The following is a 52,749-nucleotide window of genomic DNA, read 5'->3' as shown; positions in this document are numbered from 1 at the left end:
GCCGGCTCGTCGGACATCCTGATCAACAACTTCGCCCTTGGCACCGTCAATGCCGACAACTCGATCAACCCGTTTCGCATCTCCAATCCCTTCCTCGAACTGGCCTACTCCGGCAACAAGGTGGTGGGTGTGCGCATCGGTTTCGGCGAGGCCAAGGGCGTGTTATCCGGGGATATCCAGAGTCTGACCGGGAACATTCCCGTGCATATCAAGGGGACAGGGCAGGCAATCTACGATAAGTCGAACTTCATACAGCAAAGTGCGCTGTTTCTTGCGGGGGTCTATACGTCCAGCGTCGTAGAGGCGGATGCCAACCTGGTGACTTCGGGGGGGAGCCTCGATCCGGTACGAGGAACGATGGCGGGGATCAAGAACGGTGACGGTCTCAACTGTACATCTGGCTGCGCGGGGGGCTGGACTGACGTGTTGCTTGGGGCTTTTGCTTCGAATAACTGCAGCATTCTCGGTATCCAGACTTGCTTCAATCTGTCTCAGTTCCAGTCGCTGCCGGTGGGTAATACAAGCAACATGACCAATATGGAGGGAGCGGCCAAGGGCTTCTTCATCTCCCTGCAGACCCAGGACGTAGCCTGGCGTGACATGGACAGCAACGCCTTCATGACCGCCCTCAAGGGCGCCTTCATGAACATGCCCAAGTACCGGGACGCCAACGGTAACCTGGTCTCCCCGATCAATATCGACTTCAACCAGGCCTTCAACGGTATTCCCCGGCAGGACACCTGCCTGGGTTCCGCCACCAAGGGGTGCTGATCATGGTCCGCACCTCGATTGCGATCCTGCTGGCCCTGGCGGCTGCGGTCGCCCAGGCCGAGCTCAGGGCGCTGGATGACGAGGAGCTGTCCAGCGTCGACGGCGCCGGCATCGGCTTCGTGCTGGACAAGGTGCTGCTGGATGCCAGCAACGCCACCATCACCCTCAACGACATCAATAACGGCAGCGGGCAGAACGTGCCCATCGCGGTGAAGGAGTTCTACCTCGGCGCCATCGGCAGCAACAACGGCGCCAACCTCAATGCCGTGACCATCGGCCGGCTGGACCACCCCTTCGCCCTCAACCTGGCCCGCGGCGAGACCATGCGCACCCTCAACGATGCCGGCCAGTGGGTGCAAACGACCCCCAACGGCGTCTCGGTGCTGGAGTTCATGTTCCCCGAGCGCCTCACCACGGGGGGCTCGGCCTGCATCAGCGGTTACTCCACCGGCGGCAACACCTGCTCCAGCCGCGCCACGGAGAAGGTCGACCTGGGCATCCGCTTCGACTTCCAGGTCGCCGCCGGGCGCACCGACGTACTCAACCTGGATATCGCCGAGCTGGCCATGGACGGGTCCTACCTGCGTCTCTGGGGCGACAAGGCCAAGAGCCAGATGGTCGGCGAGATGCGCATCAACCTGTTCGCCAAGGGCATCCAGCTGATGTCCTGCGCGGCCGGCAGCACCAACTGCACCACCGCCGAGCAGCAACGGGACCGCACCCTCTTCATGAGCGGCGCCTACGCCACCGTCGCCCTGGGTTACGGCAAGAGCCAGCCGTTGCTGTTCGACGTCAGCAGCAACGGCCAGTTCGTGCTGGAGCTGCAGAACCCCACGGCCTCGGGCACCACCGCCGCCCAGAAGCAGGCGCTGGCGGACGATTTCTACGCCAACGCACCGCGCACCAGCATCATCATCAACAACCTCAAGGCGGGCACCGGCAACTTCAGCACCGGCGGCTACAACTTCGGCTACAACGAGATCGGCGGCCTCAGCATCAACTACCTGAAGGTGACCAGCCATGACCTCTAGACTCCTTTCGCTGGCCCTGCTGCTCGCCGCCGGTTGCGCGCAGGCCGAACTCAAGCCCATGGCCGACGCCGACCTCAGCGCCACCAGCGGGCAGGGCGGGGTCTACCTCTCCGGCGAATTCAGCATCAACAAGGGCGGCGGCGTGCTCTGGAATACGCCGGCTACCAACAACGCCGCGCAATGGACCATCGGCGAGCGCAGCTGCGCCACGGCGGGCTCCAGCACCCCGGAAAGCTGCGGCATGCGCATCGCCATCCGCACCGAGGCAGCGGGCGGCTGGTACGTGCTCGACAACCTCAAGGGCGTGTTCAGCTTCGAAGGCCTGACCCTGCGCACCCGGCTGATCAACGACAGTGCCGCCGGCTTCAACCAGGACGTGATCGAGCTGGGCCTGCCCAACAACGTGCGCTTCAAGGACGGCAGCTTCGCCTTCGCCGTGGCCAACCAGGGCGGCTGGCGCAACAAGGTGGGCACCACCGCCAATGGCGGCGACTCCACCTTCCAGCAGACCAACATCTTCTCGGCGAAGATCGACGGCGACATCCGCATGCAGGGCAGCGTGCTGGTCTTCCCCAAATAACAAGGAGCAGGGCGATGCGTGCAGTTGCGTTGTTCGCGGTACTCCTCAGCCCCCTGGCCCAGGCCATGCAGGCGCTGGATGACACGGCGCTGTCCGACGTCACCGGGCAGGACGGCATCAGCCTGGAAACCACCAGCGCCGGCTGGTCGGCCAGCAACATCAGCTACAGCGAGGACGGCCAGAGCCTCAACCTGCGTGGCGTCAGCAACCAGCCGCGCAGTGGCTCCAGCATCACTTCCACTACCAAGGTGGACGTGGTCAACCAGCGCCTACAGATCGAGCACGCCAGCAGCGCCCAGGCGCTCAGCGTCACCAACATCGAAATGGGCGGCAGCACCAAGAGCTTCGGTTCCCTGCGCGCCTTCTACACCCTGGGTGCGACGCTGAAGATCAAGGGCGGCGGCGCCAGCGGCGTGACCGGCATCTCGGTGGACGACAGCCGCCTCTCGCTCTCCGATGTCACCTTCTATTACCGCGACAACGGCTTCGACCTGATCGTCAAAGGCATGAGCCTCGACGCCTACCTGAACAACGCCTACATCGACATCGTCAGCGGCGGAGATGGCCAGGCAGTACGCCTCGACCTGGGCAACTCGCGCTTCGTCGCCGCCATCAATGGCATCGGCCTCGACCTGGCCCATGGCGACCCCACTGCATTGCCGGTGACACCCGATGCACCGGACCTGCGCGACCCCAATGCCAGCAAGAGCTTCGGCAAGCTCAACATGGACCTGCGCCTGGGCGGCAGCGTCAGCATCTCCAGCGGTGGCGCCAGTGGCTCGGGCCTGCGCATCCGCCCGGACGTGAACATCGTCAACAGCCTGTTCCAGTACCAGGACGAAGGCATCCTGCGTGCCGAGAACTTCTCCGGCACCCTGCGCAGCCTCGCCGGCCTGACCCTCGACCTGGTGCAGGATGGCAATGGCAGCTTCGTCCAGGTCGCCTTCGCCGACCTCAAGCTCAACGCCACCCTGGGCGGGCTGATCATCGGCAACCCCACCAACCAGAAACTCGGCAGCCTGGGCATCGACCTCAACTTCGTCGACGACGGCGCGAAGAAGAACATCTTCAAGCTGCGCCCTGGCGGCGATCCCAACTCGGGCCTCAAGGGCATCACCGCCGATGTCAGCTGGAACATGGCTAACAGCTCGGTCTCGCTCACCGATAACGGCAACAGCATGTGGTTCAGCGGGCTGCGTACCAACGGCACCGGGCAGGTCACCCTGGACATCACCAAGAGCTGCGCGGCTGGCGCCTCCACCTCGTGCTACGCCGGCACCCAGAGCGACATGAGCAAGGGCAGCTACAACGGCCACTTCGACGGCCTGCGCCTGGGCCTGAACAACGTCAAGGGCAGCTACAGCTTCGATGGCCTGCGTGTGGGCAGCGCCACCGCGCCGCTGCAGGGCGGCACCGAACTGCTGGTGCTGATGGAAATCTTCCCCGCCTACGACTTCACCCTCAATGGCCAGCTCACCCTGCAACCGGGTGGCAGCAGCGGCTCGGGCATCAGCTACAACGCCGATTTCTTCATCACCGACGCCCGCGCCGCCATCACCGTGGACGAGACCGGCAAGGGCTTGTGGCTCTCCGGCACCCGCTACGACATGCACTTCCGCGACGGCTCGGTGGATGTCAGCAACAACGGCGTCGAGCTGCGCAAGGGCACCTACTGGTCCAACCTCGATGTCGCCGACCTGCGCTGGGGCGACCGCGCCACCGGCACCAGCCTCGGCCGCCTGGTGCTCAAGCGCTACGAACAGGGCTCCACCCTGGCGCTCAGCTCCGGCGGTGCCGGCGCACTCTGCGTCGGCGGCAGCGGCTCCACCGCCGGTGCCTGCTCCGCCAGCGGTGGCCGTTGGGAAGACCGTGGTAACGAGGGCGTCTCGGTCAAGCTGAAGAACGTCTATGTGCGTGACGCCACCATCGACAGTTCGGTCAATGGGGTCGCCACCGACGAGAAGCGCAACCAGGTGATCCTCGAGACCGATCGCGTCAACGGCGTGAACGGCACCGGCAGCCAACTGGTTGTGGATAACTTCTACACCTCCGACGGCAACCCCAAGGACCCCAACGCCAATACCTACGGCCTCAACGCCGACCTCAACCTCGACGTCGCGCCGACCAAGGTCTGCACCAAGAACGGCAGCACCTGCACCGCCGTCACCCCCGACCCGCTGGGCTTCGCGGTCAACGGGCGCATCCATTTCAAGGAAGTGGACATCGACCGCATCCAGCACGTGCACCCCACCGGCGGCGCCGTCACCTCCATGTACGGGGTGAAGCTGCAGAACGCCGATATCCGCGCCAACCTCACCGCCACGCCGATCAACTGAGCCGCCCACCCGGCGGCGCCTTCCGTGCGCCGCCCGTGCCTTCCCGCCTCGCGCGTTTCGCGCCACAATTCGTCATCCGTCGTCGCGGCCACAAGCCGCGGCGTCTTTAGCCAGCGCCCCGGCCGCATCCCCGGTGGGGACATGAGGAGTGACCACAATGAACAATAACGATCGCGTCATCATTTTCGACACCACCCTGCGCGACGGCGAGCAGAGCCCCGGCGCCTCCATGACCCGGGAAGAGAAACTGCGCATCGCCAAGGCCCTGGAGCGGCTGCGCGTCGACGTGATCGAGGCGGGCTTCGCCATCGCCAGCCCGGGGGACTTCGAAGCGGTCAAGGCCATCGCCGACAGCATCAAGGACAGCACCGTGTGCAGCCTGGCCCGTGCGGTCGAGGCCGACATCGAGCGCGCCGCCGAAGCCCTCAAGGGCGCCAACTCCGGGCGTATCCACACCTTCATCGCCACCAGCCCCATCCACATGCAGTACAAGCTGCGCATGCAGCCGGACCAGGTGGTGGAGCAGGCCGTGCGCGCCGTGCGCCACGCGCGCAACCTGTGCGCGGACGTCGAGTTCTCCTGCGAGGACGCCGGGCGTTCGGAAATCGATTTCCTCTGCCGCATCATCGAGGCCGCCATCGACGCCGGCGCCCGCACCATCAACATCCCCGACACCGTCGGCTACGCCATCCCGCACCAGTACGCCGAGACCATCCGCCAACTGCTGCAGCGCATCCCCAATGCCGACAAGGCGGTGTTCTCCGTGCACTGCCACAACGACCTGGGGCTGGCCGTGGCCAACTCCCTGGCGGCGGTGGCGGTGGGCGCGCGCCAGGTGGAATGCACCATCAACGGCCTGGGCGAGCGCGCCGGCAACGCCGCGCTGGAAGAGATCGTCATGGCGATCAAGACCCGGGCCGACATCCTCGGCGTGCACACCACCATCGACACGCCGCACATCCTCGCCACCTCGCGCATGGTTTCCGGCATCACCGGCTTCCCGGTGCAGCCGAACAAGGCCATCGTCGGCGCCAACGCCTTCGCCCACGAGTCGGGCATCCACCAGGACGGCGTGCTCAAGCACCGCGAGACCTACGAGATCATGTCCGCGCAGTCGGTGGGCTGGCACACCAACAAGCTGTCCCTCGGCAAGCTCTCCGGGCGCAATGCCTTCCGCACCCGCCTGGAGGAGCTGGGCATCCAGCTGCCCGGCGAGGCCGAGCTGAACGCCGCCTTCGCCCGCTTCAAGGTGCTGGCCGACAAGAAGCACGAGATCTTCGACGAAGACCTCCAGGCCATCGTCTCCGACAGCCTGGGCGAAGAGGCTCCCGAGCACTTCCGCCTGGTCCACCTCGACGTCACCTCGCGCACCGGCGAGGTGCCCCATGCCAGGCTGGTGCTGAACATCGATGGCGCCGAGCGCGAGGCCAGCGCCCAGGGTTCCGGCCCGGTGGATGCCACCTTCAAGGCCATCGAAAGCCTCGCCGCCTCGGCCGCCAACCTGCAGCTGTATTCGGTCAACGCCATCACCCAGGGCACCGATTCCCAGGGCGAGGTGACGGTGCGCCTGGAAAAAGCCGGACGAATCGTCAACGGCAACGGTGCCGATACCGATATAGTTGTCGCCTCCGCCAAGGCCTATCTCAACGCGCTGAACCTCATGCAGGCCGGCGTACGCAAAGCCCATCCACAGGTAGCTGACGTTTGATCCAAGAGCTCCGTCGCCGCGCTTATCTCGATGCCATGCAGGTAGCCACCTGGCTGCCGCGCACGGTATTGCCCTTCGCCGCGCCTTCGCGCCCCGAGCTGCTGGTGCAGCCCGAGGCCGCGCCGAAACCCGAACCGACGCGGGTGCCCACTCCCGCCGCTGCCGCGACCCAGGCCACTCCGGCCGCAGCCGAGGCACCGGTGCAGGCACCCACGCGGCCGAAGATCGAGGTACCGCGCCCCGGCACCACGCCGCGCGTAGCGGTGAACCCCGAGCCGACGGCGGAGCCCGCCAATGATGCAGCTCCGGAGCCGGTGAAAGCCGCTCCGGTGGCGCCGCCGCGTTTCTCCCTGCAACTGCTGCGAGCCGGCAGCTGCCTGCTGCTGGTCGAGTTGCCCACTGGCGAAGGCTTCCAGAGTCGCGACCCGGCCTACCTGCTGCTCAAGGACCTGTTGCGCGCCGCCGGCCTGCCGGATGCGCCGCAGCTCATCGGCGAGCCGGTGCGCTGGCCGTTGCTGGTGCGCGGCAACATGGACCAGGGGCCCGACGCCGCCCGTGATTTCCTCCAGGGCTTCGTCGCCGCGCGTATGGAAGAGGGCGCCGGTTGCTCCTGCCTGTGGCTGGTGGGGTTGCCGGCGATCCGTTTCGCCGGGGAAGCCGACGCCGATGCCTACGGGCGCGAACTCCAGGTCGAAGGCCTGGGCGCCGCCTGGGCGGTGCCCGGGCTGGAGCTGCTGATGGATGAACCGCAACGCAAGGCCGAGCTGTGGCAGGCCATGCGCCGGGTGACGCGACGCTGGAAGTCCGCTGAATGACCGATGCCGTTTCCTTCCGCCGGATGACCGAGGCGGACCTCGATGCCGTGCTCAAGATCGAATACGCCGCCTTCAGCCATCCCTGGACGCGCGGCATCTTCGCCGATGGCCTGAAATCCTACGATTGCTGGATCATGTTCGAAGGCACCCAGCAGGTCGGCCACGGGGTGATCAACGTGATCATCGACGAAGCGCACCTGCTCAACATCACCGTCAAGCCCGAGAACCAGGGCCGTGGCCTCGGCCTGCGCCTGCTGGAGCACCTCATGCAGCGCGCGCGGGAGCTCAAGGCCGGCGAGTGCTTCCTCGAAGTGCGCGCCAGCAACGAGTCGGCCTACCGGCTTTACGAGCGCTACGGTTTCAACGAGATCGGCCGACGCCGGGGCTACTACCCGGCGGTCGCCGGGCGTGAAGATGCCCTGGTGATGGCCTGCACCCTGCTGGACTAGCGGCTAGCGGGCACGCCGGGCATAGCGCGGCTGCTCTTGCTCGCGTGGCGCTTCTTCATCCTCGTCGGTGACGCTGAGGTCGAAATCCCGCGACAGCGTCCCGCGGGGGCCGGGCTTGCCCAGCGGCTCGTCGGTCTCGTCTTCCAGCAAGTCCTCCGGCGAGAGGTCGAAATCCTTCGGTGGGTGCGGCGTGCCGCCCCGTGTCAGGCCGGCTTCGCGCAGCTGGCGGGGCGGGAACTCCTCCACCAGAGCATCGCCGGAAGGCGCCTCCGTCAGTGATTTCTCCGGGGCCTTGGGGTCGTGCTCCTCGTCCGTCGCGGGGTTGTTGCGGGTCGGGTCTGGCTGGCTCATGGCGGGGCCTCCACGCTGTGGCTATGAAAAGTGGACGGCCAGCACACGGAAAGATTCCCCCGAATTGCCCCGATCCGTCGCCCGGTCCGGCATTCACGGCCAGGTTCCGATTTCTGGCACCTGATGCGCTCGCCGGGGAGAAGGGCCACCCTGCAGCCTGTGGGCCAGGCGGTGCTGGGCCCTGGCGCTGGGCTGATCCCCTGTGACGGTGCGCGGCGTGCGCTTGTCAAAGCCCTGCACCCTCCGTAAGGTGCGCCGGCCACGAGAATGAGGAATAGACCGATGAGCGACCTGCAGCAGCTGTTCGACAACAACGCCCGCTGGGCCGAGAACATCAAGGAGCGCGACCCTCAGTTCTTCGAGAAGCTGGCCAAGCAGCAGGTGCCCGAGTACCTGTGGATCGGCTGCTCCGACGCCCGCGTGCCGGCCAACGAGATCGTCGGCATGTTGCCGGGCGACCTCTTCGTCCATCGCAACGTCGCCAACGTGGTGCTGCACACCGACCTCAACTGCCTGTCGGTGGTCCAGTACGCGGTGGATGTCCTCAAGGTGAAGCACATCCTCGTCACCGGCCACTACGGCTGCGGTGGCGTGCGCGCGGCCATGCAGGACGTGCAGTTCGGCCTGATCGACGGCTGGCTGCGCACCATCCGCGACCTCTACTACGACCAGCGCGAGCACCTGGCGCAGTTCACCAGCGAGGAAGAGCGCGTGGACCGCATGTGCGAGCTCAACGTCATGCAGCAGGTGGCCAACGTCAGCCACACCACCATCGTCCAGAACGCCTGGCACCGTGGGCAGGAGCTGTCCGTGCACGGCTGCATCTACGGCATCAAGGACGGCCGCTGGAAGAACCTCAACGTCACCGTCAGCGGCATCGAGCAACTGCCGCCGCAATACCGCCTGCGCCCCCTCGGCGAGTCCTGAGGCCATGAGCGACACACGGGCCCCGGCACTGGCCTGGGCCGGGCTGCTGCTGGCCAGCGCCTGCTGGGCCGGCAACGCCCTGGTGGCGCGGGCCTTCCATGACGACATTCCGCCCATCGCCCTGACCTTCTGGCGCTGGAGCCTGGCCCTGGCCATCCTCCTGCCCTTCGTCGCCCGCCCGCTTTGGCAGCACCGCGCCGCCGTGCGTCGCGCCGGCTGGCGCCTGGTGCTGGTGGCGGCGCTGGGCATCAGCACCTACAGCGTGCTGCTCTACTGCGCCGCGCGCACCACGGTGGCGATCAACCTCACCTTGCTCAACACCTGCCTGCCGCTGGCCACCTTCATCGGCGCCGGCCTGTTGCTGGGCGAGTGGCCCACGCGCCGCGCCTGGCTGGGCATGGCAGTGGCCATCCTCGGGCTGCTGGTGCTGATCGGCCGTGGCAGCCTGGCCCCGCTGGCCAGCCTGAGCTTCAACCCGGGCGACCTGATCATGCTGCTGGCGGTGCTCGACTGGGCGCTCTACACCTTGCTGCAACGGCGCTGGGCGGCCTGGTTCCAGGGCATTCCGCCGCTGGCCTTCCTCGGTGCGCTGATGCTTTGCGGCGTGCCGCTGCTGCTGCCGTTCTACCTGCTGGAGCTGGCCAGTGGCGCCCATTTCGAGCCGAGCCTGCGCAACCTGGCCGCCATCGGCTACACAGGTACCTTCGCCTCGTTGATCGCCTACCTGCTGTGGAACCACGGCATCGCCGTGCTCGGCGTGGCCAAGGCCTCGCTGACCAACTACCTGATGCCCGTGTTCACCGCGATCCTCGGCTTCCTCATCCTCGGCGAAGCCCTGCAGGGCTATCACTGGGTGGGCGGCGGCATGATCTTCGCCGGCCTCCTGCTGGGCACGCGCCCACGCGCCAAATAGGCACCCCGGCGGGGCCAGGCTGAGCGTGCACAGGTGGCTTCAGCCCTGGCCCATAAAAAGCGCAAAATCTGCAAAATCGCCGTCGCTACAGTGCGTTCCGAGGAGACCGCATGAAGCCCGAGACCCTGAACCACTATGGCCAGCGCCTGGAACCCGTCCTGCACTGGCTGGCCCGCAACCCGGACGCCGACCCGGACCTGTACCGTCTGGCGGACCTGGCGTGCCTTTCGCCGTACCACTTCCACCGGGTGTACCGCGCCTTGATGGGGGAGACGGTGAACGCCACGGTGCAGCGCATCCGCATGCACCGTGCGGCGGTGGCACTGGGCAACCCCGAGGCTTCCCTGCGTGATGTGGCGCTGCGTGCCGGCTATGAGTCGGACGCGGCGTTCAACCGGGCATTCGGCACCGCCTTCGGCATCCCGCCGGGGCGCTATCGCGCAGCCCGCTCCCGCCCCTTCGACCCCAAGGAGCTCGGCATGTACCCCATCAAGATCGAAACCCTACCCGGCGTGACGCTGGCAGCCCTGGCCCATCGCGGCAGCTACCAGGAAATCGGCCCGCAGTTCGCCCGCGTCTTCATGCTCGCCGCCACCCGCGGTATCGCCCGGCCCGAGTCGGTCGGCTACGGCATTTACTTGGACGACCCCGCCCAGGTGCCCGAACACGAGCTGCGCTCGATGGCCGGCGTCCCGGTGGCCCCCGATGCCGAGCTGGGCGACGAGTTGCTGCGCTTCGAAATCCCCGCCGGTCGCTGCGCCGTGCTGACCTACACCGGCCCATACAACGAGATGGACAAGCCCTACAGCTGGATGTTTTCGCAATGGCTGCCAACCAGCGGCCATGAGCCGGCGAACTTCCCCATGTTCGAGATGTACATGAACGACCCCCGCACCACCCCGCCCGCGCAGCTGCAGACCTGCATCTGCATGCTGCTCAAATAGGCCGACGGGATCCGGCGGGGCAGGGAAGCGCCTTCGCCGGACCCTGTGTCACGGACCCGTAGGATGGGTAGAGCTCTGCGAAACCCATCGAGCCCAGCACCAGACAGCCATGGGCTTATGTTTCCTGGCGAAACGGCCAGGAACCTGTAGCGTCGACTTCTTTCGCTCCAAGAACCGCCGTACCAGAACGACTCCGCCTGTCAGAAGGTCGCATCGAAGTTATTTCTCGCGCCCTGTATAGTTCGCGCGGCAGATTCAGCTGTTTTAACCCGGAAGCCGATTGTCGCATTGCCCCCTCGGTGCCCCCTCTATACAACAGCCAACCGTCCGTATCCGGCCGACAAAGCTTGCCTTGTCTTTGCTGCCGAACGGGCGACTTCTGCTTTCCGCTCCCGCGACCCGGGTAGCGGGAACAACAGTCAGCCCTGCCGGGTTACCCCTCGGCGGGTGCCAGCCCTTTTACAAAAATAAGAGGTTCACATGTCCAGCAGCGAACATGAACTGCAACGCGGCCTGGGTGAGCGGCACATCCGCCTCATGGCCCTCGGCGCCTGCATCGGCGTCGGCCTGTTCCTTGGCTCCGCCAAGGCCATCCAGATGGCCGGCCCCGCCATCATGCTCTCCTACATCATCGGTGGCCTCGCCATCCTGGTGATCATGCGCGCCCTCGGCGAGATGGCCGTGCACAACCCCGTGGCCGGCTCCTTCAGCCGCTACGCCCAGGACTACCTCGGCCCGCTGGCCGGCTTCCTCACCGGCTGGAACTACTGGTTCCTCTGGCTGGTGACCTGCGTCGCCGAGATCACCGCCGTCGCCATCTACATGCAGATCTGGTTCCCCGACGTGGACCGCTGGGTCTGGGCCCTGCTGGCCCTGGCGAGCATGGGCACCATCAACCTGATCACCGTGCGCGCCTTCGGCGAGTTCGAGTTCTGGTTCGCCCTGATCAAGATCGTCACCATCATCGCCATGGTCGTGGCTGGCGCCGGGATGATTGTCTTCGGCATCGGCAATGGCGGCATCGCCACCGGTATCAGCAACCTGTGGAGCCATGGCGGCTTCATGCCCAACGGTATCCAGGGCGTGCTCATGTCCCTGCAGATGGTGATGTTCGCCTACCTGGGTGTGGAGATGATCGGCCTCACCGCCGGCGAAGCGCGCAACCCGCAGAAGACCATCCCCAACGCCATCAACTCGGTGTTCTGGCGCATCCTGCTGTTCTACGTCGGCGCGCTGTTCGTGATCATGTCCATCTACCCGTGGAACGAGATCGGCACCCAGGGCAGCCCCTTCGTCATGACCTTCGAACGCCTCGGCATCAAGACCGCCGCCGGCATCATCAACTTCGTGGTCATCACTGCGGCGCTGAGCTCCTGCAACGGCGGCATCTTCAGCACCGGGCGCATGCTCTACAGCCTCGCCCAACACGGCCAGGCGCCCAAGCCCTTCGCCCGTACCTCGCGTAACGGCGTACCGCGCAATGCGCTGCTGCTGTCCATCTTCGCCCTGCTGCTCGGCGTGCTGCTGAACTACCTGGTGCCGGAGAAGGTGTTCGTCTGGGTCACCTCCATCGCCACCTTCGGCGCCATCTGGACCTGGGCCATGATCCTGCTCGCACAGATGAAGTTCCGCCGCAGCCTGAGCCCGGCCGAACAGGGCAAGCTGCAGTTCAAGATGTGGCTGTTCCCGCTCAGCTCCTACCTCGCCCTGGCCTTCCTGGTGCTGGTGGTGGTGCTGATGGCCTTCTTCGAGGAAACCCGCATCGCCCTGTACATCGGCCCGGCATTCCTCGTGCTGCTGACCGTGCTGTACAAGGTGCTCAACCTCAAGGCCAAGGTCGAAGCGGACAGTGCGGTAGGCGATCTGGCTTCCTGACCGCCGCGCTGATGCACCCAAACACCCCGACTGGTTCGGGGTGTTTTCATTTGGGCAGGCGCGAACGCCTTGGCGGTTCACCTCCCGCTCACGGCATACAATGCGCACCTTATCCACAGGACGGATCACTTCGTGGGCAATGGATTCCGCACCGCCAGCCGCGCACTGGCGACCAGCCTGCTCTTCATCATCGGCACCCTGCTCCAGGGCCTCTGGGCGCTCGCGCCCTTCGCCAGCAACCCGCCCTCGGACATGGGGCGCTACTCGCTGGCCGAGGAGCTGCTGGTGCATGCGCTGCTGCTTATCCCGCTCCTGCTGCTCGCCCGCTGGCTCGGCAAGCGCATCACTCACCGCCTGCTCAGAGTGGCCTTGGCCACCTTGCTGGCGATGCTTGCGTGGTACCTGGTGGACATCAGCATCTTCGACAACCGGGTGGCGAGCTGGAGCACCTACACGAGCCTGGAGAGGGCGATCGAGGTGCTGGGGTATGCGGTGTTGCCGGTGATGGTGGTGGGGGCGGGGTTTGGGACGGCTCTAGCGCTATCGAGACTGGGAAAGTGAATTGCTAATGGTTCCCGGAGGGCTCGCTTTAGCCTTCCGGGAACATGAGGCCACTAGAGTTCAGTGGTGCATGGCTTCCCGTAGTTCCAGGTCACCTTGTTCCCGTCCTTGGCCACGAAGGTGAACACTCGTTCCGAGGCACCTTCATAAGCGTTTTCGAATGGAATCACGACCTTGTCTTTCGAGACTTTGGGCTTTACGAACTGCCTTGTGACCGGATCACCCCCCACGTACCTCGTCCACAGCATCTCGTCTTCGCCATAGAGATCTATGTAGTCGTATGAGCCATCGGCCTCGACACATTTGAAGAGGACGGAGTTGCCTTTCTTATAGGCGCTGTCCACGTATGACTTCATATCAAAGTCGTCCGCGTGAGCGGTGGTTACCAGGAGCGCGAGTGCCAGCGTAGTTTTCTTCAAGATGCTTCCTTTCAGGTGGTTGTCGCTTCGGGCAAGCATGACAGGCTGCTTTGTGCTCATGCCAGTGGATCTCTTTCAGGCACCCGACACGGCCCCGACGACGCTAAGATCGCGCCCCTTGCTTGGACGCTTTCCGTACAGGATGTACCCCATGATCGACCTGCTGTTCTGGCCACTGCTCGTCACCCTGTTGTTCGCGCCGCCCTGGTTGCTCTGGAGGCGTGCCGAGCGGCTGGGCTGGTTGAGCCGCTACGCGCTGGCCTTGCTCCCGGTGGGCGTTACCTGGCTGGGATGGCAATGGGGCATCTGGGCCTTTGAGCACTTCGACTGCCAAGGCAACACCAAGGGGCTGCACGACTGCCTGTCGAACGGGCAGGACATGACCGCCTGGGTTGGGCGAGCGCTATTCCTGAGCGTACCGATGATGTTCATCGGCCTGCCGCTTTCGGGCTGGTTCCTGATCGACACGCTGGTGCGCCACCTCGGCCATCTCACCAGTCGCGAATGAACACGCCCCCACGCCCCGGCACATCATCACCCGGGGCGTAGGGTGGATGGCGCTCTTCCCATCCACCAGGGTGTTCGGCACGGCCTTGTAGGGTGGCGCCACCCCGTGGGAGCGAATTCATTCGCGATGCTTTTCCTGTCCACCATGGGCATCTGGCATGGCTCAGACGGTGGATCGATGAAGCGCGATCCACCCTACGACGGCCCCAACCCGCGTGGCGCTACCCTGCGGGCCGACCCAATTCCGGGCAAAAAAAACCGGCAATCAAAAAGGGAGGGATTGCCGGCGTGCGCATACGGAGGAGAGGGTTGGCTATGCGGCGAACTCGTCCTCGTTGAACGCCATCAGGGATGCTTTGCCTGCCATCACCTCGGCCAGCAGGCCGTCGGTCTCGGTCAGGGTTCGGGTCATGTAGAAGTCGGCGGACTTCAGCTTGGCGCCGTAGAAGGTCTTCTCCTCGCTGCCGGCGTCCAGCTTGGCCTGGGCCACCTGAGCCATGCGGGCCCACAGCCAGGCCAGCGTGGTCAGCGCGAACAGCCGCAGGTAGGGCGTGGCCGCCGCGCCGGCCTGTTCCGGGTCCTTCATGCCTTCGGTGGCCAGCCACATCGTCGCCTGCTGCAACTGGCGCAGCGCCTTGTCCACCTTGGCCATGTGGGCCGCCTCGGGGTTGGCCTTGAGCCACTCACCCACCAACTGGAAGAAGCCACGCACCGCACGGCCGCCGCCCAGGGCCAGCTTGCGGCCCACCAGGTCCAGCGCCTGGATGCCATTGGTGCCTTCGTAGATACGGGTGATGCGGCAATCCCGCACCAGTTGCTCGATGCCCCAGTCCTCGGTGAAGCCCGAGCCGCCCATCACCTGCAGGCCCTCGTTGGCGCAGGCGAAGCCCTCGTCGGTGAGGAAGGCCTTCACCACCGGCGTCAGCAGCTGCACCAGGTCGTCTGCCTGCTGGCGCACCTCGGCGTCCGGGTGATCGTGGGCGATGTCCTGATGCAGGCCGGTGAAGTAGGCCAGCGCGCGGCTGCCCTCGATCATCACCTTCTGGCGCAGCAGCATGCGGCGCACGTCCGGGTGTACCAGGATCGGGTCGGCCGGCTTGTCCTGCGCCTTCGGCCCGCTCAGCGAGCGGCTCTGCAGGCGCTCGCGGGCGAAGCCCAGGCTGATCTGGTAAGCGTTCTCGGCAATGCCCAGGCCCTGCATGCCGACCATCAGGCGTGCCGAGTTCATCATCGTGAACATGCAGCGCAGGCCCTTGTGGGGCTCGCCGATCAGCCAGCCCTTGGCACCCTCGAAATTCATCACGCAGGTGGCCGAGCCCTTGATGCCCATCTTGTGCTCCAGCCCGCCGCAGAAGGCCGGGTTGCGGCTGCCATCGGCGAGGAACTTGGGCACCAGGAACAGCGAAATCCCCTTCACCCCGGCCGGCGCGTCGGGCAGGCGGGCCAGCACCAGGTGGACGATGTTCTCCACCAGATCGTGCTCGCCGCCAGTGATCCAGATCTTCGTGCCGCTCAGCGCGTAGCTGCCGTCCGCCTGGGGTTCGGCGCGGGTGCGGATCAGCCCCAGGTCCGTGCCGCACTGCGGCTCGGTCAGGCACATGGTGCCGGTCCACTCACCGCTGATCAGCTTCGGCAGGTAGGCCTCCTGCTGCTCGCGGGTGCCGTGGGCGGTGAGGGCATTGATGGCGCCGTGGGTCAGGCCCGGGTACATGCCCAGCGACAGGTTCGCCGAGCACACCATCTCCTCCACCATCATGTTCAGCACATGGGGCAGGCCCTGGCCGCCGAACTCGGTGGGGCAGGCCAGCGCCGTCCAGCCGCCTTCTGCGAACTGGCGGTAGCCCTCGCGGAACCCGTCGGGCGTCTTCACCGCGCGGGTCGCCGGGTCGTAATGACAGCCTTCCTTGTCGCCCGAACTGTTCAGCGGGGCCAGCACGCCCTCAGCCAGGCGCGCCGCCTCTTCGAGGATCGCGCTGCCCAGGTCTTCGCCGAATTCCCCTTGGGACGGCAAGGCCTGCAGGTGCGTATAGGCATCGAGTACTTCATCGAACACAAAGCGCATGTCGCGGAGCGGCGCGCGGTAGGCCGGCATGGTGGAGTCCTCTAAAGCTGTACATTGAGTGAATTTGTATAGTTTTTCTACTGCTGCGTATAAGTTTGTACAAGGGGTTTGTACAACTTTTTCCCGCCGGGGGGATGACCGGCCAGTTCCGCTTTCAGCGCCCCGGCAAGCCGCCATGGCCCGCCAGGCCCCGCGCCCTGTAGGCTTCGCCCACCCGTAAGGAGGCCTCGATGAAACGCGCGTTAGGGATTACCTCACTCACCCTGGCACTCGCCGCCAGTACCGCAGGCGCCGGCTACCTCTACCTCACCCAGGTGCCCCGCCTGGCTTACCCCCTCCAGCGCCTCGACGGCTGGGCCCTGAGCGATGGCGGCTCGTACGCTCTGGAGGTGGTGGATGCCGAGGGGCGTGTCGTCCTGCTGGGCCTCCAGGCCACCGGCCTCGACGTACCGGCGGAGCGCTACCCCGCCTTTATCGGGCGGCCGCTGTTCGGCCGGCCCCTGACCGTCACCGCCGGCCTCGGCAGCACGCTCGAAAAGCAGATCGATGCACTCGCCCACCAAATCGCCCGCAGCGGGCTGGATGAAGCGCGCTGGCGACAGGCAAGGGACGACCTCAGCCGGCGCGAGCAGCCCTACGCCGTCGCGTGGTCCCTGCATGAGCAGTTGGTGGCGCGTAGAAGGGGAGAGTGAAAGTAAGGCCGGGCGGCCTGGAGGGGGAACGGCTCGGTGCCACATGAGCTGTGCACCGAGTTGGGAAAGGTGAGCTAGTCCAGGGAGGGCGGGGCGATCAGGCCGTCGTGTTCGGGGCTGGTTTGTCCATCTTGGAGACGCAGCTCTCCGCTGATCAACCACCACTGATACTGCGGAAAAACTCTGCTTAGTATTCCTATCTCATCAGCACCAAGGCGGGCACGCCCACGCTTTATGTTCTGCCAGCGAACATATCCCGTACTACCTGCTTCTGATAATTCGGTGATGCTGGCCATTTCCAAGAGTTGCATGGCGCGCTGCGTAATTCCTTCGCTCATACACTATTCCCAGACTTTTCCTACATTTGTGCTTTTTCGGTTTAATGTATTGTTTGCGTGTATTTGAGACGTGTATTAGATACACGGGTTGTCCAAATATAGAGCCGATTATAGGAGCTTTATATGGAACAGTCTGGCGTAGTGGGGCTCAGCGCTGATGGAAAGCCTGAACGAATAAACGACGCGCGCTGTGCGCCGTTCTGCACTCAACTCGTCCTGGCGGAGATGTGCGGCCTCGAGGAGATTACCGAGGACGTGGTGCGCGGCTGGGTCGAAACCCGAACGATCCCCACCGTGAAGATCGGGCGTCGTCGGGTGATCAATCTCCATCGCATTCGCAGCGACCTGGATCAGGGCAAGACGGTCTTCAGCGCAGGGGACTACGCGAATGAATAGGACGACTGCCCATCAGCTGCTGTTGCTTCTGCGGAGGATTCGCTACTCGGATCCGGATCGGGCGTTCGCACAGTTCATGCGCTTTACCGGTTATGTGGATGCGTTGCAGGACACGGGCGCCTATGAAGCCGAGACGTTGCGGCGCCTCGATCAGCTCGGGCTTAACGCGTTTGCGCAGCGCCGTGGCCGGAATCTTGTGGGGGAGTGATGAAAGGAAATGTCCTGAATTTTCGCAGGCGCAGGGAGTTGCGCCTGCTCTGCCTGCTGGTGCCGTCGTCCACGGGATCACTGCATGCGGTGCCTGTCACGACGCTGAGGGCACGCGCACCCTGGGTCGATGTTCAAGGGCGCTGGGGCTTGGCGTTACCTGCCGGCCTCTACCTGCGCGAGACCTTCGCTCGGAAGCCGCACGGGTGGTCGGGCAGGGAAGGGGGCCAACAGTTGGGGAGTGAGATGAACCGACGCTTCTCTTCATGCGGCGCAGATTTGGAATTACCGCCTCCTCACTGCAGGAAGTGCGCTACCAAGTCAGAAAACTGATCCGGACTCCTGGCTCCCAGTCGGATCTGCCAGCCCTACGCCGTCGCGTGGTCACTGCATGAGCAGTTGGTGGTGCGTCGCGGGGGAGGGCGGGAGTGAAGGCCAGTGATCAGGAGAGGGAAGGGCCCGGCGCCCTATGACGTGGGCTCCGAGCGGGGGAAGGTGAAAGGCGGCGCTAGGCCTAGGAGGGCGGGGCGATCAGCCCGTCGTGTTCGGGGCTGGTTTGCCCCTGGTCCGGCTTCACCCCTCTGCTATCACGCAGAAGGCGCGTCATCCGGGCTGATGTGCCCGTTCTCGGGCTCCGTGCGCCCGGATATCAGCCAGAGCGCGAACTGTGGATAAGCCTCGGCCAGGATCCCCACTTCGTCGGTGCTGATCCTGATCTTGCCGCCGCTGATGTTCCGCCAGCGTTCGTAGTTCTTGCCCCCGAGCTCGCTCAAGTGCTTCGGTCCTACAGCCCGAATCAGTTGAAGTGCTCTGTTTCTTACGGCGTCCATTGAGTTTTCTCGGCTTGAGTAACCTTTACTCAAGAGCAACAGTGCCCTAGATTGCTTTGAGTATCTATTACTCGTGATGGCTTAGAGTGGCCGATTATAGGGTGTCTGTATGGAACAGTCTGGAGTAGTGAGGTTCAGCAAGGGCGCAAAGCCCGAGCGAATGAGCGATTTCCGCTGTGCGCCGTTTTGCACGCAGCTGGTGCTGGCTGAAATGTGCGGCATCGAGGAGATCACCGAAGACGTGGTGCGCGGCTGGGTAGAGAGCAACACCATCCCCACCGTGAAGATCGGCCGGCGCCGCGTCATCAACCTGCATCGCATCCGCCTCGACCTGGAGAGCGGCAAAACAGTGTTCAGCGCGGGGGACTACGCCCAATGAAAGCCATCAACGTTCAACTGCGCATGCTCCTCAAGGCCATTCGCTACGCCGACTCGGAGCGCTCGCTCGCCTACTACATCCGCATGGGCGGCTACCTAGACGCCCTGCAGGACACAGGCACCTTCGACACCGCCGAAATCAAGCGCCTCGACCGCCTCGCCTTCAACGCCTACACCCAGCGCACCAGCCGACATAACCGGGAACTCATATGAACAAGGCCGTTCACCCACAGCAGGCGCGCCCCGCACTGCGCCTGCTCTGTATCCTCACCCCCACGCCCTACGGCCAATGGCGCCCCGTCCCAGCCGCCACCCGCCGCCCCCGCGCGCCCCGCACCGATATCCCGGGGCGTTGGGGGTATGTGCTGCCGGAGGAGTTGTATATGCGGGAGGTGTGGATAAGAACGCCGCGCGTGTCGTGGCGGCGGTTCGTCGCGCAGCACGGCGCCTTTGGCGCCGAGGTGAGTTGAGCCGATCAACCGAACGAAAGATCAAGAGGTGAGAAGGGCAGGCTGGCGAATTCAACCCCCGTCAGCGTTATGATCCCGGCGCTTCACTATTTGGCTCATCGCGAGTGCAACGCTGTCCTCGCTTCGGGCTGATGCCCAGAACACACCCAAGGAAGGAACTTGGAACATGCCTGTGCTGCAGATTGAGTCCTGGTCCGATGACGTGGCGTGGGCCTCAGTGAATGGCTGGAATCTGGAGGCCTTTGTTCAGCGGTTATCCCTGTGCTCCACACTGCGGGGCACAGAATTGAAACGCCTCGCTCGCGCCATACGAAAGAGAGAGATCGAACAGATCGAAGTCACCAGCGTGGAAGCGGCGGGCGCGCTTATACACACGCTGGAGTCACTCGGGGCAACGATCAGGCTGAACAATTAGCCCGTGTGGCTCTAACTCTGGCCACTGCTGATCCTTTGGCTGTGCTGCACAGCAACAGAGGACAGAGCCCTCAGTTGTATCAATCTGCTGAGTCACCAATCCCGCTCTCTTAACCCCTCCATACATTCCTTCACGTCATCATCAATCACGTTCCCGGGTTTGATGCATTCCTTCATCGGCTTCCGCGTGCCGCGATTCGCCTGGCGCTCGGCTTGCTCCTGCATCTTGAGATTGCTGCGTGCCGCATCGCCCATTGGGCCATCGGAGCCGGCGAAGAACTCCATCACGGTTCGGTCAATGGCTTGGCCAATCTGTTTGGCATAGGGCTGCACAGCCTCGCCGGCTTGAGTGGCCAGAGGTTTCGATTCATCAGCGGAGGAGGGCAGCACGAGGGCCGCAAGTAGGAAGGTGAAGGCGAGGGATGCTGCTTTCATCTTTACCGCTCCTTGGTTCAGTCAGGCTCACTGTCAGGGTTCTACGCCTAAGGTATGTCCCCAGGGTATTTACGGGTAATGGGGGGCCGCGCTAGTGTCCGTCATGGCGTTTTGCTACGAATGGAATCGGATTGGAGCATGGCATGGCACGCCGCCGCAAAACCTCCCTGTTTGACGACCTCTTCACCCTCGCCACCTTGCTGCCCTGGTGGGTAAGCCTGTTGGTTGCGTTCGTGTCCTGGTACTTGCTCCACGGATACGCCACCAGCCCAATCCTCCCTGTCGACCCGCACAGACCCGATATGACCGGTGCCATGTTCCGGGGTCTCGCTATGGCGCTCCAGTACATCGTGCCTGTCATCTTTGCTCTCGGTGCTGTTGGCTCTGTTACCGGGCGTGCCAAGCGCAAAAAGCTGAGTGAGTAAAACTGAAATCTAAATAATTATGGAGTTGCGATGGAACTGATCAAGCTAAGTATCTTAGGGTTGTTTGGGCATTTTAATCATGTCGTCCCGTTTAAAGATGGGCGGATAACAATCGTGACTGCTCCTAACGGATATGGAAAGACGGTTTGCTTAAAAGTGATAGATGCGATCTTTAATAGACGTCTCTCCTATCTTTGTGATCTTCAGTTTAGGGAGGTTGTTCTGGAGACATCGGATGGCGATCTGAGAGTCTCAAAGGACATGGAGCGATCTCCTAACTCACTTAGTCTTAGTCATAGTCATTTCTCAGGCACGCATGAGTATGAAAGAGACTATGAGTTTTCTAAAATTAAAAAAATGTCAATCCATGGTATAGATGTTCATGTGCCATTTCTGCATCGTATAGGACCTAGGGAGTGGGAAGATCACCGAACTGAGGAGGTATATACTTTCGAAGAGGTGGTGGAGAACTTTTCAGAGTATTTGCCGGACGAATTTACAACAAAAAACTATCCAGAATGGTATGTGTCTTTCAGTAGTTCGCTAAAGGCGCATTTTATTCAGGATCAGCGACTTATTCAGCGTAAGGCGAGCTCCAACAAAGGAAAGCGCCGAGGGTTTGTTGACACAATTGAGAAGTATGCTGATGAGCTTTCGGAGTTAATAAAGGAGTCAGGGTACAGGTCTTCACATGTGTCTCAGCAGCTAGATACAACTTTTCCTGTGCGGCTTTTGAAAAAAGATTACTACTTTAAATCTATGAAGGCTGATGAGTTAAAGTTAGAGTTGCGGCAATTACAGGCTAAAAGAACTGACTTGTCTGCTTTTAATCTTTTGTCCTCAGAAGAGCATCTGCTTCCGTTGCAAGTGCTGAATGAAATTAAAGATGAGGACAGGAAGGTGCTAACGCTTTATGTGCAGGATACATATAGTAAGTTGGCCGCCTATGATGATATATACAAAAAAATACAGTTGTTCTCTAGTATTCTAAATGGTAAGAGGCTTTCTTTTAAGAAGATAAAAATAGACGCAGAGAAAGGCTTCCATTTTGAAACAGATGAGAATCGGCCTCTGAAGTTAACGCAGCTTTCTTCTGGTGAGCAGCACCAAGTAGTGTTGCTATATGAGTTGATATTTAAGACAGAGAAAAATGTTCTTGTGCTCATAGATGAGCCGGAAATATCTTTGCATGTGGCATGGCAAAAGGAATTTCTGAAGGATTTGCAAGAAATTATAAAGATACAGAATATGCCTGTTGTAATCGCTACTCATTCGCCACAGATCATTGGAGGCAACTGGGACCTCACGGTCGATCTGGAAGATGGTGTTTTGGCATGAGAAAATATATCGATTCAACTGATAAGAAAAATGAAATCAGGCTGCTTTTTAAACATCCACTATATAAAGATAAATTCATAGTTGTGGTTTAGGGGTTCTCGGACGTAAAGCTATTTAGAAAGCTGTTTGAGGCAAAATCTGTAGAGCTAGAGTCTGTAGACGGAAAGAAAGAACTGTTGAGGGTAATGCAGGAGCTCTCGCTTGAGTTTCCCACACGTGTTCTAGGTATTTGTGATGCGGACTATGATCATTTATCTGGCGTGGCAAGTAGCTATGAAGGCTATGGAGTATATGTAACGGATTTGCATGATGCAGAGATGATGATGTTGTCTTCACCGGCATTGTCATCTTTTGTAGATGAGTACACCAGTTCTACATACCTGAGCATGTCACGTGAGCAAATGTTTGGTTCCGTGATCAAGGGGGGGAGTGTTATTGGAGTTTTGCGGTGGCTGAACTCTGAGCATGATTTGGGTTTGAGGTTTAAGGGTTTAAATTACTCTGTATTTTGTTTTGTTAATGAGTTTGATGTTGAGGTGGATAAAAATAGATTAATTGATGAGCTGATAAAGCGTAGCAAAGATATTTCAGCACATGTGACAAAGGAGTTTATTCTGAGAGAATTTGATATTTTTTCGAAGAAGGAAGCATGCAACTACCAAGTATGCTGTGGGCATGATGTGGCTAATATTGTTGCTCTAGTTTATAGGCAGAAAAATATTTCTACTGAAACAAATATGGACTACAGGAAGGTCGAGGCATCGCTGCGTTTGAGCTATGGAATGCAGTATTTTATGAGTACCAAGCTGTGTAGGCATGTTGCAGATAAACTTAGAGTGTTTAGCGGGGCGGATTTTTTGGGAGGCGCCATATGACTCTCTTTAGTATTTCTTGTGGTTTGGAGAAAGTATATTGGGCTTAGGTTTTTTTTGATCTTTGAGCTTTATTAGTAAGTGATTAGCCCCCGCTATATGTGGGGGCTTTATTTTTATTTGGCCTTTTAGTGGGCCAGCACATAGATTTTTTTGTTGCTTTTATTGAGTGAATTTCTGCTGGTGTTGATTTTTATGGCTAGTCCACCAGTGGAATACCTAGGCCTCTTTTGAAATTACTATTCGTCGACACAGAGGAATAGTTTGTGCCGATTTCCCAAAGTATTCTAGGTACTGATGCCGGTTTTCATCGGCAGTTATAAGCGTACGTTTCGGTACTCGAATCTCATCTTTGCAGCTCCCTCTTTGACCGGCCAATGGCAACATAACCCCTTTCGGATCGTAGGAGCACTTAGATGCTCACTTGCTACCCCCTCCCTGAAGTCATCCCGCTCGCCTAAACCCCCGCCACACCACTCCCACCCTTACCTACTCCCCGCTCCGTCCCCCGCCAACCTCACATCTGCTTCGGTAACGCCCGGGCTGATCTGCCCCCGGGCCAGGTCGGTCTCACCGTGGATGATGTAGAGCTCGTACTCGGGGTAGATGGCCAGCAGCGCTGCCAGGTCTTCGACCCGGGTTTTCGTTCTGAAGTCAGTCGCCACGGTTTGCCACCGGCGTCGATCACTGATGGTCGTATTTTTCGCCAAGGTTGAAGGGCCTATATGCCTTACAACCTCCCTGAGCCGATCTTCCATATTCAAAAACCATCTATAGGATCGACGAATATTCCGTTGTGTCGAATATTTCGTCATGTATAGCGGGGCTCGGATGACGAATATTACGTCACTCTTGAGCGTGATTGAGTCACAGTTTATGGGCATTTCAGAGGCAGGGATAGGCAATGAGACGGCACCTGGATTCACCCTCCGGAGCGGCTACGACTGGCAAGCGCGGCACCTTGGAATTCGATGCGGACGCGGCTATCGGCTACATCGGCAAGACGGTGCTCGTCGAGCTGGTGTGGGACGACAGCGAGGCGCCGATCTGGTGCTGCAAGCACATCGTCGGCGTGGTCCTGCCCATGGCGGGCGTGTATGAGGAAGCGTTCTTCATGACCATCGATGGTCATTGCCGTGAGCGCTTTCCCAGCGAGGTCTTCCTTTCCACCATCCGTACGATTCGGGCCCTGTGGTCGCGGGATCCAACAGGCGGTGCTGTTGACGGAGGCGCGTGCCATGGCGGGGAGCCAGGGAAGGGCGGCACAGCATGAGGGCCGCTGCGGTGAGATCAATCAGGGGGAGGGCGTGATGCAGGGAGGCGGGCAATGGAGCGTCAAGAAATGAACACCCCAGAAAGCACAAAGGGTTAGCCGAAGCTAACCCTTTGTTTTGTATGGTGGCTACGCAGGGACTTGAACCCCGGACCCCAGCATTATGAATGCTATGCTCTAACCAGCTGAGCTACGTAGCCAACGTGGCGCGCATTATTCTCTCGCTTCCTGCCTCTGTCAACCCCACTTTTCAGAATTTTTCGAAGGGCGATCAACCGCTTAGCGGTGGGTGCCGGTTGGCGTTCGGGTTGGAAAAGGGGAGGGGGCGTGCGCGGGGAAATGGGTTGTGAAGCGCGATTTGTTACTTTATAACATTTGCGTTTTCCTACAGCCCTTTCTCCCACGCCCTGGACCTGACGATGCTTCAGTTCGATGCCTTGCAATGGGGGCCGCCTGCGCGGCCGTTGGCGCCGCCGCTTTCCCTGGCGTTGCCGGCCGGCAGCCTCACGGCGGTGGTGGGGCGCAACGGGTGCGGCAAGAGCAGCCTGCTGCGGGTGATCGCCGGTTTGCAGCGCCCCTTGGCCGGGCGGGTGAGCGTCGAGGCGGCGGGCCTGGGGGCGGTGGGCTTTTTGCAGCAGCAACAGGCACTGGACCGGCAGTTCCCCCTGAGCCTGGGGGAGCTGGCGATGGCGGGGTTGTGGCGCAGCCGCTTGAGCCGGGTGGAGCGGCGCAGGCGCTGCGAAGCGGCCCTGGCGGATTGGCAGCTGGAGGCGCTGGCCGACCAGCCGCTGCTGGCGCTTTCCGGCGGGGAGTTGCAGCGGGCCCTGCTGGCGCGGCTGGAGCTGATGGACGCGCCGCTGCTGTTGCTGGACGAGCCCGACGCGGCGCTGGACGCGGAGGGCCAGGCGATTCTCTGGCAGCGCATCGCCCGCTGGCAGCGGGAGGGGCGCACGCAACTGGTGGTCTGCCATGACCTGGAGGCGGTGCGCGAGCGCTTGCCGCGCTGCCTGCTGATCCGCGCCGACGGCTGCCGTCATGGCGCCAGCCGGGTGCTGCTGCCGGCGCCGACCCGCCAGCAGGTGGCCTGATGCTCGCGGCGCTCTGGCAACCCTTTGCGGAGTTCGCCTTTTTGCAGCGGGCGCTGCTGGGCGGGGTGGCGCTGGCGTGCAGCGCGGGGCCGCTCGGGGTGTTCCTGATGCTGCGGCGTATGAGCCTGATCGGCGATGCCATTTCCCATGGGGTGTTGCCCGGTGCGGCGCTGGCGTTCTGGTTCTTCGGCCTGAGCCTGCCGGCGCTGACCTTCGGCGGCCTGGTGGCGGGGCTGGGGATGGCCGGGCTGGCGGCGTGGATCACCCGCCGCACCGGCCTGCGGGAGGATGCGAGCCTGGCGGCCATCTACCCCATCTCCCTGGCGGGCGGGGTGCTGTTGCTGGGGTTGGCCGGGCGCCGGATCGACCTGCTGCACCTGCTGTTCGGCTCGGCCCTGGCGGTGGACGGCGAGACGCTGCGCAGCATGCTGACGGTGGCCGGCACGAGCCTGGCGCTGTTGGCGCTGATCTACCGCCCGCTGCTGTGGGACAGCTTCGACCCGGTGTTCCTGCGTGGGGTGAGCCGCTTCGGGGCGCCGGCCTATGCGCTGTTCCTGGCGCTGGTGGTGCTCAACCTGGTGACCGGCTTCCACGCCATCGGTGCGCTGATGGTGGTGGGGCTGATGATGCTGCCGGCCGCTGCGGCGCGCTTCTGGAGCCGACGCCTGCCGGTGCTGCTGCTGACGGCGGCGGGCATCGGCGCGAGCTGCGTGTGGCTGGGGCTGTTGCTGTCGTTCCACGCCAACCTGCCCAGCGGCCCCTGCATCGTGTTGCTGGCGGGGCTGGCCTACCTGATTTCGGTGTTCGTCGGGCCGGTCCACGGCTTGCTGCGACGCGCGCCCCTTCCCGTGCCCTGTTGAGGAGCCCCCGCATGTTCATGCGCCTGTGCGTTGTGCTGTTGCTGTGCCTGCCCGTTTCACTGTCCGCTGCGGAGAAGGCGAGGGTGGTGACCACCTTCAGCATCCTGGCGGACATCACCCGCGAGATCGGCGGGGACGACATCCAGCTCACCAACCTGGTGGGGGCGGATGCCGATGCCCACGTCTTCGAGCCCGCTCCGGCCCAGGTGCGTGCCGTGCTGGAGGCGGACCTGGTGATCGCCAACGGGCTGGGCTTCGAGCCCTGGCTGGAGCGCCTGCTGGCCAACGGCGAGGCGCGCGGCACGCGCATCGACGCGAGCAAGGGTGTGGTGCCGATGACGGTGCTGGAGGACGACCAGCGCCTGGTGGACCCCCACGCCTGGCAGAGCCTGGGCAATGCGGAGATCTACGCGCGCAACATCACCCAGGCGCTGGTGCAGCTGGTGCCGGCCCGCGCGGCAGCCTTCGAGGCGCGGCGGGATGCCTGGCTGGGCCGCCTGGGGGCGCTGCGCCAGAGCATCGCCCCGCGCCTGATGGCGTTGCCGCCGGAGCGGCGCCGGGTGCTGACCAGCCACGATGCCTTCGGTTACTTCGCCCAGGAGTGGCGCCTGCAGTTCCTCGCGGCCCAGGGTGTGAGCGATGCGGCCGAGCCTTCCGCCGCCGAGGTGGCGGGGTTGATCCGCCAGCTGCGGGCGGAGGGCGTGCGCGCCATCTTCGTGGAGAACATCCGCGATGCGCGGCTGGTGAAGCAGATCGCCGAGGAGGCCGGCGCGCGGGTGGGCGGCACGTTGTATTCCGATGCGCTGGCGGCCGAGGGCCCGGCCAGCACCTACCTCGGCATGTACCGGCAGAACGTGGAGCGGCTGCTGCAGGCGCTGGCGCCATGAGCGTCTGGCTGCAACTGGAGCGGAGCCCGGCCGGCACCGGGCGGGATCTGGAGGCGGTGATGGCGGCCATTCCCTGGGGTGTCGATGGGCTGATCCCCGCCGTGGCGCAGCAGTACGACAGCGGCGAGGTGCTGATGCTGGCGTGGATGAACCCCGAGTCCCTGCGGGCCACGCTGGAGGAGGGGCGGGCGTGCTACTGGTCGCGCTCGCGCCGCTGCCTGTGGCGCAAGGGCGACACCTCCGGGCATGTGCAGCACCTGGTCAGTGCCCACCTGGATTGCGACGGCGATGCGCTGCTGCTGCAGGTGGACCAGGCCGGCCCGGCCTGCCACACCGGGCGCCGTTCGTGCTTCTACAACCAGCTCTCCGGCGCGGGGTTGCGGGTGGTGAGCTCGATGCCGGCGCCTTCTGCGGGAGGCCGTCCATGATCCGCAAGAACCCTTCCGGCCACTTGCCGGTGATCGCCGAGTCCGCCTATGTGGACAAGACCGCGATCCTCTGCGGCAAGGTGATCGTGCAGGACAACGTGTTCATCGGGCCCTATGCGGTGATCCGCGCGGATGAGGTGGACGCGAGCGGTGACATGCAGCCGATCATCATCGGCGCCAACTCCAACATCCAGGACGGGGTGGTGATCCACTCCAAGTCCGGGGCGGCGGTCACCATCGGCAGTCACACCTCCATCGCCCACCGCTCGATCATCCACGGCCCCTGCCAGGTGGGGGACCGGGTGTTCATCGGCTTCAACAGCGTGCTGTTCAACTGCACCGTGGGCGACGGCTGCGTGGTGCGGCACAACGCGGTGGTGGACGGCTGCGACCTGCCTCCGGGCTTCCACGTGACCTCGACCCAGCGCATCGGGCCGAAGACCGATCTGGACAGCCTGCCCCGGGTGAGCGTCTCCGCCGCCGAATTCTCCGAAGACGTGGCGCGCACCAACATCGATCTGGTGCGCGGCTACAAGGCCCTGCAGAACGAGTTCTAGCCATGCACAACCTGCTGATCCGCAATGCCCGCCTGGTCAATGAAGGCTGCGAATGGGAGGCCGACCTGCTGGTGCACAACGGCCGTATCGAACGCATCGACCGCAGCATCAGCGCCCGCCCGGATATGTGCGTGATCGACGCCAAGGGCCAGTACCTGCTACCGGGGATGATCGATGACCAGGTGCATTTCCGTGACCCCGGCGCGCCCCACAAGGGCACCTTCCTCAGTGAGTCCCGCGCGGCGCTGGCCGGGGGCGTGACCAGCGTGATGGACATGCCCAACACCCAGCCGCCGACCCTGGACCTGGAGGCGCTGGTGGCGAAGGAGCGTCGGGCGGCGGCCTGTTCCTCGGTGAACTACGGCTTTCACTTCGGCGTGAGCCGGGACAACCTCGACACCGTGGCCCGGCTCGACCCGGAGCGGGTGGCGGGGGTGAAGGTGTTCATGGGCGCCTCCACCGGCAACCTGCTGGTGGACGACGAGGCCTCCCTGGAGCGGTTGTTCCGCGACTGCCCGACGCTGCTGCTGGCCCATTGCGAAGACACGCCGCGCATCCGCGAGCGCGAGGCACAATGGGCGGCCGACTACGGCGAGGCCATCCCGCCCGAGGCGCACCCGCTGATCCGCGATGCGGAGGCCTGCTACCGCTCCTCCAGCCGGGCGGTGGCGCTGGCCCGTCGTTTCGGCACCGACCTGCATGTGCTGCACATCACCACCGCGCGGGAGCTGGAGCTGTTCACCCCCGGGCCGCTGCCGGGCAAGCGCATCACCGCCGAGGTGTGCGTGCACCACCTGCTGTTCGATGACCGCGACTACCCGCGCCTGGGCCACCTGATGAAGTGCAACCCGGCGATCAAGGCGCCCTCCGACCGCGATGCCCTGCGCCGGGCGTTGCTGGACGGGCGGCTGGATGTGATCGGCAGCGACCACGCGCCCCATACCCGGGAGGAGAAGGCCCGGCCCTACGCCCAGGCGCCCGCCGGCTTGCCGCTGGTGCAGCACAGCCTGCCGGCGCTGCTGGAGCTGGTGGCTGACGGGCTGCTGCCGCTGACGCTGCTGGTGCACAAGACCAGCCACGCGGTCGCGGAGCGTTTCTCCATTGAGCAGCGCGGTTACCTGCGCGAGGGTTACTGGGCGGACCTGGTGCTGGTGGAGCGCCTGGCCGAGCCACGGCCGGTGGAGGCGGACCCGATCCACGCGCAATGCGGCTGGACGCCGTTCCAGGGCCGGGCCTTCCGCCACGCGGTGCGCACCACGCTGGTGTCCGGCCAACTGGGCTGGCACCAGGGCCATTTCGGCGAAGATTGCCAGGGCCTGCCCCTGCGTTTTCGAAGGCGTTAAGAGCAGCGCTTGACGTGGCACCGGCAAAGGGTTGACTTAGAGCGTGCTCGAACTTCTAGGATCGCCCCATGGAACCTCATCTCAGCATCGACGAAGTCGCCCGGCGCACCGGGCTCACCGCTCACACCCTGCGTTATTACGAGCGCATCGGGCTCATCGCCCCGGTGGGCCGGGCGCCGGGTGGGCAGCGGCGTTACGCGGCTTCGGACATGGCCTGGATCGAGTTCCTGCTGCGCTTGCGCACGACCCGCATGCCCATCGGCAAGATGCAGGCGTTCGCAGCGCTGAGGAGCGCCGGGGACCCAACGGTGCCGGCGCGTCGCCAGATGCTGGAGGGCCACCTTGCGGAGGTCCTGGCCGAGATCGAGGCGATGCACCAGGCCGCCGATGCGCTGCACGAGAAGATCGAGCATTACCGCGCGTGCGAGCAGGCCCTGGCGCTGGAGCCATCAACCGAGAAGGGCAACGCAGATGAATGACGAGAGCCGCTACCAGCGTGGGCTGGCGAAACTGAAGGAGATCGACGGCGAGGCCGGTGAGCGGGTGGTGGAGAGCCTGGCGGGCATCGCCCCGGACTTTGCGCGCTACCTGGTGGAGTTCCCCTTCGGCGACATCTATTCCCGCCCGGGGCTGGACCTGAAGAGCCGGGAGATCGCCGTGGTGGCGGCACTGACTGCCCTGGGCAACGCCGCCCCTCAACTGAAGGTCCACGTGCACGGCGCGCTGAACGTCGGCGCCAGCCGCACGGAGATCATCGAGACCATCATGCAGATGGCCGTCTACGCGGGCTTTCCGGCCGCGCTGAATGGCCTGGCGGTGGCGCGGGAGGTGTTCGAGCAGCGGGGGGATGCGGCCTGAAGCACGAAGCCCCCGGCGGCGCAGGTCCGCTGGGGGCTTCGGGTGAAGCGGGGAGGGCTTAGACGTTGAAGCGGAAGTGCATCACGTCGCCGTCCTTGACGATGTATTCCTTGCCTTCCAGGCGCCATTTGCCGGCTTCCTTGGCGCCGGCTTCACCCTTGAACTGGATGAAGTCGTCATAGGCGACCACTTCGGCGCGGATGAAGCCTTTTTCGAAGTCGGTGTGGATCACGGCGGCGGCCTGCGGGGCGGTAGCGCCGATGCGCACGGTCCAGGCGCGCACTTCCTTCACGCCGGCGGTGAAGTAGGTCTGCAGGTTGAGCAGGTCGTAACCGGCGCGGATCACGCGGTTGAGACCCGGCTCTTCGAGGCCGAGGGCTTCGAGGAACATGTCCTTCTCTTCGCCGTCGTCCAGCTCGGCGATCTCGGCTTCGATCTTGTTGCAGACCGGTACCACGATGGCGCCTTCTTCTTCGGCGATGGCGCGGACCACGTCGAGGTGCGGGTTGTTCTCGAAGCCGTCCTCGGCGACGTTGGCGATGTACATCACCGGCTTGCTGGTGAGCAGGTGGAAGCCGCGGACGAGGCGCTTCTCGTCGTCACCCAGGTTCTTCAGCAGGGAGCGCGCGGGCTTGCCTTCGCTGAAGTGGGGGATGAGTTTTTCCAGCAGGGCTTTCTGCGCCAGGGCGTCCTTGTCGCCGCCCTTGGCGTTGCGCGCGACCTTCTGCAGTTGTTTTTCGCAGCTGTCGAGGTCGGCGAAGATCAGTTCGAGGTCGATGATCTCGATGTCGCGCTTGGGGTCGACGCTGTTGGAGACGTGGATGACGTTCTCGTCTTCGAAGCAGCGCACGACATGGGCAATGGCGTCGGTCTCGCGGATGTTGGCGAGGAACTTGTTGCCCAGGCCTTCACCCTTGGAGGCACCGGCCACCAGGCCGGCGATGTCGACGAATTCCATGGTGGTGGGGATCACGCGCTCGGGCTTGACGATCTCGGCCAGGGCGTTGAGGCGCAGGTCGGGCATCGGCACGATGCCGCTGTTCGGCTCGATGGTGCAGAAGGGGAAGTTTTCCGCCGCGATGCCGGATTTGGTCAGGGCGTTGAACAGGGTGGACTTGCCGACGTTGGGCAGGCCGACGATGCCGCAGTTGAATCCCATGCTATGTCCCTCGGGCCGATTGGCGATGAAAGAGGTGTGATCAGGCCTTCTGGCTGTGCAGCTTCTGCATCGCGCGGGTCCAGTCACCTGCGAGCATTTCCGGCAGCACGCCGAGGGCGAAGTCGATGCTGGAGTCGAGCTTTTCCTGTTCGCTGCGCGGGGCGCGGCCGAGGACGAAGCCGGAGACCAGGCTGCTGTGCCCCGGGTGGCCGATGCCGAGCCGGAGGCGGTGGAAACCGTTCTGATTGCCGAGCTGGGCGATGATGTCGCGCAGCCCGTTGTGCCCGCCGTGCCCGCCACCTTGTTTGAGCTTGGCGACGCCGGGAGGCATGTCGAGTTCGTCGTGGGCCACCAGGATCGCGTCGACCGGGATGCGGAAGAAACCGGCGAGCGCCGCCACGGACTGGCCGCTGCGGTTCATGTAGGTGGTGGGGATGAGCAGGCGAACGTCGCGACCCTGGTGGCTGAACTTGCCAACGAGGCCGAAATACTTCTTGTCGAGAGACAGGTTGACGCGCTGGCTGTCTGCCACGCGCTCAACGAAAAGGGCCCCTGCGTTATGCCGGGTCTGGTCGTATTCAGGGCCTGGATTACCCAGGCCGACGATCAGTTGTACGGCAGTCACGACAGGGGCCCTTCCTCAGGCTGGCGAGTAGTGATTACTCGGCTGCGCCTTCTTCTTCGTCTTTCACAACGCGGGAGGCGTGGATGTTGGCCACAGCCAGGTCGTTGCCGTGCGCCAGTGCGACCAGCTCAACGCCTTTCGGCAGCTTGAGGTCGGACAGGTGAACGATCTGGCCCAGTTCGACTTTGGCCAGGTCGACTTCGATGAACTCCGGCAGGTCTTTCGGCAGGCAGGAGACTTCGACTTCGGAGATGGTGTGGGAAATCTCGCCACCACCGGTCTTCACGCCAACGGCGGTCGATTCGTTCAGGAAGTGCAGGGGCACGTGGGCGGTCAGTTTCTGGCCGGCGACGACGCGCTGGAAGTCAGCGTGCAGTACGAAGCCTTTGGCCGGGTGACGCTGCAGGGCCTTGATCAGAACGGTTTCGGTCTTGCCGGAAACGTTCAGGGACAGGACGTGGCTGAAGGCAGCTTCGTTTTCCAGCAGCTTGGCCAGGTCTTTGGCCAGCAGGCTTACGGATTCCGGGGCTTTCTCGCCACCGTAGATCACGGCGGGAACCAGGTTGGCATTACGACGCAGGCGGCGGCTCGCACCTTTCCCCAGGTCGGAACGCGCCTCGGCATTCAGGGCAAAATCAGTCATTACACTTCTCCAAAATAGCCAAACCGCCCCGAGTGCTTGCGACCAGCATCTTGGGCGGTTAGGCAAAAAAGCCCCGCCGGAGCGGGGCGTTTTCGTCAGGGATGTCCGCTTAGCGGAACATCGCGCTGATCGATTCCTCATTGCTGATGCGGCGGACCGCTTCAGCCACGACCGGTGCGATATCCAGTTGGCGGATACGCGAGCAGGCCTGTGCCGCGGCGGACAGGGGGATGGTGTTGGTCACCACCAGCTCGTCCAGCACGGAGTTTTCAATGTTCTCGATGGCACGGCCGGACAGCACCGGGTGGGTGCAGTAGGCGTAGACCTTGGCGGCACCGTGGTCCTTCAGGGCCTTGGCGGCGTGGCCGAGGGTGCCGGCGGTATCGACCATGTCGTCGACCAGGACGCAGGTACGGCCATCCACATCACCGATGATGTGCATGACTTCGGACTGGTTGGCCTTGGGACGACGCTTGTCGATGATCGCCAGGTCGACACCCAGGGACTTGGCAACGGCGCGAGCACGCACCACGCCACCGATGTCCGGGGAGACGATCATGAGGTTGTCGAAGCGTTGGTCTTCGATGTCGTCCACCAGAACGGGGGAGCCGTAGATGTTATCTACCGGAATATCGAAGAAGCCCTGGATCTGGTCGGCGTGCAGGTCGACGGTCAGCACGCGGTCGACACCGACCACGGTGAGCATGTCGGCCACTACTTTCGCGCTGATCGCCACGCGAGCGGAGCGCGGGCGGCGGTCCTGGCGGGCATAGCCGAAGTAGGGGATCACTGCAGTGATACGGGACGCCGAGGAGCGGCGGAAGGCGTCAGCCATCACCACCAGTTCCATCAGGTTGTCGTTGGTGGGCGCGCACGTGGGCTGAATCAGGAAGACGTCCTTACCGCGAACGTTTTCGTTGATTTCAGCGCTGATCTCGCCGTCGGAGAACTTGCCTACGGAGGCATCACCGAGGGGGATGTGCAGTTGACGTACGACGCGACGCGCCAGATCGGGGTTGGCGTTCCCCGTGAAGACCATCATCTTGGACACGCGCAGTACCTGCCGGCTGAGGGTGGACCTGATGAATAAAAAGCTGTTCAAAATGCACGGGTGCTTTTTGAACAGCTTTCTCGTGTATGGCAGGGGCGGCTGGATTCGAACCAACGCATGGCAGGATCAAAACCTGCTGCCTTACCGCTTGGCGACGCCCCTATCTGTTTCAACTCTCTTTGCAAGACCTTGTCGTACCGAACCCTTGGAGGGTTATGGCAGGGGCGGCTGGATTCGAACCAACGCATGGCAGGATCAAAACCTGCTGCCTTACCGCTTGGCGACGCCCCTGTGTCGGTATAACCGGAGGACTTGCAACACTTCTTTCAAGCCAGGATTCCGAGCTTGCGGTGCAACATCGAGACGTTGCTTCCTCGCGCGACGAAATTCGGCAGAGTGGCTGGAAGTTGGCGGGCGACTTTATCAGCATCGTCCTTGTTTGGGAAGCTCCCAAACACACAAGCTCCAGTGCCGGTCAGTCTAGCTGCTGTGAAATTATTCAACAGGATCAGCGCGTTACGAACTTCCGGGTAACGCTTCTCGACCACCGGCTGACAGTCATTACGACCGCCCCCCTCAAGAAGGCTGCGAAGATTAATGGGCGGCGTATTCCGTGTCAACTCGGGATCGGTGAAAACTTCTGCTGTGCTGACAAAGACTTGCGGTACGGCGACGAGGAACCAGGGTTCGGGCAGGGTGACCGGCTGCAGGCGCTCGCCGACGCCCTCGGCGAAGGCGGCGCGGCCGCGTACGAATACCGGTACATCGGCGCCCAGGGCCAGGCCCAGTTCGGCGAGGCGATCCTCACCCAGGTGGGTCTGCCAGAGGTGGTCGAGGCCGAGCAGGGTGGTGGCGGCATCCGAGCTGCCGCCGCCGATGCCGCCGCCCATGGGCAGGCGTTTGTCGAGCCATATGTCGGCGCCCAGGCGAGTGCCGGATTCCTGCTGCAGGCGCCTGGCGGCGCGGACGATCAGGTTGCTCTCATGGGGCACGCCGGGCACGTCTGTGCGCAGGTGGATCTCCCCATCCTGGCGCAAGGCGAAGCCGAGTTCGTCGCCATGTTCGAGGAACTGGAACAGGGTCTGCAGCTCGTGATAGCCATCGGCGCGGCGGCCGAGGATATGCAGCATGAGGTTGAGCTTGGCCGGAGCCGGGAGGATCAGCTGTGCGTCCTGCATGGCGTGCCTACTGGCCGAGCTGGCGCGGTTGCCAGTCCTTGATCACCAGGGTGACGTCGAGATCGGCGCCCTTGAGCTTGATGCGCTCGGGCAGGGTGAAGCCGTTCTGCTCCACGTAGCTGAGGTACTGCACCTGCCAGCCGTCCTGCTCCAGGCTCGCCAGGTGGCTCTTGCCGTCCAGGGTCAGCCGGCTGCGGCTATCCGGGGCAGGCAGGCCGCGCACCCACCATTGCAGGTGGGACACCGGCAGGCGCCAACCCAGCTGTTCTTCCAGCAGGGCTTCGGGAGATTCGGCTTCGTAGCGGCCCTGGTTGGCCACTTCGAGGGTGATGGCGCCCGGGTGCCCGGTGAGGCGGGCGGCGCCACGACCCAGCGGGCCGGAAAGGCGGATGTCGTAGTAGTCGCGGCGCTGCAGCCAGAACAGCGTGCCGCTGCCGGAGTCCTTCGGTGCGCGGATGCCGACCTTGCCGGCGATCTGCCAGCCGTCGAGGGCAGCGACCTGTTCCTTGTGGGCTTTCCACTGGGCCGGGTCGCCCTGGCCGTCAACGGTCTCGTGGGAGGTGAGGCCGGCGCAGCCCGTGAGCAGGAGCAGCGCGCCGGCGGCTAGCAGTGAACGTAGACGCATGGATCAGAGGGTCTCGGAGCCGGTCAGGCGCTGCAGGGTGCCGCGCAGGATCGGGCTGTCGGGTTGGGTCTTTAGGGCTTCGGTCCAGACTTCGCGTGCTTCGCTCTGCTTGCCGCGGGTCCAGAGCACTTCGCCCAGGTGGGCGGCCACTTCGTGATCGGGGAATTCCTTCAGGGCCTGGCGCAGCAGGCGCTCGGCCTCGTCCATGTTGCCCAGGCGGAAGTTGATCCAGCCGAGGCTGTCGAGGATGGCGGGGTCGTCCGGCTTGAGCTGGTGTGCCTTTTCGACCAGTTGGCGGGCTTCCTCGTAGCGCGTGGTGCGATCAGCAAGGGTGTAGCCGAGGGCGTTGAGCGCCATGGCATTTTCCGGTTCACGCTCGAGGATGAAGCGCAGGTCGCGCTCCAGTTGCGCCAGGTCGCCGCGCTTCTCCGCGAGCATCGCGCGCGTATAGAGGAGGTTGAGGTCGTCGGGGAACTGCTGCAGGCCCTGGTGGATGACTTTCCAGGAGCGATCCGGCTGCTGGCGCTCTGCGAAGCTCTCGGCCTCGATCAGGTACAGCTGGATGGCGTAATCGGGCTGGGCCTCGCGAGCCTTGTCCAGGTGCGCGGCGGCCTCGTCGGGGCGGTTGGCGTCCAGCAGGATCTCGGTCTGGCGCAGCTGGGCCGGCAGGTAGTCGTTGCCGGCACCGACCAGTGCGTACTCGATCAGCGCACTTTCCTTGTCGCCACGCTTCTCGTAGACCTGGCCGAGGTTGAAGTGGGCGGAATCCACATGGCTGCCCCGGTCGACCAGTTCTTCGAGGTAGACCTGGGCTTCGTCCCAGGCCTCGCCCTCCATGCACACCAGCGCCAGGGAGAAGCGCAGGTCGTCGTCATCGGGGAACTGTTGCACCAGGCCGGCGAACTCGGACTTGGCCTCGTCCAGGCGGTTCTCTTCCACCAGCAGGCGGGCATAGGTCAGGCGCAGGCGCTTGTCGTCCGGGTGCTGCTTGATGCCCCTTTGCAGCAGGGGCAGGGCTTCGTCGGTGCGATCGAGGCTCTGCAGCAGGCGCGCGCGCAGCAGGATCGGCGGGATCTGCTGGTCGTCGGAGGGGATGTCCTCCAGCAGCGAGAGGGCTTCTTCGGTGCGGCCGTCCTGTTGCAGCAGCACGGCCTTGCCGAACACCAGCTGGCTGTTGTCCGGGTACTTGGCGAGCAGGCGGTCGAAACTCTGTAGCAGGCCGGCGCGGGTGTCCGGGTCGGTCTCGGCGGCGGAGAGGGCGAGGAAGTCGAAATGGGTGTCGCCCTGGCCCTGCAGCACCTTCTCCATATAGGTCATGGATTCGTCGTAGCGGCCGCCTCGGGCCAGCTGTACGGCGGCGGCGCGCTGGGCGTCGAGGTTGTCCGGGGCGTTTTTCGCCCAGATCAGCGCGGTGTCCAGCGCGGCCTGGTCGGCGCCCAGGTACTCGGCGATGCGGAAGGCACGTTCGGCAACGCCGGCGTCCTGGGTCGCATTGGCCTGCTGGACATAGTTGCCAAGGGCGATATCGAAGCGATTGCGCTGCCCGGCCACTTCGGCCGAGAGCAGGGCGAACAGGGTGTCGCGGCTGAAGGAGCCATAGACTTCCGGCTTGGATTCGGGCGCCTGGCTGGTGTCTTCCACCGGCGGGGTACCGTCCGGGGAGGAAGGGGCCAGGGTCTGGCAACCGCCGACGAGCAGGAGGGCGGTCAGCAACGCGAAGGATTTATTCATAGGGGAAAAGGCGACTAACCTGCGGTCGGAGCATCATGACACAAGCGGCTGGGCAAGCCCATGGGGCAAGGGCCGATACATTGTCGGGCGGGTTCATGGTGATTGTGACAATAGCGAGCGGTGGTTGTTCTCAATCTGTCGAAGGAGGACAATTGCGCGCCTCCTGATTTCGTTAGCGACCCTGCATGGCCTTTCTTGCCCTCGGTATCAACCACAAAACCGCGTCCGTGGATGTGCGTGAGCGCGTGGCTTTTACCCCCGAGCAACTGGTCGAGGCCCTGCAACAGCTGTGTCGCCTCACGCCCAGTCGCGAGGCGGCGATCCTCTCCACCTGCAACCGCAGCGAGCTGTACCTGGAGCAGGATCAGGTTTCCGCCGACGAGGTCCTCGCCTGGCTCGCCGGCTACCACAACCTCAGCCTCGAAGAACTGCGCGCCTGCGCCTACGTGCACCAGGACGACTCTGCCGTGCGCCACATGATGCGCGTCGCCTCGGGGCTCGATTCCATGGTCCTCGGCGAGCCGCAGATCCTCGGCCAGATGAAATCCGCCTACGCCGTGGCGCGTGAGGCCGGCACCGTCGGCCCGCTGCTGGGGCGCCTGTTCCAGGCCACCTTCAGCACCGCCAAGACCGTGCGCACCGATACCGCGATCGGCGAGAACCCGGTCTCCGTGGCGTTCGCCGCGGTCAGCCTGGCCAAGCAGATCTTCACCGACATGCACCGCAGCCAGGCGCTGCTGATCGGCGCCGGCGAGACCATCACCCTGGTCGCCCGCCACCTGCATGAGCAGGGCGTGAAGCGCATCGTCGTCGCCAACCGCACCCTGGAGCGCGCCAGCATGCTCGCCGAGCAGTTCGGTGCCCACGCGGTGTTGCTGGCCGATATCCCGGACGAGCTGGTCAACAGCGACATCGTCATCAGCTCCACCGCCAGCCAGCTGCCGATCCTCGGCAAGGGGGCGGTCGAGCGCGCGCTGAAGCAGCGCAAGCACAAGCCGATCTTCATGGTCGACATCGCCGTCCCCCGCGACATCGAGCCCGAGGTCGGCGAGCTGGACGACGTCTACCTCTATACCGTCGATGACCTCCACGAAGTGGTCGCCGAGAACCTCAAGAGCCGCCAGGGTGCCGCCCAGGCCGCCGAGGAGCTGGTCGGCAGCGGTGTGCAGGAGTTCATGCAGCGCCTGCGCGAGCTGGCCGCCGTGGACGTGCTGCGCGCCTACCGCCAGCAGGCCGAGCGGACCCGCGACGAGGAACTGGCCAAGGCGCAGCGCATGCTGGCCAACGGCAGCTCCGCCGAGGATGTCATGGCCCAGCTCGCCCGTGGCCTCACCAACAAGCTGCTGCACGCGCCCAGCGTGCAGCTGAAAAAACTCTCCGCCGACGGCCGCTTCGACGCGCTCGCCGTGGCCCAGGAACTCTTCGCCCTCGACGAGGGCACGGACAAGCAAGCCCAATGAAAGCGTCATTGCTCAACAAGCTCGACATCCTCCAGGACCGTTTCGAGGAACTCACGGCCCTGCTCGGCGATGGCGAAGTCATCAGCGACCAGACCAAGTTCCGCGCCTATTCCAAGGAATACGCCGAGGTCGAGCCGGTCATCCTCGCCTTCCGCGAGTTCCGCAAGGTGCAGTCCGACCTCGAGGGCGCCCAGGCGCTGCTCAAGGACAGCGACCCGGACCTGCGCGAGATGGCCGAGGAAGAGGTCGCCCAGGCCCGCGAGCAACTGGTCGAGCTGGAGGCCCGCCTGCAGCGCATGCTGCTGCCCAAGGATCCCAACGACGGCCGCAACGTGTTCCTCGAGATCCGCGCCGGCACCGGCGGCGACGAGGCGGCGATCTTCTCCGGCGACCTGTTCCGCATGTACTCGCGCTACGCCGAGCGCCAGGGCTGGCGGGTCGAGATCCTCTCCGAGAACGAGGGCGAGCACGGCGGCTATAAAGAGGTGATCGCCCGCGTCGAGGGTGACAACGTCTACGCCAAGCTCAAGTTCGAGTCCGGCGCGCACCGTGTGCAGCGGGTCCCGGAAACCGAATCCCAGGGTCGCATCCACACCTCCGCCTGCACCGTCGCCGTGCTCCCCGAGCCGGACGAACAGGCCGCCATCGAGATCAACCCGGCGGACCTGCGCATCGACACCTACCGCTCCTCCGGTGCCGGTGGCCAGCACGTGAACAAGACCGACTCCGCCGTACGCATCACCCACATCCCCAGCGGGATCGTGGTCGAGTGCCAGGAAGAGCGCTCCCAGCACAAGAACCGCGCCAAGGCCATGGCCTGGCTCGCGGCCAAGCTGAACGACCAGCAGGAAGCCGCCGCGCACAAGGAAATCTCCGAGACCCGCAAGCTGCTGGTGGGCTCCGGGGATCGTTCCGAGCGCATCCGCACCTACAACTATCCACAGGGCCGGGTCACCGATCACCGCATCAACCTGACCCTCTACGCGCTGGACGACGTGCTCGCCGGCAGTGTCGAGTCGGTCATCGAACCGCTGCTCGCCGAATACCAGGCCGACCAGTTGGCCGCCCTGGGGGACTGACGTGACCATCATCGCCAGCCTGCTCAGCGAGGCCCGCCTGCCGGACTCGCCAAGCGCCCGCCTGGACGCCGAGCTGCTGCTCGCCGCCGCCCTGGGCAAGCCGCGCAGCTTCCTCCACACCTGGCCCGAGCGCGTGGTCAGCGGTGAGGCTGCCGAGCTCTACGCGAGCTACCTTGCGCGCCGCCGCAACGGCGAGCCGGTCGCCTACATCCTCGGTCGCCAGGGCTTCTGGAGCCTGGACCTGGAAGTCGCCCCGCACACCCTGATCCCCCGTCCCGATACCGAGCTGCTGGTGGAAACCGCCCTGGCCCTGGTGCCGGCGGCCCCTGCTCGCGTGCTCGACCTCGGCACCGGCAGCGGCGCCATCGTCCTGGCGCTGGCCTGCGAGCGTCCGCTCTGGCGCCTGATCGGCGTCGACCGTATCGACGACGCCGTGGCCCTGGCCGAACGCAACCGCGCACGGCTCCAACTGGACAACGTCGAATTCCGCGAGAGCCACTGGTTCTCCACCCTGGGCGCCGAGCGCTTCGACCTCATCGTCAGCAACCCGCCCTACATCGCCGCCCGCGACCCGCACCTGGACGAGGGCGATGTGCGCTTCGAACCCTCCAGTGCCCTGGTCTCCGGCGCCGACGGGCTGGACGACATCCGCCTGATCGTCAGCGAGGCCCCCGCTCACCTGAATGCCGGTGGCTGGCTGCTGCTGGAGCATGGCTACGACCAGGCCGCCGCCGTGCGCGAACTGCTGGCCCGCCAGGGCTTCGAGGCGGTGGAAAGCCGTCGCGACCTCGGTGGCCACGAGCGCATCAGCCTGGGGCGGCTGCCATGCTGAGCGACGAAGAACTCCTGCGTTACAGCCGGCAGATCCTCCTGCCGCAGATCGACGTCGACGGCCAGCTGCGCCTGAAGGCGGCTCGCGTACTGATAGTCGGCGTCGGCGGCCTCGGTTCGCCCGTCGCCCTCTACCTGGCTGCCGCTGGCGTCGGCGAGCTGCACCTGGCGGATTTCGACAGCGTCGACCTGACCAACCTGCAGCGCCAGATCATCCACGACAGCCACGGCGTCGGGCAGCTCAAGGTCGACTCGGCCATGGCCCGCCTCGCCGCGCTCAACCCCCATGTGCGCCTGGTGCCGCACCGTGCCGCGCTGGACGTCGACTCCCTGGCCGAGGCCGTCGCGGCCGTGGACCTGGTGCTCGACTGCACCGACAACTTCGGCACCCGCGAGGCGGTCAACGCCGCCTGCGTGGCCGCGCGCAAGCCGCTGGTTTCCGGCGCTGCGATCCGCCTCGAAGGCCAGCTGTCGGTGTTCGACCCGCGCCGCGACGACAGCCCCTGCTACCACTGTCTCTACGGCCATGGCAGCGAAGCCGAGCTGACCTGCAGCGAAGCCGGTGTGGTCGGGCCGCTGGTGGGGCTGGTCGGCAGCCTGCAGGCCCTGGAAGCACTCAAGCTGCTGGCCGGTTTCGGTGAGCCCCTGGTCGGCCGCCTGCTGCTGGTGGACGCCCTCGGCGGCCGCTTCCGCGAGCTGCGGGTCAAGCGCGACCCGGGCTGCAGTGTCTGCGGGAACGCGCATGCCTGACCAGGCTCCCGTCGGCGTCTTCGACTCCGGCGTCGGCGGCCTGTCGGTGCTGCGCGAGATCCGCGCGTTGCTGCCGAGCGAATCCCTGATGTACGTGGCCGACAGTGGCCATATCCCCTACGGCGAGAAGAGCCAGGAGTTCATCCGCGAGCGCAGCCTGGCGATCACCCGCTTTTTGCTGGAGCAGGGCGCCAAGGCCCTGGTGCTGGCGTGCAACACCGCCACCGTGGCGGCGGTCGCGGACCTGCGGGAACGTTATCCACAGCTGCCCATCGTCGGCATGGAGCCGGCGGTGAAGCCCGCTGCCGCCGCCACCCGTTCCGGCGTGGTCGGCGTGCTGGCCACCACCGGCACCCTCAAGAGCGCCAAGTTCGCCGCCCTGCTCGATCGCTTCGCCAATGACGTGCGCGTGGTCACCCAGCCCTGCCCGGGCCTGGTGGAACGCATCGAGGCGGGTGAGCTGGATGGCGAGGCGACCCGCGCGCTGCTCTGGAGCTACGTGCAGCCGCTGCTGGCCGAGGGCTGCGACACGCTGATCCTCGGCTGTACCCACTACCCCTTCCTGCGCCCGTTGCTGGCCGGCATGGTGCCCGAGTCGGTGCGCCTGGTGGACACCGGCGCGGCCGTGGCGCGGCAGCTGCAACGGTTGCTCGAGGCGCGCGGATTGCTGGCGCGCGGGCCGGTGCAAGGCTGTCGTTTCTGGAGCAGTGGCGAGCCTTCGGCACTGCAGAATGTGCTGCCGAAACTCTGGGGTGACGAGGTTGTTTGCGTGGCGGATCTCGGCTTTTAAAAAAACCTTGAACTTGCTGGCAGCCGTCTTTCTCTTAGTCCAAACGTATCTATAATCGCTCCAATTCGTACGTTTTGAACCTGTCGATTAAGTCTGAATAAGGAAGTTTCCATGAAGAAACTGTTCTCTATGGTCGCGATTGCGGCCGTTTGCGTAGGGCAGAGTGTCGCGGCGCAGGCTGCGGATGTTTCTCTCGATGTTGGTCAGACTGGCGAATCGACCATGGTCTACCGCCTCGCTACCCAGTTCGATTTCTCCAGCAGCTGGTTCCAGACCGACGTGGGGCGCCTGACCGGCTACTGGGATGCGGGCTACACCTATTGGGATGGCGACGAGACCTCCAGCAACCACAGCATTTCCTTCGCCCCGGTATTCGTCTACGAATTCGCCGGCGAAACCGTGAAGCCCTATGTCGAAGCCGGTATCGGCGTCGCCCTGTTCGCCAACACCGAACTGGAGAACAACGAGCTGGGCTCCTCCTTCCAGTTCGAAGACCGCATCGGCGCCGGCCTGCGCTTCAGCAACCAGGAAGTCGGCATCCGTGCCATCCACTACTCCAACGCCGGCATCAAGCAGCCGAACGATGGGGTAGAGGCCTACAGCCTGCACTACCGCGTCTCCTTCTAAGCGCGAGCGACACGAAGAACCGGGCCTGGCGCCCGGTTTTTATGGCCTGTGGATAACCCCAGCACCTTGCCGGGCGAGCCCCTTTTGACAGTCGTCGCAATGCCCAACCGCTCGAAAGGAACCCAAAGCGCTCGCCCCTGCACACGGGTCTGGCTTCGCCAGACTTCCCTCGCTCCATCGTCGTCGCAGGTGCCCGGCGTGCCATCCCTGGCCTGCAGCGCTCAACCCCTGCAACGACGATTGCACTCGGCCTCCTGAAAGGGGCGTTTGTCGTCGCCGGAGTCTTCATCGATGTGCGCTATACCCTCGGGCACAGTGGCTTGCGTAGGGTGGCGTAGAGCGAAGCGAAACCCACGCGGTGGGCGTCACAGGAGGTCATAAGTACCCGGAAGGACCGAGGCTTCGCCTCACGTTCACAACAGCTAACCCAGGCAGAGCCAACACATTCGCGATTGTCCTGCTGCAGCCCGGGACCCTTCCGGGTGCCAGGTACCGGTCAGACCGCGCGCCCATAGGCGCTGTCGATGCCCCGGCGTTCTTCCAGGCAATCGGCCTCGCCCATCTCGAACTCGCGGCAGATCAGCGGGCGGTTCTCGTAGATGCTGCAGAGCATGGTGTCGCGGTCCAGCGCGGCGCACCAGCCGTCGTCCAGGCGCGCCATGACGTCGCCGCCCCACTCGTCCGTCTCGATGAAGCGCTCGGGCACGCCGGTGTCGGTGATCAGCATCACTTCCAGCTGGCAGCAGCACGCGGCGCAGGTGGAGCAGGTGACGGCGGGGGTGGCAGGCAACTGCCTGAGGGGAATGTGCGAGGAATTCATGGGCGCGCAGTCTACGGCAAAGGCGCCCGGCACGGTGGCCGGGCCGATCAGTTGCCCGCGTCGGGTCGTCCCAGGCGCCTCGCCAACTGGTGCAGCAACGGCAGCAGCGCCGCCCAGATCAGGGCCAGCACCAGCAGGCTGGGCAGTGTGCCGAATGGCAGGCCGACCCCGGCCAGGCGCGCGCCAGCCAGGTACGACAAGGGCCCGGCGATGGCGCCCAGCAGGGCGGCGAGCCACCAGGGGCGTGCGGTCCAGGCCAGGCAGTGGTTCAGCGTGGTGCCCAGCAGTGCCCAGAGCAGCGCCAGCCAGGGCGGGATCAGGCGCCCGCCATGGCCGAAGTCGAAGACCCCCAGGTTGAGCAGCAGGCAGTCCAGCAGGCTGCCGAGCAACGCCACCGCGATCACCAGACGCCCGTCCGCGGCCCAACTGCCGATGCAGAGGAAGTGCAGCACCAGGATCGCCGGCGCCACCAGCAGCAGGAGCGGCTGCTCGGCGGCGAACAGGCAGGCGAACCAGCCCGCCTGGAACAGCACCGCATTGGCCAGGCGCCTAGGCATCCAGTTGGCCGAGCAGGGGCGAGGGACGAGCGCCGGGCTTGGCGAGCAGCAACTGGGCGGTACCGATGGCGCGCTCCAGGAAGCCGCCCTCGCAGTAGCACAGGTAGAACTCCCAGAGCCGGTAGAAGGTTTCGTCGTAGCCCAGTTGCTCCAGGCGGCCCCGCGCCGCGCGCAGGTTGTCGTGCCAGTGGCGCAGGGTGCGCGCGTAGTGCAGGCCGAAGTCCTCCATGTGCAGCAGGTTCATGTCGCTGTCGCGGGTGATCACCTCCAGCATCTTCTGCACCGAGGGCAGGGCGCCGCCGGGGAAGATGTAGCGCTGGATGAAGTCGACGCTGCGCCGGGCCTGCTCGTAGCGCTGGTCGCGGATGGTGATGGCCTGCAGCAGCATCAGGCCGTCGTCTTCCAGCAGGCGCGCGCACTGGCTGAAGTAGGTGGGCAGGAAGCGATGGCCGACCGCCTCGACCATCTCGATCGAGACCAGTTTGTCGAAGCGCCCGTCGAGGTCGCGGTAGTCCTGCAGCAGGACGGTGACCCGCGACTGCAGGCCCTGTTCTTCGACGCGCCGGCAGGTGTACGCGTACTGCTCGCGGGACAGGGTGGTGGTGGTCACCCGGCAGCCGTGGTGGGTGGCGGCGTAGAGCGCCATGCTGCCCCAGCCGGTGCCGATCTCCAGCAGGTGGTCGTCGGGCTTGAGTTCGAGCTTGCGGCAGATGCGCGCGAGCTTGTTCAGCTGCGCCTGCTCCAGGCTCTGATCGGGGCTGCCGAACTGCGCGGCGGAATACATCATGGTCGGGTCGAGCATCTGCTCGAACAGGTCGTTGCCCAGGTCGTAGTGGGCGGAAATATTGCGCCGCGAGCCGGCCCGGGTATTGCGGTTGAGCCAGTGCAGGCCCTGCACCAGCGGCCGCCCCAGCGATGCCAGGCCGCGCTCCATGCCGTCGAGCACATCCAGGTTGGCGACGAACACGCGGATCACCGCGGTGAGGTCGGGGGTGGTCCAGTAGCCGTGGATGTAGGCCTCGCCCGAGCCGATGGAGCCGTTGGCCGCCACCAGCGGCCAGACCGCCGCGTCCTGCACCTCGATGCGCGCCCGGAGCTCGGCCTGGGCGTCGCCGTAGACCCGCTCCTCGCCGTCCTCCAGGATCGTCAGCTGGCCATGGCGCAGCTGCTCCAGCTGGGCCAGCACCAGTCGGCGCAACAGACCGCCGGCCAGGCCGGTATTGCTGAACAGGCCCGGCTTGATGCCGAGGCTAGGGCTCTTCATGGATACGCTCCTTCGAATACGTGGTGGCGACGCGGTAGGCGCCGTCCGCCGCCTGGTGGGAGAACAGTGGCAGGCGTTTGAGCAGCAGGCGCAGGGCCTGCCAGTAGATGCCCAGGACGGTCTTGGCCGTCATCCAGGGAAAGCTGGCGAGGTAGCGGTGCAGGCTGGCGCGGTCGAGTTCGCAGCGCTCCAGGTCGAGGGTCGCGTCGAACAGCCGCGTCTCGCCCTGCCAGTCCTCCATGTGCACCGCCAGGCGCTGGCCCACCGGGCTGAAGGCCATGCGGTACTCCAGCTCGCGGGGCAGGAAGGGCGAGACGTGGAAGGCCTTGTCGACCCGCACCCGCTGGTGCGCCTCGCCCTGTACCGGCACCACGTAGTGGTAACGCTCGCGCCAGGGTGTATTGGTGACCTCGCAGAGGATCGCCATCAGCCGCCCCTCGGTGTCATGGCAGTAGAAGAACGTCGCCGGGTTGAAGGCCAGCCCCCAGCTGCGTGCCTGGGCCAGCAGGCGGATGGCGCCTTCGGGGCGCCGCCCCAGGGCCTCGCCCACGCGCTGCCGCACCGCCTCGGCGAGGCGCATGCCGGTGCGGGTGAACTGCGGCAGGAAGTCGCGCTCGCGAAAGGCGAAGGGGGCGAAGCGCCCCGAGCCGGCCAGAGGCGAGAGGCCGAGCACCTGTTCCTGCTCGTCCAGGTCCAGGTACAGCAGGCCGATGCGGTAGCGGAAGGCGTGGGCCCGGGGCTGGTGCCGCCGGTGCCTGACCCAGCCGCTGTAGAGGGCACTGTTCACAGGGATTCCCCGAACTCGCGGGCCACGCGCAGGGCGCTGACCACGCCGTCCTCGTGGAAGCCATTGCCCCAGTAGGCACCGCAGAAGTAGCTGTGCTGCTTGGCGTTGATCTCCTCCCAGCGCGCCTGGGCGCGGACGCCCTCGAGGCTGAACTGCGGATGGGCGTAGCTGAAGCGGGCGAGGATGCGCGCGGGGTCGATGGCTTCGCCCTGGTTGAGGCTGACGCAGAAGGTTTCCGGCGCCTGGATGCCCTGGAGGATGTTCATGTTGTAGGTCACGGCCGCCGGGCGCTGGCGGGGGCCGCCCAGGCGGTAGTTCCAGCTGGCCCAGGCCAGTGGCCGGCGCGGCAGCAGGCGGGTGTCGGTGTGCAGCACCACCTCGTTGTCGGCATAGGGCAGGGCGCCCAGCACCTCGGCCTCGGTTGCGCTCGGCTGGGCCAGCAGGGCCAGTGCCTGGTCGCTGTGGCAGGCGAATACCACCTTGTCGAAGCGCTCGCTGCCGGCGGCGCTGTGCAGGGTCACGCCCTCGGCGTCGCGCTCGACCCGGGTCACCGGGCAGGACAGGCGGATGCGGTCGGCGAAGCTGGCCGTCAGTGGCGCCACGTAGCTGCGCGAGCCCCCGCTGATCACCCGCCACTGCGGGCGGTCGTTGACCGAGAGCAGGCCGTGGTTCTTGAAGAAGCGCACGAAGAACTGCAGCGGGAAGGCCAGCATGTCGTCCAGCGGCATCGACCAGATCGCCGCCCCCATCGGCACCAGGTAGTGATCGCGGAAGCGCTCGCCATAGCCGCCCAGGCGCAGGTAGTCGCCGAGGGTGATGGCCGGGTTGATGCGGCCCGCGTCGAGGTCCGCCTGGGCGTCGTGGTTGAAGCGCAGGATCTCCCGCAGCATGCCCCAGAAGCCTGGGGAGAGCAGGTTGCGCCGCTGGGCGAAGAGGCTGTTGAGGTTGTTGCCGTTGTACTCCAGGCCGCTGGCGGGATCGTGCACCGAGAAGCTCATCTCGGTGGGCTGGCTGGCCACGCCCAGGCGCTCCATCAGGCGGATGAAGTTGGGGTAGGTCCAGTCGTTGAAGACGATGAAGCCGGTGTCCACGGCGTAGTCACGCCCGTGAAGGTGCACGTCCACCGTGTGGGTGTGGCCGCCGATCCAGTCGCTGGCCTCGAACAGCTGGATGTCGTGCCGGCGTGCCAGCAGCCAGGCGCAGGTGAGGCCGGAAATGCCGCTGCCGATGATGGCGACTTTCATTGGGGAGCTCCGTTACGGGCCAGGCGTCGGCCCAGGGCCAGGCGCAGCCGCGCCGGCAGTCGGGCGAGCAGGCGCAGGGCGAGGATGAAGGGGCCCGGGAAGGCGATTTCCAGCGGCCGCCGTGGCAGCCGCTGGACGATGTGGCGCGCGGCGCGTTGCGTCGACCAGCGCATGGGCATGGGGAAGTCGTTGCGCTGGGTCAGCGGTGTGTCGACGAAGCCGGGGCTGACCAGGGTGACGTCGAGGCCTTCGTGGGCCAGGTCAACGCGCAGCGATTCCAGCAGGTAGCGCAGGCCGGCCTTGGAAGCGCCATAGGCTTCTGCGCGAGGCAGGGCGAAGTGGGTGACGGCGCTGACCACGCCGACCAGGTGCGGCCGTTCGCCCTTGCGCAGCAACGGCAGGGCAACCTCGATGCAGCGCGCCGGGGCGAGCAGGTTGGCCGCTACCACGCGCTCGACCAGGTCGGCGTCGAACTGCCCGGCCTCCAGGTATTCGCAGGTGCCGGCGTTGAGGATCGCGCAATCCAGCGCGCCCCAGTGCCGGGCGATGCGCTCGGCCATGGCCGTGACCTGGGCGGCGTCGGTCAGGTCGCCCGGTACCAGCAGCACCTGCTCGGGGAAGCGTTGCTGCAGCGCTTCGAGCGGTCCGCTGCGGCGGGCGCTGAGGGCGAGCCGGTGCCCGTCGCGGAGCAGCAGTTCGGCCAGTTCGGCGCCTATCCCGCTGCTGGCGCCGGTCAGCCAGATGCGTCGGGTCGTGTTCATCCCAGTCGCCTCTTGAGCAGTGCGATGGCCCCGCGCAGCAGCGGCACATGCTCGTAGAGCAGCGCGCCGGCATCGAAGTAATCGCGGTGGTAGTGCACCCGTTCGCCCCAGCGCAGGTGCGAGCAGCCCTCGACCGCGATGGGGCGGCCACCGTCCAGTCGCGGGTGGCGGTAGGTCATGGTCCAGCGCAGGTAGCCCTCGCCCTCGCCGACCGGATCGTGGCCATGGAAGCGGAAGCTCAAGTCGCTGACATTCTCGTAGAGCCCGGCGAAGTACCGGCGGATGGCGGGCAGGCCTTCGACGTGGTGCAGCGGGTCAGTGAACTGCGCGTCCTCGCTGTACAACGTGTCGAGCAGCGCGAGGTTGTCGCGACCCAGGCGGGCGAAGTCCTCGGCGAATCGGTGGAGGAAGGTGCTCATGCGGCCACCTTGGGCAGGTTGCGGAAGGCGGCGATGGCACGGTCGCGGCTGGAGGAAAGGTCGACCACGGGCTGTGGATAACCTGCCGGCAGGAACAACCCGCCACGGGCCGCCGGGTCATGGATGTCCTTGGCGTCCAGGCCGGCCAGCTCCGGCACCCATTGGCGGATGAACACGCCTTGCGGGTCGAAGCGCTGGGACTGGCTGACCGGGTTGAAGATGCGGAAGTAGGGCGCTGCGTCGGTGCCGGTGGAGGCGCTCCACTGCCAGCCGCCGTTGTTGGCGGCCAGGTCGCCGTCGATCAGGTGACGCATGAACCAGCGCTCGCCCTCGCGCCAGTCGATCAGCAGGTTCTTGGTGAGGAACATGGCCACCACCATGCGCAGGCGGTTGTGCATCCAGCCGGTGGCCAGCAACTGGCGCATCGCCGCATCGACGATGGGGATGCCGGTGCGCCCCTGTTGCCAGGCGTGCAGGTCTTCTGGCGCGTCGCGCCAGCGCAGCGCCTCGGTTTCGGGGCGGAAGGCACGATGGCGGCTGACGCGCGGGTAGCCCACCAGGATGTGCTTGTAGAACTCGCGCCAGAGCAGCTCGTTGATCCAGGTGACGGCGCCGGCGTTGCCCGATTCGAACTCGCCCCGGTTGCTGCGCAGCGCGGCATGCAGGCATTGGCGCGGCGACAGCACGCCCGCGGCGAGGTAGGGCGACAGCTGGCTGGTGCCGGGGCGGGCGGGGAAGTCACGTTCGTCCTGGTAGTGCTCGATCTGCTGGTCGGCGAAGGCTTCCAGGCGCTGGAGGGCGTGCGCCTCGCCGGCCGGCCAGAGTGCCTGCAGCGCGGTGGCCGGGGTGGCGAAGCCCTGGACCGAGGCGGGCATGGCGTCGCTTTCGATCCCCAGCGGGGCCTGCACGGCGGGCGTCGGCGCGGAGCCGGGCAGGGCGGCGTGCAGCCGTGCGTAGCAGACCTTGCGGAACTGGCTGAAGACCTGGAAGTAGCCGTCGCTCTTGGTCAGCACGCTGCCGGGCTTGAACAGCAGCTGGTCGAGGTGGCTGCGCAGGCGCACCTCGTCCGCCTGCAGCCGGGCCTTCACCGCCGCGTCGCGGGCGCTCTCGTGGATGCCGTACTCCTCGTTGACGTGGACGGCGCCGACCTGGTGTTCATGACAGAGGCGGGCGACGGCTTCCGCGGCCTGGTCCCAGCGCTCGGCGTGGCGCACCAGCAACGGCACGTTGAGGTGTGCCAGCTCGGCCTGGAGCGCGACGAGGTTGCGCAACCAGAAGTCCACCTTGGCGGGGGCATCGTCGTGTTCCAGCCACTGCCCGGGCGTGATCAGGTAGAGAGCGAGGGTCGGCCCGGCCGCCATCGCGGCGGACAAGGCGGTGTTGTCCTGGACGCGAAGGTCGCAGCGGAACCACATCAATTGGCGCATGGAAGATCCTCATGCCTGGCCAGCAGTCCGAGGCTGGTCAGGGTTTGCAGGGCCGCGACCGGGTCGTCGGCGAGATGGGGGCGGATGCCCTGGCTGGCCAGTTCCTCCAGCTCGCGCTGATGGATGTGCACGGCGGGCCCGGCCAGTACCAGCGGGCAACCGGGATCGGCCAGCAGGCGGGCCAGGCTCGTGCCGTTCAGGGCCTGCTCGGCATAGAGCAGCAGGGCGCGGGGTTCGATGCGGGCGATGGCCAGGGGCAGCTCGGCCGGTGGTATCGGCCATTCCAGTACCTCCACGGCGCAACCGGCGTTGCTCGCCAGCCAGGCGCTCAGCCACAGGCCGGGCGCCATGGGCTGTTCGCAGGGGTTCAGCAGCAGCAGCGGGGCACCGCCATGCTGGCGATTGTTGTGGTAGATGCGGGCCCCCAGCTTGCTGCGCAGCCAGGCGTTGAAGAACACCCGCTCCAGGCGTGCGCCGTAGGCATCGCGCCAGCGCTCTTCCAGCGCTTCGAGCAGGGGCAGCAGCAACTGCAGGCAAAGGGTGAGCGGCGGGTAGATGGACAGTGCCGCGTTGAAGCGCTCGTCGAGGCGCCGTTCGGCCAGGGCAGCGATGGATTCCAGCAGCTGGTGGCGCTGCTCGTCCCACAGCGACGAGGGGGCCAGGGCGGCATGCTGGCCACCACGCAGCAGGCCCTTCACCTGGCCCACGGGGACGCCGCGGTCGAGCCAGGTGAGCACCGCACGGATGCGCGCCACGTGCTCGGGCGCATAGAGGCGGTGGCCCTTGGCGGTGCGCTGGGGCAGCACCAGGCCGTAGCGGCGCTCCCAGGCGCGCAGGGTCACCGGGTTGACGCCGGTGAGGCGCGATACGTCGCGGATGGGCAGCAGGCCTCGGGCCAGGGCTTCCTGGAAGTCGCCGTCGAGTGGGGAGTCGTCGTGTTCGTCCATGGCTAGATGGCGTTGCGCAGGCTGAGGTCTTCGGGGTGCGGTTGCAGGTAGGCCTGCTGCGCGATGTAGGGGTCCGGATGGCGGGCGAAGTGATGCTTGAGCAGGGTCAGCGGCACCACCAGCGGCACGATGCCGTTGCGGTACTGCTCGATCAGGCGCTGCATCTCGGCCTTCTCGTCCCGGCCCAGGCTGCCCTTGAGGTAGCCGCTGATGTGCTGCAGCACGTTGCTGTGGGTGCCCCGGGTGGCGCAGCGCGCCAGTGCGGCCATGAGCTGGCGGAAGTAGGGCGGGCCGAACGCCTCCGGCGCGTGCTTGCCGATATCGCCCAGCAGGCGGCCGAGGGCGCGGTACTGCTGCGGGTCGTGGGCCATCAGCTGATACTTGTAGCGGGCATGGAATTCGAGAATGCCGCGACGGGTCAGGCCGCTGGCGCAGAGCGCCCGCCAGCGCGCGCAGGCGAATACGCGGGTGAGGAAGTTCTCTCGCAGCACCGGGTCGCAAAGACGGCCTTCCTCTTCCACCGGCAGCTCCGGGTGGCGCTTGCAGAACGCGTCGGTGAACAGGCCGCGCCCGCCTTCCTCGGCGGGGATGCCATTGGCCTGGTACACCTTCACGCGGTGCAGCCCGCAGGAGGGGGACTTCTGCATGAAGATGTAGCCGCACAGGTCGTCCAGCTCCCCGGCCATGCGTTCGCCGTAGGCGGTCAGCGGCTCGCTCAGGTCACGCGAGCCGTCGCGGTTGACGGCGCGCGGCAGCGCCGGATCACCTACCAGGCGAATGGCCTCGCGCGGCGTGCCCAGGCCGATGGCGACTTCCGGGCAGACCGGCACGAAGTCGAAGTAGCGGGCCAGGGTGCGGGTGCACAGGCGGGACTCCTTGTGACCGCCGTTGAAGCGCACCGGCTCACCGAGCAGGCAGGCGCTGATGCCGAGCCGGGGCTTGGGGGTTGCTGGGGCGTCCTGTGACATGAAAATGGCCTCGGATGTTTTCTTGTACAAAGTGATATTTATGTACAGGTAATTCCATCTTAGGCATGTAGTTGTACAAGTCAAATATCTTGTACAGGTTTTTGCGAGGGATCGAAGTCGGCTGTGGCCAGGGGAGGGGGCGGGAAAGGGAAGATATGCGCCAGGCCCCGCAGGCATCCGGCCTGGCGCGGGGGCTATCTACCGAGGTGTTCGATCAGGCGCCGGGCCGCTTCCTGGCCGCTCAGCCAGGCCCCTTCGACACGACCGGAACTGCACCAGTCGCCGCAGGCGTAGAGCCCCAGGTCGGCATCGGCCAGGGCGCCCCATTCGTGGCCCTGGGCCGGCCGTGCGTAGAGCCAGCGGTGCGCCAGGCTGAACACGGGAGCCGGTACCGCGCAGCCGATGAGTTCGGCGAAGGCGCCATGCAGCTCCTCGATCACCGCCTCCTTGGGCAGGTCCAGGTGCTGCTTGCTCCACGCGCTGCTGGCGTGCAGCACCCAGGTGTCGAGAGTGGTCTCGCGACCGGGCTTGGTGCGGTTGCGGGCCAGCCAATCCAGGGGGCTGTCCTGGACGAAGCAGCCTTCCACCGGGGTGTCCAGCGGTCGCTCGAAGGCCAGTGCGACGGCCCAGGTGGGCTCCATGGCGACGCTGGCTGCGGCGCCGGCGAG

General features: G+C 64.9%; 61 protein-coding genes, 3 tRNA genes and 1 pseudogene (2 of these 65 running past the window's edge). 38 read left to right on the top strand and 27 right to left on the bottom strand.

Annotated elements, in window-relative coordinates:
- From ACYJSS_RS17385 to rimI, 7 genes are all read left to right on the top strand, one after another.
- A protein-coding gene (locus tag ACYJSS_RS17385) for a DUF6160 family protein (RefSeq protein WP_236205837.1) crosses the window boundary here: on the top strand, positions 1 to 771 show its 3' portion. 270 nt of this gene lie to the left of the window's left edge; 771 of the gene's 1,041 nt are visible here — the last part of the coding sequence; its start codon lies off the left edge, out of view; the stop codon is at positions 769 to 771.
- Between the two features lie 2 nt (positions 772 to 773).
- Positions 774 to 1,802: a hypothetical protein gene (locus ACYJSS_RS17380; RefSeq protein ID WP_111264242.1), complete on the top strand. Its 1,029-nt coding sequence runs from the start codon at positions 774 to 776 to the stop codon at positions 1,800 to 1,802.
- Positions 1,792 to 2,382 carry a DUF6160 family protein gene (locus tag ACYJSS_RS17375; protein ID WP_111264234.1) on the top strand — a complete coding sequence of 197 codons (591 nt, stop codon included), beginning with the start codon at positions 1,792 to 1,794 and terminating at the stop codon, positions 2,380 to 2,382. The genes ACYJSS_RS17380 and ACYJSS_RS17375 overlap by 11 nt, the downstream gene beginning before the upstream one ends.
- A 14-nt stretch (positions 2,383 to 2,396) precedes the next feature.
- Entirely contained in the window at positions 2,397 to 4,718 is a 2,322-nt protein-coding gene (locus ACYJSS_RS17370; protein WP_111264233.1) for a DUF6160 family protein, read from the top strand.
- 157 nt (positions 4,719 to 4,875) lie between these two features.
- Positions 4,876 to 6,426 (top strand): 2-isopropylmalate synthase, encoded by a 1,551-nt coding sequence (locus ACYJSS_RS17365; protein ID WP_111264232.1) that lies wholly within the window; start codon positions 4,876 to 4,878, stop codon positions 6,424 to 6,426.
- On the top strand, positions 6,423 to 7,241 hold the full coding sequence (locus tag ACYJSS_RS17360) for an energy transducer TonB (protein ID WP_111264231.1): 819 nt from the start codon (positions 6,423 to 6,425) through the stop codon (positions 7,239 to 7,241). Before ACYJSS_RS17365 ends, ACYJSS_RS17360 begins: the two co-directional genes overlap by 4 nt.
- On the top strand, positions 7,238 to 7,690 hold the full coding sequence (gene rimI, locus ACYJSS_RS17355) for a ribosomal protein S18-alanine N-acetyltransferase (protein WP_111264230.1): 453 nt from the start codon (positions 7,238 to 7,240) through the stop codon (positions 7,688 to 7,690). The genes ACYJSS_RS17360 and rimI overlap by 4 nt, the downstream gene beginning before the upstream one ends.
- A 3-nt stretch (positions 7,691 to 7,693) precedes the next feature.
- Here the strand turns inward: rimI and ACYJSS_RS17350 are convergent, their stop codons facing one another.
- A complete protein-coding gene (locus tag ACYJSS_RS17350) occupies positions 7,694 to 8,041 on the bottom strand; it encodes a hypothetical protein (RefSeq protein ID WP_236205836.1) in 348 nt (115 codons plus the stop codon).
- 282 nt (positions 8,042 to 8,323) lie between these two features.
- On the opposite strand from ACYJSS_RS17350, the gene can reads away from it, so the two are divergent.
- The 5 genes from can (at position 8,324) to ACYJSS_RS17325 (ending at position 13,261) form a co-directional block, all read left to right on the top strand.
- A complete protein-coding gene (can, locus tag ACYJSS_RS17345; RefSeq protein ID WP_111264228.1) occupies positions 8,324 to 8,968 on the top strand; it encodes a carbonate dehydratase in 645 nt (214 codons plus the stop codon).
- A 4-nt stretch (positions 8,969 to 8,972) separates the two neighbouring features.
- Positions 8,973 to 9,881: a DMT family transporter gene (locus tag ACYJSS_RS17340; protein ID WP_111264227.1), complete on the top strand. Its 909-nt coding sequence runs from the start codon at positions 8,973 to 8,975 to the stop codon at positions 9,879 to 9,881.
- Between the two features lie 110 nt (positions 9,882 to 9,991).
- Entirely contained in the window at positions 9,992 to 10,825 is an 834-nt protein-coding gene (locus tag ACYJSS_RS17335; protein ID WP_111264226.1) for an AraC family transcriptional regulator, read from the top strand.
- A gap of 480 nt (positions 10,826 to 11,305) precedes the next feature.
- Entirely contained in the window at positions 11,306 to 12,700 is a 1,395-nt protein-coding gene (locus ACYJSS_RS17330) for an amino acid permease (protein ID WP_111264225.1), read from the top strand.
- Between the two features lie 132 nt (positions 12,701 to 12,832).
- Positions 12,833 to 13,261, top strand: coding sequence for a hypothetical protein (locus tag ACYJSS_RS17325; protein WP_146603073.1), 429 nt, complete (start codon positions 12,833 to 12,835; stop codon positions 13,259 to 13,261).
- Positions 13,262 to 13,314: 53 nt separating this feature from the next.
- Here the strand turns inward: ACYJSS_RS17325 and ACYJSS_RS17320 are convergent, their stop codons facing one another.
- Entirely contained in the window at positions 13,315 to 13,740 is a 426-nt protein-coding gene (locus ACYJSS_RS17320) for a hypothetical protein (RefSeq protein WP_021220411.1), read from the bottom strand.
- A 91-nt stretch (positions 13,741 to 13,831) separates the two neighbouring features.
- On the opposite strand from ACYJSS_RS17320, the gene ACYJSS_RS17315 reads away from it, so the two are divergent.
- Complete coding sequence (locus ACYJSS_RS17315; RefSeq protein WP_111264223.1) at positions 13,832 to 14,188, top strand: hypothetical protein; 357 nt, start codon at positions 13,832 to 13,834, stop codon at positions 14,186 to 14,188.
- A 312-nt stretch (positions 14,189 to 14,500) separates the two neighbouring features.
- On the opposite strand, the gene ACYJSS_RS17310 is transcribed toward ACYJSS_RS17315, so the two are convergent.
- Positions 14,501 to 16,279 (bottom strand): acyl-CoA dehydrogenase C-terminal domain-containing protein, encoded by a 1,779-nt coding sequence (locus tag ACYJSS_RS17310; protein WP_236205835.1) that lies wholly within the window; start codon positions 16,277 to 16,279, stop codon positions 14,501 to 14,503.
- A 200-nt stretch (positions 16,280 to 16,479) separates the two neighbouring features.
- Between ACYJSS_RS17310 and ACYJSS_RS17305 the strand changes: the two genes are divergently transcribed.
- Positions 16,480 to 16,941 (top strand): hypothetical protein, encoded by a 462-nt coding sequence (locus ACYJSS_RS17305; RefSeq protein WP_236205834.1) that lies wholly within the window; start codon positions 16,480 to 16,482, stop codon positions 16,939 to 16,941.
- Positions 16,942 to 17,015: 74 nt separating this feature from the next.
- Here the strand turns inward: ACYJSS_RS17305 and ACYJSS_RS17300 are convergent, their stop codons facing one another.
- The gene (locus ACYJSS_RS17300) at positions 17,016 to 17,279 is read right to left on the bottom strand and encodes a DNA-binding protein (RefSeq protein WP_236205833.1); all 264 of its coding nucleotides are present in this window, start codon (positions 17,277 to 17,279) and stop codon (positions 17,016 to 17,018) included.
- A gap of 123 nt (positions 17,280 to 17,402) precedes the next feature.
- Here ACYJSS_RS17300 and ACYJSS_RS17295 point away from each other — a divergent pair, with 123 nt between their 5' ends.
- Together ACYJSS_RS17295 and ACYJSS_RS17290 are read left to right on the top strand one after the other, a co-directional pair.
- Positions 17,403 to 17,675, top strand: coding sequence for a DNA-binding protein (locus ACYJSS_RS17295; protein WP_111264789.1), 273 nt, complete (start codon positions 17,403 to 17,405; stop codon positions 17,673 to 17,675).
- Positions 17,668 to 17,883, top strand: coding sequence for a hypothetical protein (locus ACYJSS_RS17290; RefSeq protein WP_021220417.1), 216 nt, complete (start codon positions 17,668 to 17,670; stop codon positions 17,881 to 17,883). The genes ACYJSS_RS17295 and ACYJSS_RS17290 overlap by 8 nt, the downstream gene beginning before the upstream one ends.
- A gap of 586 nt (positions 17,884 to 18,469) precedes the next feature.
- Here ACYJSS_RS17290 and ACYJSS_RS17285 read toward each other — a convergent pair.
- Positions 18,470 to 18,655 (bottom strand): DNA-binding protein, encoded by a 186-nt coding sequence (locus ACYJSS_RS17285; RefSeq protein ID WP_236205832.1) that lies wholly within the window; start codon positions 18,653 to 18,655, stop codon positions 18,470 to 18,472.
- Between the two features lie 166 nt (positions 18,656 to 18,821).
- On the opposite strand from ACYJSS_RS17285, the gene ACYJSS_RS17280 reads away from it, so the two are divergent.
- The 4 genes from ACYJSS_RS17280 (at position 18,822) to ACYJSS_RS17265 (ending at position 19,975) form a co-directional block, all read left to right on the top strand.
- Positions 18,822 to 19,091 carry a DNA-binding protein gene (locus ACYJSS_RS17280; protein ID WP_111264791.1) on the top strand — a complete coding sequence of 90 codons (270 nt, stop codon included), beginning with the start codon at positions 18,822 to 18,824 and terminating at the stop codon, positions 19,089 to 19,091.
- Positions 19,088 to 19,303, top strand: a complete 216-nt coding sequence (locus ACYJSS_RS17275; RefSeq protein ID WP_111264792.1) for a hypothetical protein — start codon at positions 19,088 to 19,090, stop codon at positions 19,301 to 19,303. The genes ACYJSS_RS17280 and ACYJSS_RS17275 overlap by 4 nt, the downstream gene beginning before the upstream one ends.
- On the top strand, positions 19,300 to 19,560 hold the full coding sequence (locus ACYJSS_RS17270) for a hypothetical protein (RefSeq protein ID WP_236205831.1): 261 nt from the start codon (positions 19,300 to 19,302) through the stop codon (positions 19,558 to 19,560). The genes ACYJSS_RS17275 and ACYJSS_RS17270 overlap by 4 nt, the downstream gene beginning before the upstream one ends.
- A 166-nt stretch (positions 19,561 to 19,726) precedes the next feature.
- Positions 19,727 to 19,975 (top strand): hypothetical protein, encoded by a 249-nt coding sequence (locus tag ACYJSS_RS17265; RefSeq protein WP_142014453.1) that lies wholly within the window; start codon positions 19,727 to 19,729, stop codon positions 19,973 to 19,975.
- Positions 19,976 to 20,067: 92 nt separating this feature from the next.
- On the opposite strand, the gene ACYJSS_RS17260 is transcribed toward ACYJSS_RS17265, so the two are convergent.
- A complete protein-coding gene (locus ACYJSS_RS17260) occupies positions 20,068 to 20,409 on the bottom strand; it encodes a hypothetical protein (protein ID WP_236205830.1) in 342 nt (113 codons plus the stop codon).
- A gap of 143 nt (positions 20,410 to 20,552) precedes the next feature.
- Between ACYJSS_RS17260 and ACYJSS_RS17255 the strand changes: the two genes are divergently transcribed.
- The 4 genes and pseudogenes from ACYJSS_RS17255 to ACYJSS_RS17240 all read left to right on the top strand — a co-directional run bounded on the left by ACYJSS_RS17255 (position 20,553) and on the right by ACYJSS_RS17240 (position 24,317).
- The gene (locus tag ACYJSS_RS17255; RefSeq protein WP_146603110.1) at positions 20,553 to 20,834 is read left to right on the top strand and encodes a hypothetical protein; all 282 of its coding nucleotides are present in this window, start codon (positions 20,553 to 20,555) and stop codon (positions 20,832 to 20,834) included.
- A gap of 30 nt (positions 20,835 to 20,864) precedes the next feature.
- Entirely contained in the window at positions 20,865 to 22,172 is a 1,308-nt protein-coding gene (locus ACYJSS_RS17250; RefSeq protein WP_111264797.1) for an AAA family ATPase, read from the top strand.
- Between the two features lie 113 nt (positions 22,173 to 22,285).
- Positions 22,286 to 23,047: pseudogene (locus tag ACYJSS_RS17245) on the top strand (DUF4435 domain-containing protein); the annotation flags it as partial.
- A gap of 958 nt (positions 23,048 to 24,005) precedes the next feature.
- Positions 24,006 to 24,317 carry a hypothetical protein gene (locus ACYJSS_RS17240; protein ID WP_146602997.1) on the top strand — a complete coding sequence of 104 codons (312 nt, stop codon included), beginning with the start codon at positions 24,006 to 24,008 and terminating at the stop codon, positions 24,315 to 24,317.
- Between the two features lie 123 nt (positions 24,318 to 24,440).
- Here the strand turns inward: ACYJSS_RS17240 and ACYJSS_RS17235 are convergent.
- A tRNA-Met gene (locus tag ACYJSS_RS17235) sits at positions 24,441 to 24,517 on the bottom strand.
- Between the two features lie 219 nt (positions 24,518 to 24,736).
- On the opposite strand from ACYJSS_RS17235, the gene ACYJSS_RS17230 reads away from it, so the two are divergent.
- The 8 genes from ACYJSS_RS17230 (at position 24,737) to ACYJSS_RS17195 (ending at position 30,338) form a co-directional block, all read left to right on the top strand.
- A complete protein-coding gene (locus ACYJSS_RS17230; RefSeq protein WP_111261000.1) occupies positions 24,737 to 25,405 on the top strand; it encodes a metal ABC transporter ATP-binding protein in 669 nt (222 codons plus the stop codon).
- The gene (locus tag ACYJSS_RS17225) at positions 25,405 to 26,265 is read left to right on the top strand and encodes a metal ABC transporter permease (RefSeq protein WP_043245644.1); all 861 of its coding nucleotides are present in this window, start codon (positions 25,405 to 25,407) and stop codon (positions 26,263 to 26,265) included. Before ACYJSS_RS17230 ends, ACYJSS_RS17225 begins: the two co-directional genes overlap by 1 nt.
- A gap of 17 nt (positions 26,266 to 26,282) precedes the next feature.
- Positions 26,283 to 27,152 (top strand): metal ABC transporter solute-binding protein, Zn/Mn family, encoded by an 870-nt coding sequence (locus ACYJSS_RS17220; RefSeq protein WP_111261006.1) that lies wholly within the window; start codon positions 26,283 to 26,285, stop codon positions 27,150 to 27,152.
- Positions 27,149 to 27,580 carry a phosphoribosyl-AMP cyclohydrolase gene (gene hisI, locus ACYJSS_RS17215; RefSeq protein ID WP_111260999.1) on the top strand — a complete coding sequence of 144 codons (432 nt, stop codon included), beginning with the start codon at positions 27,149 to 27,151 and terminating at the stop codon, positions 27,578 to 27,580. Before ACYJSS_RS17220 ends, hisI begins: the two co-directional genes overlap by 4 nt.
- On the top strand, positions 27,577 to 28,137 hold the full coding sequence (locus ACYJSS_RS17210) for a gamma carbonic anhydrase family protein (protein WP_111260998.1): 561 nt from the start codon (positions 27,577 to 27,579) through the stop codon (positions 28,135 to 28,137). The genes hisI and ACYJSS_RS17210 overlap by 4 nt, the downstream gene beginning before the upstream one ends.
- A 2-nt stretch (positions 28,138 to 28,139) precedes the next feature.
- Positions 28,140 to 29,480, top strand: a complete 1,341-nt coding sequence (locus tag ACYJSS_RS17205) for a dihydroorotase (protein ID WP_111260997.1) — start codon at positions 28,140 to 28,142, stop codon at positions 29,478 to 29,480.
- A gap of 68 nt (positions 29,481 to 29,548) precedes the next feature.
- On the top strand, positions 29,549 to 29,959 hold the full coding sequence (locus ACYJSS_RS17200) for a MerR family transcriptional regulator (RefSeq protein WP_111260996.1): 411 nt from the start codon (positions 29,549 to 29,551) through the stop codon (positions 29,957 to 29,959).
- Positions 29,952 to 30,338: a carboxymuconolactone decarboxylase family protein gene (locus ACYJSS_RS17195; protein ID WP_111260995.1), complete on the top strand. Its 387-nt coding sequence runs from the start codon at positions 29,952 to 29,954 to the stop codon at positions 30,336 to 30,338. Before ACYJSS_RS17200 ends, ACYJSS_RS17195 begins: the two co-directional genes overlap by 8 nt.
- Positions 30,339 to 30,396: 58 nt before the next feature.
- On the opposite strand, the gene ychF is transcribed toward ACYJSS_RS17195, so the two are convergent.
- From ychF to ACYJSS_RS17150, 9 genes are all read right to left on the bottom strand, one after another.
- Entirely contained in the window at positions 30,397 to 31,497 is a 1,101-nt protein-coding gene (ychF, locus tag ACYJSS_RS17190; protein WP_111260994.1) for a redox-regulated ATPase YchF, read from the bottom strand.
- 40 nt (positions 31,498 to 31,537) lie between these two features.
- Positions 31,538 to 32,122 (bottom strand): aminoacyl-tRNA hydrolase, encoded by a 585-nt coding sequence (gene pth / locus ACYJSS_RS17185; protein WP_111260993.1) that lies wholly within the window; start codon positions 32,120 to 32,122, stop codon positions 31,538 to 31,540.
- A 34-nt stretch (positions 32,123 to 32,156) separates the two neighbouring features.
- Complete coding sequence (locus ACYJSS_RS17180; protein WP_236205809.1) at positions 32,157 to 32,765, bottom strand: 50S ribosomal protein L25/general stress protein Ctc; 609 nt, start codon at positions 32,763 to 32,765, stop codon at positions 32,157 to 32,159.
- A gap of 109 nt (positions 32,766 to 32,874) precedes the next feature.
- Positions 32,875 to 33,816 (bottom strand): ribose-phosphate pyrophosphokinase, encoded by a 942-nt coding sequence (locus tag ACYJSS_RS17175; protein WP_021220434.1) that lies wholly within the window; start codon positions 33,814 to 33,816, stop codon positions 32,875 to 32,877.
- Between the two features lie 87 nt (positions 33,817 to 33,903).
- Positions 33,904 to 33,978, bottom strand: a tRNA-Gln gene (locus ACYJSS_RS17170).
- Between the two features lie 54 nt (positions 33,979 to 34,032).
- Positions 34,033 to 34,107 (bottom strand) — tRNA-Gln (locus ACYJSS_RS17165).
- Between the two features lie 35 nt (positions 34,108 to 34,142).
- A complete protein-coding gene (gene ispE / locus ACYJSS_RS17160) occupies positions 34,143 to 34,994 on the bottom strand; it encodes a 4-(cytidine 5'-diphospho)-2-C-methyl-D-erythritol kinase (RefSeq protein WP_111260991.1) in 852 nt (283 codons plus the stop codon).
- 7 nt (positions 34,995 to 35,001) lie between these two features.
- The gene (lolB, locus tag ACYJSS_RS17155) at positions 35,002 to 35,619 is read right to left on the bottom strand and encodes a lipoprotein insertase outer membrane protein LolB (protein WP_111260990.1); all 618 of its coding nucleotides are present in this window, start codon (positions 35,617 to 35,619) and stop codon (positions 35,002 to 35,004) included.
- Positions 35,620 to 35,622: 3 nt separating this feature from the next.
- Positions 35,623 to 37,350 (bottom strand): tetratricopeptide repeat protein, encoded by a 1,728-nt coding sequence (locus ACYJSS_RS17150; protein WP_111260989.1) that lies wholly within the window; start codon positions 37,348 to 37,350, stop codon positions 35,623 to 35,625.
- Between the two features lie 185 nt (positions 37,351 to 37,535).
- On the opposite strand from ACYJSS_RS17150, the gene hemA reads away from it, so the two are divergent.
- From hemA to ACYJSS_RS17120, 6 genes are all read left to right on the top strand, one after another.
- Complete coding sequence (gene hemA / locus ACYJSS_RS17145) at positions 37,536 to 38,810, top strand: glutamyl-tRNA reductase (RefSeq protein ID WP_111260988.1); 1,275 nt, start codon at positions 37,536 to 37,538, stop codon at positions 38,808 to 38,810.
- Positions 38,807 to 39,889 carry a peptide chain release factor 1 gene (gene prfA / locus ACYJSS_RS17140; protein WP_236205808.1) on the top strand — a complete coding sequence of 361 codons (1,083 nt, stop codon included), beginning with the start codon at positions 38,807 to 38,809 and terminating at the stop codon, positions 39,887 to 39,889. Before hemA ends, prfA begins: the two co-directional genes overlap by 4 nt.
- Position 39,890: 1 nt before the next feature.
- A complete protein-coding gene (prmC, locus tag ACYJSS_RS17135) occupies positions 39,891 to 40,721 on the top strand; it encodes a peptide chain release factor N(5)-glutamine methyltransferase (RefSeq protein ID WP_236205807.1) in 831 nt (276 codons plus the stop codon).
- Positions 40,715 to 41,470 carry a molybdopterin-synthase adenylyltransferase MoeB gene (locus ACYJSS_RS17130; RefSeq protein ID WP_236205806.1) on the top strand — a complete coding sequence of 252 codons (756 nt, stop codon included), beginning with the start codon at positions 40,715 to 40,717 and terminating at the stop codon, positions 41,468 to 41,470. The genes prmC and ACYJSS_RS17130 overlap by 7 nt, the downstream gene beginning before the upstream one ends.
- On the top strand, positions 41,463 to 42,260 hold the full coding sequence (murI, locus tag ACYJSS_RS17125; RefSeq protein ID WP_236205805.1) for a glutamate racemase: 798 nt from the start codon (positions 41,463 to 41,465) through the stop codon (positions 42,258 to 42,260). Before ACYJSS_RS17130 ends, murI begins: the two co-directional genes overlap by 8 nt.
- Positions 42,261 to 42,371: 111 nt before the next feature.
- On the top strand, positions 42,372 to 42,887 hold the full coding sequence (locus ACYJSS_RS17120; protein WP_173172553.1) for an acyloxyacyl hydrolase: 516 nt from the start codon (positions 42,372 to 42,374) through the stop codon (positions 42,885 to 42,887).
- A 496-nt stretch (positions 42,888 to 43,383) separates the two neighbouring features.
- Here the strand turns inward: ACYJSS_RS17120 and ACYJSS_RS17115 are convergent, their stop codons facing one another.
- The 11 genes from ACYJSS_RS17115 to ACYJSS_RS17065 all read right to left on the bottom strand — a co-directional run.
- Positions 43,384 to 43,707, bottom strand: a complete 324-nt coding sequence (locus ACYJSS_RS17115; RefSeq protein ID WP_111260982.1) for a YkgJ family cysteine cluster protein — start codon at positions 43,705 to 43,707, stop codon at positions 43,384 to 43,386.
- Positions 43,708 to 43,754: 47 nt separating this feature from the next.
- On the bottom strand, positions 43,755 to 44,264 hold the full coding sequence (locus tag ACYJSS_RS17110; protein WP_111260981.1) for a DUF2878 domain-containing protein: 510 nt from the start codon (positions 44,262 to 44,264) through the stop codon (positions 43,755 to 43,757).
- Positions 44,257 to 45,528, bottom strand: a complete 1,272-nt coding sequence (locus tag ACYJSS_RS17105) for an SAM-dependent methyltransferase (protein WP_236205804.1) — start codon at positions 45,526 to 45,528, stop codon at positions 44,257 to 44,259. Before ACYJSS_RS17105 ends, ACYJSS_RS17110 begins: the two co-directional genes overlap by 8 nt.
- Positions 45,515 to 46,315: a DUF1365 domain-containing protein gene (locus ACYJSS_RS17100; protein ID WP_236205803.1), complete on the bottom strand. Its 801-nt coding sequence runs from the start codon at positions 46,313 to 46,315 to the stop codon at positions 45,515 to 45,517. The genes ACYJSS_RS17105 and ACYJSS_RS17100 overlap by 14 nt, the downstream gene beginning before the upstream one ends.
- Positions 46,312 to 47,559, bottom strand: coding sequence for an NAD(P)/FAD-dependent oxidoreductase (locus tag ACYJSS_RS17095; RefSeq protein ID WP_111260978.1), 1,248 nt, complete (start codon positions 47,557 to 47,559; stop codon positions 46,312 to 46,314). The genes ACYJSS_RS17100 and ACYJSS_RS17095 overlap by 4 nt, the downstream gene beginning before the upstream one ends.
- Positions 47,556 to 48,320 (bottom strand): SDR family NAD(P)-dependent oxidoreductase, encoded by a 765-nt coding sequence (locus ACYJSS_RS17090; RefSeq protein ID WP_236205802.1) that lies wholly within the window; start codon positions 48,318 to 48,320, stop codon positions 47,556 to 47,558. The genes ACYJSS_RS17095 and ACYJSS_RS17090 overlap by 4 nt, the downstream gene beginning before the upstream one ends.
- Complete coding sequence (locus tag ACYJSS_RS17085; RefSeq protein WP_236205801.1) at positions 48,317 to 48,739, bottom strand: nuclear transport factor 2 family protein; 423 nt, start codon at positions 48,737 to 48,739, stop codon at positions 48,317 to 48,319. The genes ACYJSS_RS17090 and ACYJSS_RS17085 overlap by 4 nt, the downstream gene beginning before the upstream one ends.
- Entirely contained in the window at positions 48,736 to 50,166 is a 1,431-nt protein-coding gene (gene phrB / locus ACYJSS_RS17080) for a deoxyribodipyrimidine photo-lyase (RefSeq protein ID WP_236205800.1), read from the bottom strand. The genes ACYJSS_RS17085 and phrB overlap by 4 nt, the downstream gene beginning before the upstream one ends.
- Positions 50,154 to 51,113, bottom strand: coding sequence for a MerR family transcriptional regulator (locus ACYJSS_RS17075; protein WP_459480200.1), 960 nt, complete (start codon positions 51,111 to 51,113; stop codon positions 50,154 to 50,156). The genes phrB and ACYJSS_RS17075 overlap by 13 nt, the downstream gene beginning before the upstream one ends.
- Before the next feature lie 2 nt (positions 51,114 to 51,115).
- A complete protein-coding gene (locus tag ACYJSS_RS17070) occupies positions 51,116 to 52,081 on the bottom strand; it encodes a YbgA family protein (RefSeq protein WP_111261005.1) in 966 nt (321 codons plus the stop codon).
- 194 nt (positions 52,082 to 52,275) lie between these two features.
- Positions 52,276 to 52,749 carry the final stretch of an NAD(P)/FAD-dependent oxidoreductase gene (locus tag ACYJSS_RS17065; protein WP_111260973.1) on the bottom strand. Its footprint extends 516 nt past the window's final position, so the window shows 474 of its 990 coding nt (coding positions 517-990); its start codon lies off the right edge, out of view — the gene reads right to left on this strand; its stop codon occupies positions 52,276 to 52,278.

The sequence above is a fragment of the Pseudomonas sp. No.21 genome (assembly GCF_054558415.1).
Note: the sequence above shows the minus strand (reverse complement) of the source record. Positions and strands in the feature narration are given on the sequence as shown.

What these genes read in the sequence shown, in the direction of transcription:
- ACYJSS_RS17130 (WP_236205806.1), top strand. Translation starts at nt 40,715, where the DNA reads ATGCTGAGCGACGAAGAACTCCTGCGTTACAGCCGGCAGATCCTCCTG.
- ACYJSS_RS17230 (WP_111261000.1), top strand. Translation starts at nt 24,737, where the DNA reads ATGCTTCAGTTCGATGCCTTGCAATGGGGGCCGCCTGCGCGGCCGTTG.
- ACYJSS_RS17375 (WP_111264234.1), top strand. Translation starts at nt 1,792, where the DNA reads ATGACCTCTAGACTCCTTTCGCTGGCCCTGCTGCTCGCCGCCGGTTGC.
- ACYJSS_RS17265 (WP_142014453.1), top strand. Translation starts at nt 19,727, where the DNA reads ATGCCTGTGCTGCAGATTGAGTCCTGGTCCGATGACGTGGCGTGGGCC.
- ACYJSS_RS17340 (WP_111264227.1), top strand. Translation starts at nt 8,973, where the DNA reads ATGAGCGACACACGGGCCCCGGCACTGGCCTGGGCCGGGCTGCTGCTG.
- ACYJSS_RS17380 (WP_111264242.1), top strand. Translation starts at nt 774, where the DNA reads ATGGTCCGCACCTCGATTGCGATCCTGCTGGCCCTGGCGGCTGCGGTC.
- ACYJSS_RS17280 (WP_111264791.1), top strand. Translation starts at nt 18,822, where the DNA reads ATGGAACAGTCTGGAGTAGTGAGGTTCAGCAAGGGCGCAAAGCCCGAG.
- ACYJSS_RS17365 (WP_111264232.1), top strand. Translation starts at nt 4,876, where the DNA reads ATGAACAATAACGATCGCGTCATCATTTTCGACACCACCCTGCGCGAC.
- ACYJSS_RS17310 (WP_236205835.1), bottom strand. Translation starts at nt 16,279, where the DNA reads ATGCCGGCCTACCGCGCGCCGCTCCGCGACATGCGCTTTGTGTTCGAT.
- rimI (WP_111264230.1), top strand. Translation starts at nt 7,238, where the DNA reads ATGACCGATGCCGTTTCCTTCCGCCGGATGACCGAGGCGGACCTCGAT.
- ACYJSS_RS17295 (WP_111264789.1), top strand. Translation starts at nt 17,403, where the DNA reads ATGGAACAGTCTGGCGTAGTGGGGCTCAGCGCTGATGGAAAGCCTGAA.
- ispE (WP_111260991.1), bottom strand. Translation starts at nt 34,994, where the DNA reads ATGCAGGACGCACAGCTGATCCTCCCGGCTCCGGCCAAGCTCAACCTC.
- ACYJSS_RS17225 (WP_043245644.1), top strand. Translation starts at nt 25,405, where the DNA reads ATGCTCGCGGCGCTCTGGCAACCCTTTGCGGAGTTCGCCTTTTTGCAG.
- ACYJSS_RS17115 (WP_111260982.1), bottom strand. Translation starts at nt 43,707, where the DNA reads ATGAATTCCTCGCACATTCCCCTCAGGCAGTTGCCTGCCACCCCCGCC.
- ACYJSS_RS17075 (WP_459480200.1), bottom strand. Translation starts at nt 51,113, where the DNA reads ATGGACGAACACGACGACTCCCCACTCGACGGCGACTTCCAGGAAGCC.
- ACYJSS_RS17320 (WP_021220411.1), bottom strand. Translation starts at nt 13,740, where the DNA reads ATGAGCACAAAGCAGCCTGTCATGCTTGCCCGAAGCGACAACCACCTG.
- ACYJSS_RS17250 (WP_111264797.1), top strand. Translation starts at nt 20,865, where the DNA reads ATGGAACTGATCAAGCTAAGTATCTTAGGGTTGTTTGGGCATTTTAAT.
- lolB (WP_111260990.1), bottom strand. Translation starts at nt 35,619, where the DNA reads ATGCGTCTACGTTCACTGCTAGCCGCCGGCGCGCTGCTCCTGCTCACG.
- can (WP_111264228.1), top strand. Translation starts at nt 8,324, where the DNA reads ATGAGCGACCTGCAGCAGCTGTTCGACAACAACGCCCGCTGGGCCGAG.
- ACYJSS_RS17150 (WP_111260989.1), bottom strand. Translation starts at nt 37,350, where the DNA reads ATGAATAAATCCTTCGCGTTGCTGACCGCCCTCCTGCTCGTCGGCGGT.
- ACYJSS_RS17205 (WP_111260997.1), top strand. Translation starts at nt 28,140, where the DNA reads ATGCACAACCTGCTGATCCGCAATGCCCGCCTGGTCAATGAAGGCTGC.
- ACYJSS_RS17275 (WP_111264792.1), top strand. Translation starts at nt 19,088, where the DNA reads ATGAAAGCCATCAACGTTCAACTGCGCATGCTCCTCAAGGCCATTCGC.
- prfA (WP_236205808.1), top strand. Translation starts at nt 38,807, where the DNA reads ATGAAAGCGTCATTGCTCAACAAGCTCGACATCCTCCAGGACCGTTTC.
- ACYJSS_RS17255 (WP_146603110.1), top strand. Translation starts at nt 20,553, where the DNA reads ATGGCACGCCGCCGCAAAACCTCCCTGTTTGACGACCTCTTCACCCTC.
- ACYJSS_RS17290 (WP_021220417.1), top strand. Translation starts at nt 17,668, where the DNA reads ATGAATAGGACGACTGCCCATCAGCTGCTGTTGCTTCTGCGGAGGATT.
- murI (WP_236205805.1), top strand. Translation starts at nt 41,463, where the DNA reads ATGCCTGACCAGGCTCCCGTCGGCGTCTTCGACTCCGGCGTCGGCGGC.
- ACYJSS_RS17105 (WP_236205804.1), bottom strand. Translation starts at nt 45,528, where the DNA reads ATGAAGAGCCCTAGCCTCGGCATCAAGCCGGGCCTGTTCAGCAATACC.
- ACYJSS_RS17315 (WP_111264223.1), top strand. Translation starts at nt 13,832, where the DNA reads ATGATCGACCTGCTGTTCTGGCCACTGCTCGTCACCCTGTTGTTCGCG.
- hemA (WP_111260988.1), top strand. Translation starts at nt 37,536, where the DNA reads ATGGCCTTTCTTGCCCTCGGTATCAACCACAAAACCGCGTCCGTGGAT.
- ACYJSS_RS17195 (WP_111260995.1), top strand. Translation starts at nt 29,952, where the DNA reads ATGAATGACGAGAGCCGCTACCAGCGTGGGCTGGCGAAACTGAAGGAG.
- ACYJSS_RS17330 (WP_111264225.1), top strand. Translation starts at nt 11,306, where the DNA reads ATGTCCAGCAGCGAACATGAACTGCAACGCGGCCTGGGTGAGCGGCAC.
- ACYJSS_RS17070 (WP_111261005.1), bottom strand. Translation starts at nt 52,081, where the DNA reads ATGTCACAGGACGCCCCAGCAACCCCCAAGCCCCGGCTCGGCATCAGC.
- ACYJSS_RS17120 (WP_173172553.1), top strand. Translation starts at nt 42,372, where the DNA reads ATGAAGAAACTGTTCTCTATGGTCGCGATTGCGGCCGTTTGCGTAGGG.
- ACYJSS_RS17090 (WP_236205802.1), bottom strand. Translation starts at nt 48,320, where the DNA reads ATGAACACGACCCGACGCATCTGGCTGACCGGCGCCAGCAGCGGGATA.
- ACYJSS_RS17335 (WP_111264226.1), top strand. Translation starts at nt 9,992, where the DNA reads ATGAAGCCCGAGACCCTGAACCACTATGGCCAGCGCCTGGAACCCGTC.
- ACYJSS_RS17095 (WP_111260978.1), bottom strand. Translation starts at nt 47,559, where the DNA reads ATGAAAGTCGCCATCATCGGCAGCGGCATTTCCGGCCTCACCTGCGCC.
- ACYJSS_RS17370 (WP_111264233.1), top strand. Translation starts at nt 2,397, where the DNA reads ATGCGTGCAGTTGCGTTGTTCGCGGTACTCCTCAGCCCCCTGGCCCAG.
- ACYJSS_RS17110 (WP_111260981.1), bottom strand. Translation starts at nt 44,264, where the DNA reads ATGCCTAGGCGCCTGGCCAATGCGGTGCTGTTCCAGGCGGGCTGGTTC.
- ACYJSS_RS17180 (WP_236205809.1), bottom strand. Translation starts at nt 32,765, where the DNA reads ATGACTGATTTTGCCCTGAATGCCGAGGCGCGTTCCGACCTGGGGAAA.
- ACYJSS_RS17200 (WP_111260996.1), top strand. Translation starts at nt 29,549, where the DNA reads ATGGAACCTCATCTCAGCATCGACGAAGTCGCCCGGCGCACCGGGCTC.
- ACYJSS_RS17350 (WP_236205836.1), bottom strand. Translation starts at nt 8,041, where the DNA reads ATGAGCCAGCCAGACCCGACCCGCAACAACCCCGCGACGGACGAGGAG.
- hisI (WP_111260999.1), top strand. Translation starts at nt 27,149, where the DNA reads ATGAGCGTCTGGCTGCAACTGGAGCGGAGCCCGGCCGGCACCGGGCGG.
- ACYJSS_RS17220 (WP_111261006.1), top strand. Translation starts at nt 26,283, where the DNA reads ATGCGCCTGTGCGTTGTGCTGTTGCTGTGCCTGCCCGTTTCACTGTCC.
- ACYJSS_RS17305 (WP_236205834.1), top strand. Translation starts at nt 16,480, where the DNA reads ATGAAACGCGCGTTAGGGATTACCTCACTCACCCTGGCACTCGCCGCC.
- ACYJSS_RS17210 (WP_111260998.1), top strand. Translation starts at nt 27,577, where the DNA reads ATGATCCGCAAGAACCCTTCCGGCCACTTGCCGGTGATCGCCGAGTCC.
- ACYJSS_RS17260 (WP_236205830.1), bottom strand. Translation starts at nt 20,409, where the DNA reads ATGAAAGCAGCATCCCTCGCCTTCACCTTCCTACTTGCGGCCCTCGTG.
- ACYJSS_RS17085 (WP_236205801.1), bottom strand. Translation starts at nt 48,739, where the DNA reads ATGAGCACCTTCCTCCACCGATTCGCCGAGGACTTCGCCCGCCTGGGT.
- ychF (WP_111260994.1), bottom strand. Translation starts at nt 31,497, where the DNA reads ATGGGATTCAACTGCGGCATCGTCGGCCTGCCCAACGTCGGCAAGTCC.
- ACYJSS_RS17270 (WP_236205831.1), top strand. Translation starts at nt 19,300, where the DNA reads ATGAACAAGGCCGTTCACCCACAGCAGGCGCGCCCCGCACTGCGCCTG.
- phrB (WP_236205800.1), bottom strand. Translation starts at nt 50,166, where the DNA reads ATGCGCCAATTGATGTGGTTCCGCTGCGACCTTCGCGTCCAGGACAAC.
- ACYJSS_RS17300 (WP_236205833.1), bottom strand. Translation starts at nt 17,279, where the DNA reads ATGAGCGAAGGAATTACGCAGCGCGCCATGCAACTCTTGGAAATGGCC.